The 57,671-nt window shown below is 33.7% G+C and carries 55 protein-coding genes and 1 pseudogene (1 of these 56 running past the window's edge); 19 read left to right on the forward strand and 37 right to left on the reverse strand.

The window, feature by feature from the left end:
• Window positions 1-310: 310 nt before the first annotated feature.
• The 10 genes and pseudogenes from purT to tsaE all read right to left on the reverse strand — a co-directional run bounded on the left by purT (window position 311) and on the right by tsaE (window position 11,002).
• Entirely contained in the window at window positions 311-1,492 is a 1,182-nt protein-coding gene (purT, locus tag J3T98_RS08960) for a formate-dependent phosphoribosylglycinamide formyltransferase (protein WP_267362667.1), read from the reverse strand.
• Between the two features lie 81 nt (window positions 1,493-1,573).
• On the reverse strand, window positions 1,574-2,872 hold the full coding sequence (locus tag J3T98_RS08965; RefSeq protein WP_065561908.1) for an adenylosuccinate synthase: 1,299 nt from the start codon (window positions 2,870-2,872) through the stop codon (window positions 1,574-1,576).
• Between the two features lie 19 nt (window positions 2,873-2,891).
• Window positions 2,892-3,854 carry a protease modulator HflC gene (gene hflC, locus J3T98_RS08970; RefSeq protein ID WP_065561907.1) on the reverse strand — a complete coding sequence of 321 codons (963 nt, stop codon included), beginning with the start codon at window positions 3,852-3,854 and terminating at the stop codon, window positions 2,892-2,894.
• 10 nt (window positions 3,855-3,864) lie between these two features.
• Window positions 3,865-5,094, reverse strand: coding sequence for an FtsH protease activity modulator HflK (hflK, locus tag J3T98_RS08975; RefSeq protein ID WP_065561906.1), 1,230 nt, complete (start codon window positions 5,092-5,094; stop codon window positions 3,865-3,867).
• 23 nt (window positions 5,095-5,117) lie between these two features.
• Window positions 5,118-6,413, reverse strand: coding sequence for a ribosome rescue GTPase HflX (gene hflX, locus J3T98_RS08980; RefSeq protein WP_065735273.1), 1,296 nt, complete (start codon window positions 6,411-6,413; stop codon window positions 5,118-5,120).
• 21 nt (window positions 6,414-6,434) lie between these two features.
• Window positions 6,435-6,680: an RNA chaperone Hfq gene (hfq, locus tag J3T98_RS08985; RefSeq protein ID WP_065561904.1), complete on the reverse strand. Its 246-nt coding sequence runs from the start codon at window positions 6,678-6,680 to the stop codon at window positions 6,435-6,437.
• A 311-nt stretch (window positions 6,681-6,991) separates the two neighbouring features.
• On the reverse strand, window positions 6,992-7,903 hold the full coding sequence (gene miaA, locus J3T98_RS08990) for a tRNA (adenosine(37)-N6)-dimethylallyltransferase MiaA (protein WP_220225496.1): 912 nt from the start codon (window positions 7,901-7,903) through the stop codon (window positions 6,992-6,994).
• Window positions 7,900-9,753 (reverse strand): DNA mismatch repair endonuclease MutL, encoded by a 1,854-nt coding sequence (gene mutL, locus J3T98_RS08995; protein WP_267342408.1) that lies wholly within the window; start codon window positions 9,751-9,753, stop codon window positions 7,900-7,902. Before mutL ends, miaA begins: the two co-directional genes overlap by 4 nt.
• A gap of 20 nt (window positions 9,754-9,773) precedes the next feature.
• Window positions 9,774-10,466, reverse strand: a pseudogene (locus tag J3T98_RS09000) (N-acetylmuramoyl-L-alanine amidase); the annotation flags it as partial.
• 68 nt (window positions 10,467-10,534) lie between these two features.
• A complete protein-coding gene (tsaE, locus tag J3T98_RS09005; RefSeq protein WP_416380645.1) occupies window positions 10,535-11,002 on the reverse strand; it encodes a tRNA (adenosine(37)-N6)-threonylcarbamoyltransferase complex ATPase subunit type 1 TsaE in 468 nt (155 codons plus the stop codon).
• A gap of 135 nt (window positions 11,003-11,137) precedes the next feature.
• Here tsaE and tusB point away from each other — a divergent pair, with 135 nt between their 5' ends.
• The 3 genes from tusB to J3T98_RS09020 all read left to right on the forward strand — a co-directional run bounded on the left by tusB (window position 11,138) and on the right by J3T98_RS09020 (window position 13,216).
• Window positions 11,138-11,419 (forward strand): sulfurtransferase complex subunit TusB, encoded by a 282-nt coding sequence (gene tusB, locus J3T98_RS09010; protein WP_267362669.1) that lies wholly within the window; start codon window positions 11,138-11,140, stop codon window positions 11,417-11,419.
• A gap of 122 nt (window positions 11,420-11,541) precedes the next feature.
• Window positions 11,542-12,105, forward strand: coding sequence for a Sua5/YciO/YrdC/YwlC family protein (locus J3T98_RS09015; protein WP_065561898.1), 564 nt, complete (start codon window positions 11,542-11,544; stop codon window positions 12,103-12,105).
• A gap of 4 nt (window positions 12,106-12,109) precedes the next feature.
• Window positions 12,110-13,216, forward strand: a complete 1,107-nt coding sequence (locus tag J3T98_RS09020) for an anhydro-N-acetylmuramic acid kinase (protein WP_267362670.1) — start codon at window positions 12,110-12,112, stop codon at window positions 13,214-13,216.
• A gap of 6 nt (window positions 13,217-13,222) precedes the next feature.
• Here J3T98_RS09020 and kdgR read toward each other — a convergent pair whose 3' ends face one another.
• The 4 genes from kdgR to J3T98_RS09040 all read right to left on the reverse strand — a co-directional run bounded on the left by kdgR (window position 13,223) and on the right by J3T98_RS09040 (window position 16,560).
• Entirely contained in the window at window positions 13,223-14,017 is a 795-nt protein-coding gene (gene kdgR, locus J3T98_RS09025) for a DNA-binding transcriptional regulator KdgR (RefSeq protein ID WP_081299433.1), read from the reverse strand.
• Window positions 14,018-14,128: 111 nt separating this feature from the next.
• Window positions 14,129-14,449 (reverse strand): cupin domain-containing protein, encoded by a 321-nt coding sequence (locus tag J3T98_RS09030; protein ID WP_065561895.1) that lies wholly within the window; start codon window positions 14,447-14,449, stop codon window positions 14,129-14,131.
• 96 nt (window positions 14,450-14,545) lie between these two features.
• Complete coding sequence (locus J3T98_RS09035; RefSeq protein WP_416380647.1) at window positions 14,546-15,340, reverse strand: gluconate 5-dehydrogenase; 795 nt, start codon at window positions 15,338-15,340, stop codon at window positions 14,546-14,548.
• 47 nt (window positions 15,341-15,387) lie between these two features.
• A complete protein-coding gene (locus tag J3T98_RS09040) occupies window positions 15,388-16,560 on the reverse strand; it encodes an oligogalacturonate lyase family protein (RefSeq protein WP_065561894.1) in 1,173 nt (390 codons plus the stop codon).
• A gap of 232 nt (window positions 16,561-16,792) precedes the next feature.
• Here J3T98_RS09040 and J3T98_RS09045 point away from each other — a divergent pair, with 232 nt between their 5' ends.
• Window positions 16,793-17,428 carry an RpiB/LacA/LacB family sugar-phosphate isomerase gene (locus J3T98_RS09045; protein ID WP_065561893.1) on the forward strand — a complete coding sequence of 212 codons (636 nt, stop codon included), beginning with the start codon at window positions 16,793-16,795 and terminating at the stop codon, window positions 17,426-17,428.
• 224 nt (window positions 17,429-17,652) lie between these two features.
• Here J3T98_RS09045 and J3T98_RS09050 read toward each other — a convergent pair whose 3' ends face one another.
• From J3T98_RS09050 to J3T98_RS09065, 4 genes are read right to left on the reverse strand one after another with little or no spacing between them, the layout of a single operon-like run.
• Entirely contained in the window at window positions 17,653-19,896 is a 2,244-nt protein-coding gene (locus J3T98_RS09050) for a right-handed parallel beta-helix repeat-containing protein (protein WP_267362672.1), read from the reverse strand.
• 35 nt (window positions 19,897-19,931) lie between these two features.
• Window positions 19,932-21,098, reverse strand: coding sequence for a pectate lyase family protein (locus J3T98_RS09055; RefSeq protein ID WP_267362673.1), 1,167 nt, complete (start codon window positions 21,096-21,098; stop codon window positions 19,932-19,934).
• A gap of 18 nt (window positions 21,099-21,116) precedes the next feature.
• Complete coding sequence (locus J3T98_RS09060) at window positions 21,117-22,673, reverse strand: SGNH/GDSL hydrolase family protein (protein ID WP_267362674.1); 1,557 nt, start codon at window positions 22,671-22,673, stop codon at window positions 21,117-21,119.
• Between the two features lie 36 nt (window positions 22,674-22,709).
• A complete protein-coding gene (locus J3T98_RS09065) occupies window positions 22,710-24,272 on the reverse strand; it encodes an oligogalacturonate-specific porin KdgM family protein (protein WP_267362675.1) in 1,563 nt (520 codons plus the stop codon).
• A 302-nt stretch (window positions 24,273-24,574) separates the two neighbouring features.
• On the opposite strand from J3T98_RS09065, the gene J3T98_RS09070 reads away from it, so the two are divergent.
• On the forward strand, window positions 24,575-26,080 hold the full coding sequence (locus J3T98_RS09070) for an MFS transporter (RefSeq protein WP_065561888.1): 1,506 nt from the start codon (window positions 24,575-24,577) through the stop codon (window positions 26,078-26,080).
• A 63-nt stretch (window positions 26,081-26,143) separates the two neighbouring features.
• On the opposite strand, the gene J3T98_RS09075 is transcribed toward J3T98_RS09070, so the two are convergent.
• Complete coding sequence (locus tag J3T98_RS09075) at window positions 26,144-26,923, reverse strand: Cof-type HAD-IIB family hydrolase (protein ID WP_065561887.1); 780 nt, start codon at window positions 26,921-26,923, stop codon at window positions 26,144-26,146.
• A 1-nt stretch (window position 26,924) separates the two neighbouring features.
• The gene (hda, locus tag J3T98_RS09080) at window positions 26,925-27,608 is read right to left on the reverse strand and encodes a DnaA inactivator Hda (RefSeq protein WP_065561886.1); all 684 of its coding nucleotides are present in this window, start codon (window positions 27,606-27,608) and stop codon (window positions 26,925-26,927) included.
• Between the two features lie 980 nt (window positions 27,609-28,588).
• Here hda and mnmG point away from each other — a divergent pair.
• Together mnmG and rsmG are read left to right on the forward strand one after the other, a co-directional pair.
• Window positions 28,589-30,481: a tRNA uridine-5-carboxymethylaminomethyl(34) synthesis enzyme MnmG gene (gene mnmG / locus J3T98_RS09085; RefSeq protein WP_065561885.1), complete on the forward strand. Its 1,893-nt coding sequence runs from the start codon at window positions 28,589-28,591 to the stop codon at window positions 30,479-30,481.
• Window positions 30,459-31,058, forward strand: a complete 600-nt coding sequence (gene rsmG / locus J3T98_RS09090; RefSeq protein ID WP_065561884.1) for a 16S rRNA (guanine(527)-N(7))-methyltransferase RsmG — start codon at window positions 30,459-30,461, stop codon at window positions 31,056-31,058. Before mnmG ends, rsmG begins: the two co-directional genes overlap by 23 nt.
• A gap of 29 nt (window positions 31,059-31,087) precedes the next feature.
• On the opposite strand, the gene J3T98_RS09095 is transcribed toward rsmG, so the two are convergent.
• Window positions 31,088-32,320, reverse strand: coding sequence for an N-acetylmuramoyl-L-alanine amidase (locus J3T98_RS09095; protein ID WP_065561883.1), 1,233 nt, complete (start codon window positions 32,318-32,320; stop codon window positions 31,088-31,090).
• Between the two features lie 266 nt (window positions 32,321-32,586).
• Between J3T98_RS09095 and miaB the strand changes: the two genes are divergently transcribed.
• The 5 genes from miaB (at window position 32,587) to J3T98_RS09120 (ending at window position 39,379) form a co-directional block, all read left to right on the forward strand.
• Complete coding sequence (miaB, locus tag J3T98_RS09100; RefSeq protein ID WP_267357845.1) at window positions 32,587-34,014, forward strand: tRNA (N6-isopentenyl adenosine(37)-C2)-methylthiotransferase MiaB; 1,428 nt, start codon at window positions 32,587-32,589, stop codon at window positions 34,012-34,014.
• A 91-nt stretch (window positions 34,015-34,105) separates the two neighbouring features.
• The gene (locus J3T98_RS09105; RefSeq protein ID WP_065561881.1) at window positions 34,106-35,107 is read left to right on the forward strand and encodes a PhoH family protein; all 1,002 of its coding nucleotides are present in this window, start codon (window positions 34,106-34,108) and stop codon (window positions 35,105-35,107) included.
• A gap of 29 nt (window positions 35,108-35,136) precedes the next feature.
• A complete protein-coding gene (gene mrdA, locus J3T98_RS09110) occupies window positions 35,137-37,074 on the forward strand; it encodes a penicillin-binding protein 2 (RefSeq protein WP_416380648.1) in 1,938 nt (645 codons plus the stop codon).
• Window positions 37,074-38,183, forward strand: a complete 1,110-nt coding sequence (gene mrdB / locus J3T98_RS09115; protein ID WP_220225480.1) for a peptidoglycan glycosyltransferase MrdB — start codon at window positions 37,074-37,076, stop codon at window positions 38,181-38,183. Before mrdA ends, mrdB begins: the two co-directional genes overlap by 1 nt.
• Window positions 38,184-38,197: 14 nt before the next feature.
• Complete coding sequence (locus J3T98_RS09120; protein ID WP_065733601.1) at window positions 38,198-39,379, forward strand: serine hydrolase; 1,182 nt, start codon at window positions 38,198-38,200, stop codon at window positions 39,377-39,379.
• A 132-nt stretch (window positions 39,380-39,511) separates the two neighbouring features.
• On the opposite strand, the gene fliR is transcribed toward J3T98_RS09120, so the two are convergent.
• From fliR to fliF, 13 genes are all read right to left on the reverse strand, one after another.
• Window positions 39,512-40,315: a flagellar biosynthetic protein FliR gene (gene fliR / locus J3T98_RS09125; protein WP_065561877.1), complete on the reverse strand. Its 804-nt coding sequence runs from the start codon at window positions 40,313-40,315 to the stop codon at window positions 39,512-39,514.
• 5 nt (window positions 40,316-40,320) lie between these two features.
• Window positions 40,321-40,590 carry a flagellar biosynthesis protein FliQ gene (fliQ, locus tag J3T98_RS09130; protein ID WP_065561876.1) on the reverse strand — a complete coding sequence of 90 codons (270 nt, stop codon included), beginning with the start codon at window positions 40,588-40,590 and terminating at the stop codon, window positions 40,321-40,323.
• Window positions 40,591-40,604: 14 nt separating this feature from the next.
• Complete coding sequence (fliP, locus tag J3T98_RS09135; protein WP_267332238.1) at window positions 40,605-41,348, reverse strand: flagellar type III secretion system pore protein FliP; 744 nt, start codon at window positions 41,346-41,348, stop codon at window positions 40,605-40,607.
• 1 nt (window position 41,349) lies between these two features.
• Window positions 41,350-41,721, reverse strand: a complete 372-nt coding sequence (fliO, locus tag J3T98_RS09140) for a flagellar biosynthetic protein FliO (protein WP_267332173.1) — start codon at window positions 41,719-41,721, stop codon at window positions 41,350-41,352.
• A 13-nt stretch (window positions 41,722-41,734) separates the two neighbouring features.
• The gene (gene fliN / locus J3T98_RS09145; protein ID WP_370632649.1) at window positions 41,735-42,049 is read right to left on the reverse strand and encodes a flagellar motor switch protein FliN; all 315 of its coding nucleotides are present in this window, start codon (window positions 42,047-42,049) and stop codon (window positions 41,735-41,737) included.
• 46 nt (window positions 42,050-42,095) lie between these two features.
• A complete protein-coding gene (gene fliM, locus J3T98_RS09150; protein WP_065561872.1) occupies window positions 42,096-43,127 on the reverse strand; it encodes a flagellar motor switch protein FliM in 1,032 nt (343 codons plus the stop codon).
• Between the two features lie 5 nt (window positions 43,128-43,132).
• Window positions 43,133-43,594 (reverse strand): flagellar basal body-associated FliL family protein, encoded by a 462-nt coding sequence (locus tag J3T98_RS09155; protein ID WP_065561871.1) that lies wholly within the window; start codon window positions 43,592-43,594, stop codon window positions 43,133-43,135.
• Window positions 43,595-43,769: 175 nt separating this feature from the next.
• Window positions 43,770-44,867 (reverse strand): flagellar hook-length control protein FliK, encoded by a 1,098-nt coding sequence (locus J3T98_RS09160; RefSeq protein ID WP_267362677.1) that lies wholly within the window; start codon window positions 44,865-44,867, stop codon window positions 43,770-43,772.
• Complete coding sequence (gene fliJ / locus J3T98_RS09165) at window positions 44,857-45,321, reverse strand: flagellar export protein FliJ (protein ID WP_267330850.1); 465 nt, start codon at window positions 45,319-45,321, stop codon at window positions 44,857-44,859. Before fliJ ends, J3T98_RS09160 begins: the two co-directional genes overlap by 11 nt.
• Window positions 45,305-46,702, reverse strand: coding sequence for a flagellar protein export ATPase FliI (gene fliI, locus J3T98_RS09170; protein WP_267332176.1), 1,398 nt, complete (start codon window positions 46,700-46,702; stop codon window positions 45,305-45,307). The genes fliJ and fliI overlap by 17 nt, the downstream gene beginning before the upstream one ends.
• Entirely contained in the window at window positions 46,692-47,447 is a 756-nt protein-coding gene (locus J3T98_RS09175; protein WP_267362678.1) for a FliH/SctL family protein, read from the reverse strand. The genes fliI and J3T98_RS09175 overlap by 11 nt, the downstream gene beginning before the upstream one ends.
• Window positions 47,434-48,432, reverse strand: coding sequence for a flagellar motor switch protein FliG (gene fliG / locus J3T98_RS09180; protein WP_065561866.1), 999 nt, complete (start codon window positions 48,430-48,432; stop codon window positions 47,434-47,436). Before fliG ends, J3T98_RS09175 begins: the two co-directional genes overlap by 14 nt.
• Window positions 48,432-50,126, reverse strand: a complete 1,695-nt coding sequence (fliF, locus tag J3T98_RS09185) for a flagellar basal-body MS-ring/collar protein FliF (RefSeq protein WP_267362679.1) — start codon at window positions 50,124-50,126, stop codon at window positions 48,432-48,434. The genes fliG and fliF overlap by 1 nt, the downstream gene beginning before the upstream one ends.
• 171 nt (window positions 50,127-50,297) lie before the next feature.
• Between fliF and fliE the strand changes: the two genes are divergently transcribed.
• Window positions 50,298-50,591 carry a flagellar hook-basal body complex protein FliE gene (gene fliE / locus J3T98_RS09190; RefSeq protein WP_416380056.1) on the forward strand — a complete coding sequence of 98 codons (294 nt, stop codon included), beginning with the start codon at window positions 50,298-50,300 and terminating at the stop codon, window positions 50,589-50,591.
• Window positions 50,592-50,838: 247 nt separating this feature from the next.
• On the opposite strand, the gene fliT is transcribed toward fliE, so the two are convergent.
• The 3 genes from fliT to fliD are packed head-to-tail and all read right to left on the reverse strand — an operon-like array spanning window position 50,839 to window position 52,999.
• Complete coding sequence (gene fliT / locus J3T98_RS09195) at window positions 50,839-51,183, reverse strand: flagellar protein FliT (RefSeq protein ID WP_220225472.1); 345 nt, start codon at window positions 51,181-51,183, stop codon at window positions 50,839-50,841.
• 2 nt (window positions 51,184-51,185) lie between these two features.
• Complete coding sequence (fliS, locus tag J3T98_RS09200; RefSeq protein WP_065561862.1) at window positions 51,186-51,554, reverse strand: flagellar export chaperone FliS; 369 nt, start codon at window positions 51,552-51,554, stop codon at window positions 51,186-51,188.
• An 11-nt stretch (window positions 51,555-51,565) separates the two neighbouring features.
• Window positions 51,566-52,999: a flagellar filament capping protein FliD gene (gene fliD, locus J3T98_RS09205; RefSeq protein ID WP_267362680.1), complete on the reverse strand. Its 1,434-nt coding sequence runs from the start codon at window positions 52,997-52,999 to the stop codon at window positions 51,566-51,568.
• Between the two features lie 660 nt (window positions 53,000-53,659).
• On the opposite strand from fliD, the gene J3T98_RS09210 reads away from it, so the two are divergent.
• From J3T98_RS09210 to motB, 6 genes are all read left to right on the forward strand, one after another.
• Complete coding sequence (locus J3T98_RS09210; RefSeq protein ID WP_065562537.1) at window positions 53,660-54,472, forward strand: flagellin; 813 nt, start codon at window positions 53,660-53,662, stop codon at window positions 54,470-54,472.
• A 172-nt stretch (window positions 54,473-54,644) separates the two neighbouring features.
• Window positions 54,645-55,361, forward strand: coding sequence for an RNA polymerase sigma factor FliA (locus J3T98_RS09215; protein WP_267330844.1), 717 nt, complete (start codon window positions 54,645-54,647; stop codon window positions 55,359-55,361).
• Window positions 55,362-55,546: 185 nt separating this feature from the next.
• The gene (flhD, locus tag J3T98_RS09220) at window positions 55,547-55,867 is read left to right on the forward strand and encodes a flagellar transcriptional regulator FlhD (RefSeq protein WP_141673924.1); all 321 of its coding nucleotides are present in this window, start codon (window positions 55,547-55,549) and stop codon (window positions 55,865-55,867) included.
• A 13-nt stretch (window positions 55,868-55,880) separates the two neighbouring features.
• Entirely contained in the window at window positions 55,881-56,486 is a 606-nt protein-coding gene (gene flhC, locus J3T98_RS09225; protein WP_081299485.1) for a flagellar transcriptional regulator FlhC, read from the forward strand.
• A gap of 55 nt (window positions 56,487-56,541) precedes the next feature.
• On the forward strand, window positions 56,542-57,429 hold the full coding sequence (motA, locus tag J3T98_RS09230; RefSeq protein ID WP_065733614.1) for a flagellar motor stator protein MotA: 888 nt from the start codon (window positions 56,542-56,544) through the stop codon (window positions 57,427-57,429).
• A protein-coding gene (gene motB / locus J3T98_RS09235; RefSeq protein WP_267332179.1) for a flagellar motor protein MotB crosses the window boundary here: on the forward strand, window positions 57,429-57,671 show its beginning. Its footprint extends 645 nt past the window's final position; the window shows 243 of its 888 coding nt (coding positions 1-243); the start codon lies at window positions 57,429-57,431; its stop codon lies beyond the right edge, outside the window. Before motA ends, motB begins: the two co-directional genes overlap by 1 nt.

The raw sequence follows: 57,671 nt of genomic DNA on the forward strand, positions 1-57,671 counted from the left end.
CTTCAATTTAAAGTTTGATGCTCAATAACTGTCTCTGACATAATTCAAATGAATCTTCAGTGTCACTTATCAAGACTTAATTTTTGAGTCCGTAGACTTTTAATTTTTCGTCTCGCAAGTGCCCACACAGATTGTCTGTTTCTTCTTTTTAAAGAGCTGACAGCTTTAAATTTAACTAAACATTTTGTTGTTTTAGTTTGCTGTCTCAAGGGTTGCGTATGTTACTCACTTCACATGTTTACGTCAACCCCTATTTTGCAAAATTTGCTTTTTTTGGATTAAGTGATTGCTTTTTACACAAAGCAACGTCTTATAGGGTTATTTTTAACTGTTTTACGATAGCATCGGCTTTATTTATTGCTTCTTCCACTGTTACAGCACTAGCAAGTGCAACCCCCATTCTACGGCAACCTTCAACTTGTGGTTTGCCAAATAAACGTAAATCAGTATTTGGTTGATTTAATGCGTTATCTAAATTTGTGAACGATACCTGTTTTGATTCACCTTCAACCATTATGACCACAGATGCACTAGCATGATATTGTTCAATAAGTGGAATAGGCAAGCCTAATATAGCTCTGGCATGTAAGGCAAACTCAGATAGATTCTGGGAAATTAAAGTTACCATTCCGGTATCATGAGGACGAGGCGATACTTCACTAAACCAAACTTTATCGCCTTTAACAAACAGTTCAACACCAAATAAACCGTGTCCTCCTAATGCTTGAGTTATTTTAGTTGCAATATCTTTTGCTCGCTCTAAAGCGTTACAAGACATTTGTTGAGGCTGCCAAGATTCCCGATAATCGCCTTTTTCCTGACGATGCCCAATCGGTTCACAATAAGAAACACCATTGATATGCCTAACTGTTAATAAGGTAATTTCGTAATCAAAGTCGATAAAACCTTCTATAATAACTTTACCGCCACCAGCTCGACCACCTTCTTGTGCATATTTCCAGGCTAATTGAAGATCAGCTTCACTGCGTAATAATGTTTGCCCTTTACCGGAAGAGCTCATCACTGGTTTAACTAAGCAGGGATAACCAATCTCTTTTACAGCATCTTTAAATTCTATTTCGGTTGAAGCAAACCGATAAGGTGAAGTTGGTAGATTTAGTTGTTCAGCAGCAAGGCGACGAATCCCTTCTCTATTCATGGTTAACGCTACTGCTTTTGCAGTAGGAATAACCGTAAATCCCTCTTGCTCTAACTCAACTAAAGTTTGCGTTGCAATGGCTTCAATTTCAGGAACAATAAAATCCGGTTTTTCCTGTTCAATAATTTTTCTCAGTTCATTACCATCTAGCATATTAATAATATGATAACGATGAGCAACTTGCATTGCTGGTGCATTAGCATAGCGATCAACAGCAATAACTTCACAACCAAATCTTTGTAGCTCTATCACAACTTCTTTAGCCAATTCACCTGCGCCACACAGCATAACTTTGGTTGAAGTGGGTGATAACGGCGTCCCTAATTTAGCCATAATGTCCTCATACTCAGTTAACTATTTTTAATATCCTAAAAATAAAAAATCGGGAAAACGCACCCGATTTTTTATTTACAATTACGCTTGATAAGGATCACGTAGAATCATGGTTTCACTACGATCCGGACCTGTTGATATAATATCAATTGGTGTTTCGGTTAATTCTTCAATTCGTTTGATATAGGATTTGGCTGCTTGTGGTAAAGCATCATAACTTTTAATACCAAACGTTGACTCGCTCCAACCAGGCATAGACTCATATACAGGTTTTACTAAACTCCAATCTTCAGCAGCAGCTGGTGCATTTTTGATGACATCACCATTTGGTAATTGATAACCAACACAGATTTTGACTTCTTTAAGACCATCTAAAACATCAAGTTTAGTTAAACAGAAACCAGAAACTGAATTTAGTTGTACGGCTTTTCGTACAGCAACCGCATCAAGCCAACCAGTACGACGACGACGACCAGTTGTTGCACCAAATTCATTACCTTGTTTGCAAAGATATTCACCCACATCATCAAATAATTCAGTTGGGAAAGGGCCTGCACCGACACGAGTAGAGTAAGCTTTAACAATACCTAAAACATAACCAACATAACGAGGACCAAAGCCTGATCCTGTTGCTACACCGCCAGCAGTAGTATTTGAAGAGGTAACAAAAGGATAAGTACCATGATCAATATCAAGTAAAGTACCTTGCGCCCCTTCAAACATGATTCTTTCGCCTTTTTTCCGAGCATCTTCTAATAGCGTCGGAATATCTGCAATCATAGCCACTAAAATATCTGCAATCGCTAATGTGTCATCAAGGACTTTTTGATAATCAACCGCTTCAACTTTATAGTAATTTACTAATTGAAAGTTGTGGTATTCCATAACTTCTTTCAATTTTTCAGCAAATGCTTGGCGATCACGTAAATCACCTACACGCAATCCACGACGAGCGACTTTATCTTCATATGCAGGACCGATACCTCGACCTGTGGTGCCTATCGCTTTATTACCACGTGCTTTTTCTCGAGCTTGGTCTAATGCTATATGATAAGGCAATATTAAAGGGCATGATTCTGAAATTAGAAGTCTCTCTTTAACAGGGATACCATTTTCCTCAAGCTCTTTCATCTCTTTCATAAGAGCATCAGGACAAAGCACAACGCCATTTGCGATGATGCTAATGACATCATTACGTAAAATACCTGATGGAATTAAATGTAATACTGTTTTTTCACCATTAATAACTAAGGTATGGCCAGCATTATGTCCGCCTTGATAACGTACCACATATTTTGCTTTTTCTGTGAGTAAATCAACAACTTTTCCTTTGCCTTCATCACCCCATTGTGTACCTAGCACAACAACATTATTACTCATAGTTTATTTACTCATTGTATTATTTGTTAGACTTTAGTTTCATATATTGGAAAAATTCACTATCAGGACTAATGACCATAACATCATTACCTGTAAAACTTTGTTCATAAGCTTTCAAACTACGAATAAAACTAAAAAATTCAATATCTTTACCAAAAGCTTCTGCATAAAGTTTAGCTGCATTTGCATCACCTTCACCACGAATAGATCGAGCTTGGCGCTCAGCTTCCGATATTATTTTAGTTTTTTCAAATGTAGCTTTCGCTCTTATTTCTTCAGCTTTTTTAACACCTTCATATCGTTTTTCACGCGCAATAATATCACGTTCAGCTCGCATGTTAGCATAAATTGATCCTGACACTTCAGCAGGGAAATTGATTTGTTTGATTCGAACATCGATCACAACTACCCCAAAGGACCTCAAACTGGCTTTACTATTTTCAGGATCTTTTTTCGCATCATTGACCAATTTATCGATTGGTAAATTTTCTTCAACATCTTGCGGTGAACCATTTAATGCATCTTTAACACTTGCCATTAATGAATTTCTTGATTTGGTATCAGCATTAGTATCATTAATGATATCTCGGTTACTTAATTTACCTATTTCAGAACGCAAACGACCATTTAAACGAGCCAAGATTAAGTCATTAACATCATTACCACCAGCAATAGTTTCATAATAACGATTAAAATCTACAATTTTCCATTGCACAAAATAATCGACTATTAACTCTTTCTTATGAACGTTAAAAAAGCGCTTTTCGTTATTATTATTTGAGCTATTAGTGGTTTGTATTTTAGCGTCGATTATTTTAATGCTATCAACAAGAGGCATTTTAAAATGGAGACCCGGTTGAGATAACCCAATAATCTTATTAAAACGTAAAACCACACCACGCGTGCCTTCTTCAATCACATAAACACTTGAATAAAGCCCAACAATTAAAATTAAAACTATAGGAATCAATAATTTTCGCATTTTTCTCTCCTTATCGACCCATAGCTCGGTTACTTCGATTAATAGAACTATTATTTTGAGTTGCAGTGTTATGAGTGTTATCAGTTGTAGCGTTTTGTGCTTCATTGTTATTTTGAGAAGTACTATCAACTGTTTCTGAAGCTGCTGGCGGGTTGTTATTGCCATCACTACTTAAATTTGATAAGTTTGCGGATTCAGGTTCAATTTTATTTTTCATTAATTTTTCTAACGGCAATACCAATAAGTTTCCACTCTTATCATTAACAATCACTTTTTGGGTTTTAGTTAATACTTTTTCCATTGTTTCAATATATAAACGATCTTTAGTAATTTCAGGCGCTGCTTTATATTGTGGTAATAATTTTTCAAACCGTGCAACATCACCAGCTGCTTCTAATTCAACTTGTACTTTATAAGCATTTGCATCTTCTAAAATAGTGGCAGAACGACCTTCCGCTTGCTGAATTAACTGCACTTTATATGCTTCAGCTTTTTTTATTTCCCGCTCACTATCATTTTGAGCTCGAATAGCATCAGCATAAGCATCTTGCACTTCGACAGGAGGACGCGCTACTTGGAAGTTAAGATCGACAATAGTAATACCCATATCATAATGAGAAATAACATTGATGAGTTCTTCTTTTGTACTGTTCTCTAGAACTGAGCGTCCATCTGAAATAATTGCATCAATATTAGAGCTCCCAATAGATGTTCTAAGCGCACTATCTGCTGCTTGACGTAAGCTATCTTCAACATTAGTTACATTAAATAAATATTTGATAGGATCACTAATTCGATATTGAACATTCATTTCAACAAAGACTAGATTTTCACCGTTATAACTAGTCGTTATAATATCACCCTGAACATTAAAGTTATAAGTTCCTTGGGTATCTACTTTATAAACTGTATCAATAAATGCTGGATTCCAATTTAAACCAGGTTGGATAATTTCAGGTTGAACTTGTCCAAAACGAGTTATTACACCTCGTTGGTTTTGGTTGATGGTATAAAAACCACTTACCCCCCAAATCAAAGCAAGCACTAAAATCATCGACATAATAATTTTAGAAGAACTCAAGTTAATATCTGAGGAACCTCGATTATTACTTGATCCACCTTTTTTTAAGAGATCTTTAATTTGATCAAATATTCCTCCCGACGAAGAATTGGAAGGTTTTTTGTTATTTCCCCATGGGTCGTTATCTTGTCCGTTATTGCCGGGCTGATTCCACGCCATATTTTATATGCTCCATTTAACAATTAGTTGTTATTTTGCGTATTGATTAAGTATAACAGATCTGGCTCTTGTTTACAGAGGCGATTCCATTCAATTAAAGGTATTCTTATATTTAGGTGAAAACTCCCATCATCTTCAATGACTTCATTCTCCACTGCATTTAATTTATATAGCCGACTTCTAAGTTTAGCTAAATAAGGAGGTAAGTTTAATTGGCAAACTTGAATTTGCCCAGAGAGCCTCTCTTTTAATGCGGTAAATAAAAGATCTAATCCTAAACTATTTTGAGCTGAAATCCAAACGCGAATTGGTACACCATTTTCGTCCCGATCAATACTCGGTTCCTTACCTTCTATTAAATCAATTTTATTCATCACTAACAAAGTAGGAATATCATGTGCATCAATTTCCAGTAATACCTCATCAACGGCATGAATATTATCTAATATATTAGGATCAGCTGCATCAACAACATGTAATAGTAGTGATGCTTCCTGTGTTTCTAATAAAGTTGCTTTAAAAGCAGCAATAAGATCATGCGGTAAATGACGTATAAATCCGACTGTATCAGCTAAAACAACCTCTCCAACATCTTCAACATTAATGCGTCTTAAAGTCGGATCTAGCGTTGCAAACAATTGATCGGCAGCATAAACTTCAGCATTAGTTAATGCATTAAAGAGAGTCGATTTACCAGCATTTGTATAACCAACTAATGATACCGTTGATAAATCTGCTTTACTTCTAGATTGACGATTTTGATTGCGCTGTTTTTCAACTTTAGCAAGTCTTGATAAAATTAATTGAATACGATGGCGAATTAATCTTCTATCAGTTTCTAACTGAGTTTCACCTGGTCCACGAAGGCCAATTCCACCTTTTTGGCGTTCTAAATGAGTCCAACCACGAACTAATCGAGTAGATAAATATTGTAATTGTGCTAATTCAACTTGTAATTTACCTTCATGTGTTCTAGCGCGCTGAGCAAAAATATCGAGAATTAATCCAGTTCTATCTACTACGCGACATTCACATAATTGCTCAAGATTGCGTTCTTGGGTCGGTGTTAAAGTATGATTAACTAAAATGACTGAAGCATTTAGTTCTTTTACTTTATCGGCGATTTCTAATGCTTTTCCTTCACCAATAAAATATTTAGCTTGTGGGGACTTTTTTGAGGTTGTCACAATATCGAGAATTTCAATTTGAGCAGAAGAAACAAGCACTTCAAACTCTTTTAAATCCTCGATATCGCTTTCTTGAGGGAAGAATACATGGACTAATAAGGCAGATTCACCACCTTTATATCGCTCAAACAATCACATTCTCCACCCAACTAATTAGCTTTCGCTGTCCTCTTCAGGTTGTGATATCAATCCAGAAATTGGTCTTGATGGTACCACAGTTGAGATAGCGTGCTTATATACCATTTGGCTAACAGTATTTTTTAATAAAATAACAAACTGATCAAATGATTCAATTTGTCCTTGTAATTTAATACCGTTAACTAAATAAATAGATACAGGAATATGCTCGCGACGAAGCAAATTTAAATAAGGATCTTGTAATGACTGCCCTTTTGACATGAGTTTATCCTTTAAGATGAAATAAAAATATAAAGATAAAATAAGTTTACAATCAACATAATAATTTAATTGATCGCAATATAAAATACTTATGTAGTATTTACCAAAATAACATAAAAAACTCAGCTCTTAAACTAATCAACAGTAATTTATGCACAAATAACTAAAAATTTAATAAATTAACGAAATTTATACAAACAAGTAACCTTAATCGTTAAGAAAAGTAGAAATTTTTTTAAGAAATGAAAAAATTTAGCGTATTATAATAACCAATAGAAAAAATACCAAAAACTATTACTACTATTTGTAACTTAAAAAATCTGATTAAGAACTGAATCTATATTATCATTATTTAACCATGTTATCGATTGTTTCCAACCTCTAAGCCATGTAATTTGCCTTTTTGCTAATTGGCGAGTAGCACAAATTCCTTTAAAAACCATTTCATCATAACTGGTATCGCCATTTAAATATTCCCACATTTGACGATACCCTACGCAACGTATAGAAGGTAGATTTAAATGAAGATCGGGGCGCTGCATAAGTTTTTTTACTTCATCTTCAAAGCCTTGATCTAGCATTTGTAAAAAGCGTTGTTCAATTCGTTGATGTAATTCTGCTCTATCTTCCGGCATGATAGCTAATTGCATAATATCATAAGGTAATGCATCACCACTTTCTTTAGTTAATTCAGTTAAACTTTTACCAGTAATAAGATAAACCTCTAATGCTCGATTAAGGCGTTGTGGATCATTGGGATGGATTCGCTGAGCTGATACAGGATCAACTTTTTTTAACTCCTCATGAATCGCTTGCCAACCTAATCGATTTGCTTTTTCCTCAATTTGATCGCGAATATCACTATTTGCCGCTGGAAGAGGAGAAAGTCCTTCGATTAACGCCTTAAAATACAACATTGTTCCACCAACTAATAATGGCGTTCGGCCATTACTTAATGATTTTTCTATTTCTACAATCGCATCATGCCTAAAGTTAGCAGCAGAATAACTTTCTGCAGGGTCACAAATATCAATAAGTTTATGTGGATATTTAAGTTGTTCTTCTTTAGTTGGTTTAGCACTGCCAATATCCATACCTCGATAAATAAGTGCGGAGTCAACACTAATAATATCTATAGGATACTTGTCGTAAAGCGCCATGGCATAAGCAGTTTTACCCGATGCGGTTGGCCCCATTAACGAAATAATTTTTGGTTTATTCATGATAAAATTGATTGTGAAAAAGATTGAAGATCAATCGGATATAAAAAGCTATCTTGTTGTAATAAATTAATATCTATCTGTTCTAATTGTACTAATAACTCGATAGCTTTAGTTACATTCCAATTTTCAACAGAATCATCTCCACAATTTTCAACCAACCAAGCTATAATTTGCGTTGGATCGAGCACATCCTTACCGGATGATAAAAGAAACGAAATTAAAGTTGGTAATAATTTTTGCCAATTCGTAGTTCTTAACATTTTTGGCACATTATGCAAATGCAATTTTGCTTTATCAATATAAAAATCAAAGCCTAAAAACTTCAATTGTTCTTGATAATCATTTAATACTTTTTGTTCTTTCTTATTAATTAAAATTGTCAATGGAATGAGTAATCTTTCTGACTCGTTAGATAATAATTTAACTGAATTTACTTTCTGTTGAGCAACCGACAACTTCATTAACATGAACTTTTGTTGATTATCTTCTGATTTTTCAATTAAGGCTATATCTGGTTGAATAACCGTTAATACTTTACCAAATTGTACTAGTGAAGATCTATCAATTTGCTGATGTAGTGATTGCAAAGGTACATTTCGTTTAGGAAACAATCCCTCAATAACTGCTTGTTGTGGTGCAGTTATAGAACTATCATCATCCGATAATTCAAAAGATTTTAAGAGCGTTTTTTCTATTGCTCCTTTTAACTTAGTATCAACCAATTGCCCATATAGTCTATTTTCTTTAACATGATTAATTGCTTTTTTAGGTAATGCGCTAGTTGGTGAATAAGTTTTATTCTCAGTTTTATTATTAAAAATATTCTCACCAGCTGCTTGCCGATTCGGCATCATTAGCACATTTTCGTCATTGGCAAGTTGTTGGTTTGACTCAAGCGCCATGACAATAGCTTGATAAACAAAGTCATGCACCAATCTTGCTTCATGAAAACGCACTTCATGCTTAGCTGGGTGAACATTCACATCAATTTGTTTAGGGTCGATCTGTAAAAAAATGACATAACTCTGTTGTTCATTAGTCCGGCTACTATAAGCTTGACGCAAAGCATGATTAATTAATTTATCTTTTATTACTCGCCCATTAACATAAAAATATTGCAACTCACTCACTTCACTGCTACTTACCCATCCTTGGATGAATAAATCATTATGTTGCCAATCTAATTTTATTGCTTTTTGAACAAATGTACGTCCACAAACCAATTCAACACGTTTTTCAAGAAGTGATTCTCGATACTGTTTGACGAGTTTCCCATTGTGCTGCAAATTAAAAGTAATATCAGGTCTAGCAAGTGCAATTCGACGAACAAACTCCTCAATATGCATAAATTCTGTTTTATCAGTTTTAAGAAAGCGACGTCTAGCAGGCGTATTGTAAAACAGATCAAGAACTTCAACCGTCGTTCCAACAGGATGTGCAGCCGGTTTAATTGTTGGTTTCATTTCACGGCCTTCAGCATAAACTTGCCATGCCTCAGACTGATCGGCTGTGCGTGAAGTTAAGGTTAACCGAGCAACAGAACTGATACTTGCCAGCGCTTCACCACGAAACCCCAAACTCATTATGGTATCTAAATCATCCAACGTATTAATTTTGCTGGTTGCATGGCGAGCTAAAGCTAATGCCAATTCATCTTTAGCAATACCATTACCATTATCACGAATACGAATTAATTTACTGCCACCTTGTTCAACATCAATATCAATTTGAGTACTACCAGCGTCAATGCTGTTTTCAACTAACTCTTTGATCACCGATACTGGTCTTTCAACCACTTCACCAGCAGCGATTTGGTTAGCTAATTGAGGAGATAATATATGAATAGCCATTAATGCTGTTTCCCAAAATTAGGGTTCTGTTTGACATAATTTTTTATACCTTGATAAATCAATTTAGCAATTTTATCTTGATGAGCATTACTTGATAACAAACTTTCTTCAGTTTCGTTAGTAATAAATCCAACTTCAATTAATATTGAAGGGATATCAGGTGAACGCAATACACCTAAACTTGCATGTTCAGGCCTATTCTTATGCAATTTAATAACACCTTTCATCTCTTTTAAAACCTGAGTGGCTAATTCATAGCCAACCTGCTGTGAATATGAAAACTGTAAATCTAGTACTGCTTGACTTAAATTTTGGTCATGATCATCACTTAATGCATCACCAGCACCGCCTAATAGTTGAGATTGCTTTTCATCTTGTTCAAGCCAGCGCCCCAATTCTGTATCCGCTCGCTTAGTAGATAATACCCAAACTGATGCACCAGACGCGCTGCGATTAGGTGCTGCATCTGCATGGATAGAAATTAATAAGTTTGCTTTACTTTTACGGGCAATATCAGAACGCTGAGGAACAGAAATAAAATTGTCCGTACTACGTGTTAATACGCCTTTAAAGTTAGGATCTTTATTCAATAAATTAGTTAATTTTTTCGCTATCGAAATGGTGACATTTTTTTCGTATAACTTATTTTTACCAACGGCACCAGAATCCTTACCACCATGACCAGCATCAACAGCAATGATAACTTGTGAAGCATAAACTGAACCACAAAGCAGTAATAATATAAAAAAAGTGAGTATTTTTTTCATTTTTTTCGTTAATTTTATTGGTTAATAATAGCTTGCCCTTTTTCACTGTTTGCTTGCAAACAAACTGTGCGTTCAAGCGCCAAATAAGCCAAATGAATTTCAATATCAGCAGGAGGTAAAATACCTTCAGCCTGCATAGGCCACTCAATTAAGCAAATTGATTTCGATGAAAAATATTCACGAATCCCCATAAACTCTAACTCTTCTGGATTAGCTAATCGATATAAGTCAAAGTGATATACTGAAAACATATCAAATTGATAAGGTTCAACAAGAGTATAAGTCGGACTTTTAACATTTCCGACATGTCCGAGCTGCTGCAAAAAGCCACGGCTAAACGTTGTTTTACCAGCACCGAGATCGCCTATCAGATAGATAACAATTGCACTATCATGATTAGACAAATATTTTAAACACTGCTTAGCCAATTGTTGACCAAACAAAATTGTCTCTTGTTCATTGGCTAAAATAATGGGTTTCATGACGAATTCTTTGCTCAATAAATAGTCCTTATTATATACTAATAAAGATGTACCAAGTAAAATTAACTCTAATTTATATCAAAAAAAGTTGAGGAACGGGGTTTTTGAAGGGTAATTTAAAGGTAAAAGGAACAAATGCTACATACCATCACAACAAATAACCAATCAACAATTGATCCAAAGCTAATTTCAGCGCAAGATGCAGTACTTTTCTGGCAAAATGGCGTAATTATAGCTTGTCAAAATAATCCGATATTGAAGGCTATTTTACAAAATACCCAAAATTGTTTTGTGCTTGATAATGATATTAATGCTCGTAGTTTAGCTTCACTAATAGATCCAAGAGTAAAAATAATCAGTATGCAGCAGGTTGTTGATTTAACTGTTAACTATTTCCCACAAATGAATTGGGAGTAATTTGACTAATTATCTTAAACCGGTGTTTATCTTAATATCACTCCTACCATCTTCAATTTGCAAATAGGCTTACCTCAGTTTAATATAATTTTTAACAATAGTTGGTAAACATACAAAATTTAATGGCAAACTTATTAAGTCTTTTAGAAATCAATTCATTATTAAAAAAAGGTGAAGTGGTTGCTTATCCAACTGAAGCTGTTTTTGGTTTAGGTTGTGATCCCGATTGTGAATCAGCAGTTTTTAAATTGTTAAAATTAAAACAACGTTCAGTTGAAAAAGGTTTAATTTTAATTGCGAGTCACTATGAACAACTGATCCCTTATATTGATCAATCGGCTTTGACTCAAGTTCAAAAACAGATGGCTATTGATAGTTGGCCCGGTCCTAATACTTGGGTTTTTCCGAAAAATATTAATACACCAAATTTTTTGAGCGGAAAATATCATTCTATCGCCGTTCGCGTTACTGATCATCCATTAGTATGTAAACTTTGTGATTTATTTGGTAAGCCATTAGTTTCAACAAGTGCCAACCTTTCTGGTCATCAATCTTGTAAAACAGCAATAGAAGTTGCAAACCAATTTGGTCAATTTTTTCCAATTTTAGATGGTAAAACCGGTGAGCGTTCACAACCATCAATCATCCGGGATGTCCAAACTGGTACTATCATTCGACAAGGATAATATTATGCAAAATTTATACATTGGCGTAATGTCAGGTACCAGTATGGATGGTGTTGATATTGCATTAGTTGATATTATTGATGGGAATATTACTTCGATTGCTAGTGATTGCTACCCAATGCCAACTGAAATTAAAAGTCAATTATTAACGCTTTGTAATAGTAAGCAAACTACATTACAAGCGCTCGGTGAGCTTGATCACCAGCTTGGTATGCTTTACGCAATAAGCATTGATCAGTTTATAAAGCAAAATCATATTGATAAAAAACAAGTTAAAGCCATTGGTTGCCATGGGCAAACTATTTATCATTCTCCTAATAGCCAACATCCCTTTACTATGCAAATTGGTGATGCCAATATCATTGCTGCTAAAACAGGCATTACAACAATTGCTGATTTTCGTCGTAAAGATATGGCTTATGGTGGCCAAGGAGCACCATTAGTTCCGGCTTTTCACAAAGCGATATTCTTAAATCCGTCAATTAACTGTGTTGTTTTAAATATTGGTGGTATTAGCAATATTTCCGTTCTAATACCAGGCCAACCTGTAATTGGTTATGACACTGGGCCAGGCAATGTTTTACTTGATAGTTGGATAAATAAAAATCTAGGGAAAAACTACGATAAAGACGGCTTATGGGCTAAATCAGGAAAAGTTGATCAAAGTTTATTAAATACGTTATGTGATGAAAATTATTTTCAACTACCAGCCCCAAAAAGTACTGGTAGAGAATTATTTAACTTAACTTGGCTTAACCAAAAACTCAGTAACTTCAATATAAACGCTCAAGATATTCAAGCAACACTCGTTGAATTTACTGCTACCACTGTTGCTCATGAGATTAATAAATTATCAATAAATGCTCATTTACCTTGTCAATTGCTAGTTTGTGGCGGAGGAGCAAAAAATCCTCTGATTATGAAACGATTGTCAGCATTATTACCAAAATGGGAAGTTTTGACCACAGATGTGAAAGGGGTAAGCAGTGACGATATGGAAGCGATTGCTTTCGCTTGGCTTGCATATTGTAGGATGAATAATATTCCATCTAATATTCCAGAAGTAACTGGAGCAAACCAAGCGGTAAGCTTAGGAGTTATTTATCAATAATAACCTTTAATCTGATAATTTTGATTGCTTATTATAACCAATTAGTTCAGATATTTTAGCGGCAGCTTGGCTAATTTCACCGACAAGTTTAGCTTCATCTTCTGCTGTATTACATCTAAAGATAGAGGTTGATAAACTTAAGGCTGCAATAATATTACCTAAACGATTATAAATTGGCACAGCAAAACAACGTAAACCAAGCTCTGATTCTTCATCATCTTTGCCATAACCTAAACGTTTAACTTCATCAAGTTCAGCAAAAAATGCCTCTTTATTAGTGATTGTTTTAGGTGTGTATTGAACAAAATTAATGCCGTTTACTAAACTTTTTTTGCTTTCATCATCTAACCAAGCCAATAAAACCTTACCTAATCCACTGGCATGTACAGTTGCTTGATTACCAATTTTAGAGGTTAAACAAAGACTATACTGTTCAGATGCCACTTTATTAATATAAATAATTTGGTCACCTTCACGAACAGCTAAGTGGATCGTTTCTTTAGTTTTATCCCTTAGCTTTCTCATTTCTAAATCAGCAATAGCTAAAAAGTTTTGGTGATAAAGTACACGGTTGCCTAAATCAAGTAATTTTAAATTAAGAGAATATTTATCTGAATCTTCTTCTTGATTAACATAACCTAATGATTTCATGGTTTGTAAAAAACGGTAGGCAGTGCTTTTAGGCATCATTACTTTTTGCGATAATTCTGATATAGCAATGTCTTTAGATTCGGATAAAGCTTCTAAAATTCCGAAAACTTTTAAAACCGAAGCAACCGATTCTGGTGAGCTATCATTCATTATTAGCACATCTCCTTACTAAAAATTAGTCATTATTCTATTATTAAATGATCAACTAGAACAAATCAAAATTATCGAAAGTATATCATAATTAATAATGAACTAGCTATTTTATAAAAAATCTAATCTTTGAGGAGTAAACATATCAAGCAAAACGCCAGCTTGTTTGCAAACACAACCATGTTCAATATTGGGTTTTTTATATAATGTATCACCAGCACGAACAATCTTAGTCTCATCACCGATAGTAAATTCAAATTCACCAGACAAAACATAGGTTAGTTGTTCATGTGGATGATGATGCATCGCACCAATTGCGCCAGTTTCAAAATGAACTTCAACCGCCATCATATTACCATCATGAGCTAAAATTTTACGTTTAACCCCATTTCCTAAATCAATTAATTCAATATCTGAATTAAAACAAAACATGACATTACTCCTAAATTTATAAAAAAAACAGAGATAATAAATAATATCCTTTTATTTTATTATCTCTTAAATTATCTAATTTTTAACCTTATTTTATTAAGGTTGTTTACCGATATAAGCTAAAATACCACCATCAACATAAAGAATATGGCCGTTAACAAAATTTGATGCTTCCGATGCTAAAAATACGGCTGCACCAGCTAAATCATCAGGAGTCCCCCATCGGCCTGCCGGTGTTTTAGCAATAATGAACTGATCAAATGGGTGACGAGAACCATCTGCTTGTTTTTCACGTAATGGCGCAGTTTGAGGAGTGGCAATATAACCTGGACCAATACCGTTACATTGAATATTGGCATGACCAAATTCAGAACAGATATTTTTGGTTAACATTTTTAAACCACCTTTAGCCGATGCATAACCAACAACCGTTTCACGACCAAGTTCACTCATCATTGAACAGATGTTGATAATTTTGCCACTTCCTTTTTTGATCATTGAAGGAATAACTGCTTTTGCCATAATAAATTGACCTGTTAAGTCGATATCAATAATTTTACGATAATCAGCCGCACTTGTTTCAAGCATTGATTTGCGTTGAATAATACCAGCATTGTTGACTAAAATATCAATCACACCATGTTCTTTTTCAATTTGAGCAATCGATTTTTCAACAGCAACTTCATCCGTAATATCAAATAGATAGCCATGGGCATCAATACCAGCTGCTTTATAAGCATCAAGTCCTTTTTGTAAATTTTCAGGCACGACATCATTAAATACGATTTTCGCTCCGGCACCGGCTAATGATTTTGCTATCTCAAAACCGATGCCATAAGAAGCGCCCGTTACCAGCGCTATTTTATTGTTGAGTGAAAATTTATTTAAAATCGACATAATTATATTCTCCGTTATAGTTATGATAGACAAAAGGTCTATCACATTTCTTCTAATATGTTAGCTGGCACTTTGGTTAAATAAAGTGCAGGTTCATCTTGTGCATCACATGAATATAAAACGTATTTATTATCAGGTGAAAATGATGGATGAGGGTGAGTAACTTGACGATCACCATCTAAAACTCGCCATGTACTATTATGCTTAACCAACTTATGAGCTGTTTTTGTTTTAGGTGCTAAAATATAAAGCCATGGATCATTTTCAATTTTATAGCCACTTGTATCAATTACATCTACAGGACTGCCTGTTCCATCACCAATATAAAGTGTGCCATCAAAATTACTCATTAAGTGCGAACAAGCTGGCATCTCCATGATTTCTTTATCTTCATCAGTTACCGGATTATAAAGACGAATATATCGTTCTTGTTGCCCTTTCATATAAGATACATAAGCTAATCCAGAACCATCTGGAACCCAAAATTCATGAGTGCAACTTTCACCAGGTAAATTATCATGCGCTTTTCGTTCATTTTTACCATCACGATCAACCAACCAAATTCTTGCATCAACTAAATCATGAGGACCTTCATGACAAAATGCGATAGTTTTATCATCAAAAGGTCTAAAAATTGGGTGACCTAACCATACATTCTGATCAATAACTGTTTTAGCTACACCTGTTTCAATATCAATCTTGATTAAACGGCAGTGTGGATTCTTATCATAAAATGCTTTAAATATTGTCCAATCGGTAAGTGGCGTCCAATCTTTTTTATCAATTTCAATTCCAACAATTTCATTACAATCACTATTAGCAACCCATGTGCCGTAACCAACCCATTCATCAGGAACAGTATAAACATTTTTTTCTTCTAATGTTTCAAGATTAACTTGTTGTAAGTTACGTTCATTTTTAACATAGTATAAAAATTTGTCATCTGGTGATAAAAAACCGCCGAAAGTATTATCGCCAGGTCCTTCAGTAAGTTGTTTTGCTGTTTGTTTTTCAATATCGAGTAAATAATAGTTACGATGAGTATCAAATTCACCAGCAAAAAGTAATTTTTGACCATCATTGGTAAAACATTTTTGATAAAAATAATTACGGTGGCATAAAATACCTTCTGGCGTTAACCGAATAATTTCATTTTTTGAATCTTCATCTGTAAATGATGAATATGATAGCCTTACGATATTCCCCTTAGCCATATGAACTCCCTGAATATAAATATAATTAAATGTTTAAAAGATTTTCATTTATTAAATATAGTAATATAAAAATTAAGACGTTTTTGTGACTTTCATCACATTGCAATAAATTTATTAAAACATCGTTTTATTTTAGTTAAAAAAATTGATATATTTTTGGGTGAGCTTATAATGAAAACGAAATGTACTAATATATAATTAGTTATTATTTCTATCAAAATAGAGGAAAATCATGAAAATAGCACTAATGAACGAATTTAGCCAAGCAGCTAAAAATCCAATTATTTTAAATGAATTGAAAAATGCAACTGAGAAATACGGACATACTGTTTTTAACGTTGGCATGGATGGCGACAATGATAAAAAATTAACTTATGTTCATTTAGGTATTATTAGCGCTATTTTATTAAACAGTAAAGCCGTTGATTTTGTTATCACAGGATGTGGTACAGGACAAGGCGCATTAATGGCGTTAAATGCATTCCCAGGTGTTAACTGTGGTTATTGTATTGAACCTACTGATGCCTATTTATTTGCACAAGTAAATAACGGTAATGCGTTATCACTTGCATTTGCTAAAGGCTTTGGTTGGGGTGCAGAACTCAATGCTCGTTATATTTTTGAAAAAGCATTTGATGGCGAAAAAGGATTGGGTTATCCACCTGAGCGTCGTGAATCTCAAAATGCTAATGCTGTAATTTTAAATGATATGAAAAATGCAGCAGGAAAAAGTTTAATTGAAGCATTGAAGTCAATTGATCAATCATTACTTAAAGATGCGATCAGAGGTGAGCGTTTCCAAAAATGTTTATTTGAAAATAGTCAAGATTCTGAAATAACCAATTACATCAAAAGCTTACTAGCTTAATTTAGAGTTTACTACATCCGTCAATTTTGTGCCATTTCAACTTAACTGGTGAAATGGCTCAATTCACTATTTTTAATCGTTTCTAACTTAATAGAATAAATTCTAATGTATTTTTCATTAACAAATGATTAAACCGATTTAATTTAAAAATAGAGGAATGAGATTGCTGATTGAAAAGATTAAAAGTGCTAAATCTTACTAGATCTAGCACTCTATTATTTTAATTATTTAGCTTTATTTTTTTCGATTAGCGTTTTTAGCTCTTTTGGTAACACTATATTACCGTTTTTATCTCGAGTGATTTTAAAGTCACTATTTCCTTTCCATAATTGATTGCTGGTTACAGATTTAAAATCTTTACTTTTAATCTGTGGTCCAAATGAATCTTTTATCGCTGATTGCCAGCTATCACGAATAGAATAATTGTGTTCAAAAATGACCACTGGTTTTAAAAATTCATAAGGATTAGCGCGTAAAATATAATTATACCTCGCACTATTGATCGAAAGATTATTCTTCATGATATAAGAACCAGTATTAAAATTATCAGTAAAGCCATCCATATTATTATTTAAGGAAATTGAATTGATAATTTTATGATTTACAGGTTGACCTTCTGCTCCTAATTTAAAACCATTACCTATACTTCCTTTAGCAATATTGGGTTTTGAAAAAGGAAAACCGTTTGAATATGTAACAGAACTATCAATTAATACCGGATCATTTGGGCCATCTTCAATCTTGTTATAAAGATCGAAACCATCATCAGTATTATTATGGGCAATACACCCTCTAAATACATTCCCTTTACCAACACCCAATTTAGCGGCAAAACCATCAGCATTTTTACCTGATTTATCCATATTATTATAAGAATCAGAGTTAAGAATTAGGTTATAAGATGGCCAATAAATTCGATTTTGATTTTTCTTTTTAGCTGAGATTGCCAAACCGGTATCACTATTATTACGAGTAATAACTTGATCAATCACATTATGACTGCCGGAAATTCTTAAATAAGCTGGTTTATTATCTTTATCATCAATATTTCCATCAAAGATAACCTGCTTAATAGCCCAATAATTGCTATCTAAATTAAACGTAGTGTTAGTAAAAATCGCTTTATGCTTATTAATGGCTTGTATGGTTTTTAATTTACCGGGTAATCCACTTAATTGAGCCGGAAGAGTTATGCCGTCATAATAACCATCCATCAAATGAATAACACCGCCCGGTTCAACGCTATTAACAGCCGTTTCGAAATCAACCGGTGATGGTTTGGTACCTTTATTATCCTTTTTACCTTCTGGCGAAACAATAATATTAGATAAATTTTCAATCGATGATTTATTTAGATTAATTGTAAAAATTTGAGTATTATTTTTTGCATTAGCTGTAAACTCAACAGTAAAGGTATTAGTTCCATCTTTTAGCTGAACTGGAAATTGTAATAACTTACCAACTTCCGCATTCAACGTTTTATTAATTTCTTTAACAAATACGGTACCTGAAGTATTGGGGAAAAATTGTAATGTATAATTTTTACTATATACATCATTCGGTGATGATAAAATTAACGTTGGTTTAATATCAACAATTACCTCAGGTTTAGCGGGTAATTTATCATAATCAACCGTTATATCACTGAGGGTTAATTTAGAATTTTTGAACTCAACTTTTGCGTTTCTAGAAGCAAAAAAGCCGACATAAATATTTTTGTTATCTTGTTGATTTAAGAATCCTGAATAATCATTGATTGCCCACTGTTTCTCTTCACCAGTCGCATTATTTTTCATCGATAAGATAAATTGATCTGCCGTTCTGGTCATTGTTAAATGCATACTTTTAACATCAACATAATTAACATTTTCAACATAACCAACTTTCTCAATTGATATGCCTTCATTACCCCATGCTTTTTTTACACCATCACGTACTAAGCCGGTTACTTTTACTAAATTATCATTTTTTTGATTTTGAGTAATCAATGCATTCATTATTACATTTGAAGCATTTGGAAACTCCTCATAACCAGCCGGCTGAGGATCACTTCTAGCTACGCCAATAGTATCACGAGCAAATAAACCCACCGCTTCTTGAGCGGCAGGCGTTTTTCCATCCACTTCAGGTCCTATTTGCTCTAAGGTAACATCACTTTCTAAAGTAAAAGTTTGATTAACGGGTAATTGAGTATAAAAAACCACCATTCCATCATGCGAGTTAGCAATTTTACCGCCACGACTCTCTAAATAGAAATCTGACGGTAATTGATAAGGTTGATTTGGAACTAAATAATCTTTTTGACCAGCAATCCATGCATTATTGGTTCCCACTTTTTCAGGCTTGATAAGTGAGGCAAAATTTAAGTCAGTCGATTGGCCAAAAGCTATCGCTTTCCACTCTTGTGCAGAAGCTGCGCTAACATAAAGCGAAGACAGACAAAGTATTGAAGTTAATATTTTTTTCATTATGGGTCCTAACATTTTTGTTTATTTCAATAATTCTAAAGCTTTCCACTACCGACTAATCGTCCATAGTTTTTACTAAATTGCTTAATATCATCCACGCTATATTGATAAGGCACAGACCAATTCAAATTATCAACAAAACCACATGATGATAATTTCAACTTAGATTGATTAAATAGAGAATTTTTATCGCGAAGGTTATCGCCTTTAAACTGTTTAGCTACTTTGCAGTTATCTTTCAAACCATCAATCATAAATTGATTATTTTCCGAAAGCACGCTGCCTTTATAGCCTAAGCCAATAGAGTATTGATATGGGTATACAGTTTTAGATTTATTAACCGATCCTTTAAACAGGTTGTTATACATGTGGATTTTGCCGAACCTTACTCTTGGTGCGCGTTGAGTTATGTCTAAAAAAACATTATGATGAAGCGTGATATTTAACTTATTCTCATCCTGATCAGCATTTTTATCACTATGGCCAATTAACATAGTCTTATCATGGTTTTCAAATAGACAATAAGAGATAGTAATGAAATCACTACCACGCTTAATATCCAATAAACCATCATGTTGTACATATTTCCAGCCATCTTTTTCCTGGTACATATCATCGGTAAATTTACCATCAGTTAGAGTGACATGATCAATCCAAACATAAGTTGAGGTAATAATATTTATCCCATCCCATTCAGCATTCCATCCATCTCCCTCTTCAAATTTTGGCGCAACATCAATTGGTGCTTCAATTTTTAAATTTCGAATAATGACATTATTTACTTTAGACAACATAAGTGAACCATTGATAAAACCAGCATTATTACCAACACCAATTAATGTGGTATCACTAGGAATTTTGATCAACGAACGAGATTTTTGATCATCAAAGTCTTTGTAAGGTTTGCCTTCACTAATATCTATAATCCCAGAGACTTGAATAATACGAGGCTGATTTTTATTGATCGCAATCGCATCTAAAAGATCTTTTTTGTTATTCACCATAAAGATCATTTTTTCATTTGCTTTAGCGCCACCGATCGTGCCCGTATTTGTCGCTAAATCATAACCACCAAAACCGTCTCTAGGTGCAACATCACGAGCTTCTCTAATTTTGATAGGAGACGGAGATAATGCATGACATGCAGCAATAGATGAATTAATTGCCAAAGGAACTAATAGCGCAATGATTAATTTTTTCATTTAACAAATACCTTTTTATTAGTTAATCTGAGTTTGATCGAAAGTGATTCCTTGCTGTAACCAAGGATCGTTGTTTATGGCATTAGCAATAATTTTGGCGATAGCTAATGCGCCTTTTTCTTGAAAATGCGTAGCATCAGGATTGTTAATCACGCCAGAAGTTTGATTTTTATAATAAGGATATTTAGGATCATTAGGATCCACAGCTAACCAGTAAGACTGCCAGTCATCTTTGTGTTGGTTGGCAAAATCAATACTAAATGACTCCAAATCAATTAAAGCAACTTGATTAACTTTTGCCGTATGTTTAATCGTATTCGAATAATCTCCCCAATAATCAAAACCTGGTTTATTGGCGGTATAATGCGTATGACTAACAGGATTAGTATTTTGATAAGCAATGTTATTATTCTTATCTTTATAACGGGTGACTGGTGTCATTAAAATTGGCGTCATATCCAACGCTTTTGCCACAGCGAGATAACCTTCTAAAGAGGATTGGAATGACATATTTTCTTGCGTTGATGGATACTGTTTTTGGTTATTATCATCATTAGGATAAGTGCATAAATTAGCAACATCCACTTTACCTCGTTTCGGATTGTTACCGTTACATTTTTCATCATTATGTCCAAAAGCGATGATCATATAATCGCCTTTTTTCATTAAAGGGATCAGTAAATCGAACCATCCTTCAGTTTTGAAACTACGGCTTGAACGGCCTGACTGTGCGCCATTGATGACAACCGTATCAGCCTTATCATCAATAAACTGATCAAAAACTTGGCCCCATCCCATTCTTGGATAAACTTTTTTATCATAGTTGGACGCAGTCGAATCACCTAAAATAAAAATACGTTGCTTAGCATTTATATTTCTTTCTTTTTGCTTAACTGCCTGATCATAATCAAAAGGTGAATCTTGGCTAATGGGTCTTAAACGCATATCAAACAATACAGTACCACTTACTTTACCAGTAGAAGAATCGTATCCACGATTAAAGTACATTACATTAAGTAGCTTGTTAATATCTGGATTTTCGGTGGTAAGTGGATCAAAAGAATTAGCAATAATACCTACTTGGCGTAATGCTTTATCAAACAGCATATGATAATTTTTATAAGCATGGCTTAACGCAGCATCATCTATTGAAAAAGATAATTGATTATCAGTAAATTGTTCTGGGCCTAGAAGATTGATTTGTTTAGCTAGTTCACTAGTTAAAAAATCAGTTAATGGATTAATATTAACAGTATTTTTTTCATCTTTTTGTAAGGTATGAACGTATGAAACCAAACAATTACCGTTACACATTTGCCCTTCATCCGCTTTTCGGGCAAGTGAGTTTTCATTACTAAAAACAATTAGTGGTGGAGTCAGTTCAGAAACATCTTGTTGATAAAACCCATCGCTATTAGTCGCCGTTTTTAAAATTTTATTATTCACATCACGGACTATCACCGATGAAACAACTGGTTTATTAACATAAACATAACCTTGTATTACAGTACTTGCCAATACTTGATTGATTGAAGTGACAACCAATAAAAATCCGAAAAAAATTTTCTTTATCATTTTTTCACCACTAACTGTTTTTAACACTTTTATCGATTAAAATAAATAAGATAATCCTAGTGCTAACTTAGCTTCCCTTGCGTCAGAATGAACACTTTTTGCCACATCTTCTGCAGCAAAGTTAACTTGCCAAACTTTGGTTGCTTGCCAATTTATATCCAGTTCTTGTTGATAATCATGCTTTTTATCATTGTGTAATACATAGTTTCCTTTTAAGTATGAGAAGCGATAGCCAATGTTCCAATCAGGAGTTAGATTAATATCAGTACCTATATCAAAACGATTGCGCGCTCGATTATCGACATAACCTTGAACACTATCTTCGCGTTTACTTCTTGAAACTTTGCGATATTCAAATCGATATTGGCCATAAAAAGATAGATCATCACTTTGTAACCAAGTCAATTTTAAAGCGGGAGAATAACGAACACCTGGACGTTGTGAATCACTTACATCACCTAACTGATAATGGGGTAAGTTTTCTTTACTTTTAGCTTTATAACCACCACCTGAATAGAATCTAACTTCCATATTTGGTGTTAGTATCCAATTATCAGCTAAATAAAAATTGTAACCTCCATAAATTTGATAATGACTAGAAACAATATCATCAAAGAATAATCTATTTTTTAATTGGTTATAGGTATTTACACTTAGACCAACATAGCCTTTTTTATCAAAATCAGTATATAGACCAAAACTATCACCATGGTAATGTGAAGTTAAACCATAATGATGCGCATATTTGAAATAGGTTTTATAAGCGAAATTAGAATCTTTGCTATTTGATTGACCGAATGCGTAATTGAAACCAACTTTAAACTTAGCTTGTCGAGTATTAGTGGTTTTATTTTTCGATACATCAGAAATGGAAAAATAAGGACGGAACAATTTTGAATAATTATAGGTAATTTTAAATTCTTGCTCATAATCAGTTTTTTTATTGTTATAAGCTTTATATTCATTTTTAGAAAAACCGTTCCTCAATGCTTTATAAGAATTGTTAGTATAATCACCAAAATAATAGTTAAAGGTATAGGCAAAGTTAAATGCTTTTATACCAGAATACATTAATGCCCAATCTAAACGATTCCTTCCTGTATTACTACTAGCAACATATTTAACTTGTTTGCCAGCTATTTTTGCTCTTTTATAACGTTCAGCGTGAGATATTTTTTTCCATTCATAGCGATATCGAAAACTTGTTGACCAATCACTATTAATTTTATAACTATATTTCAATCCTGGTTGATAAAGAGTTGAATCTTTGCTGAAACCTAATTCTAATGATGGAATAATCGATCCCCAGCCATCATCAAACGTAAATGTTTTTTGAATAACAACACCACCCGATCCACCTTGCATATCATCATATAAAACATCACGTTTGTTCCCGCCACCTTCAGTAACACCAAATTTAAATTCATATTGCCAATTATCGTCGGTTTTATGGATTAACTTAATTGTATCCCCATGAATCCTATCCATAGATTTCCAGTTATGTTCATATTGAAAAGTTGTTTGACCAGCAAAAGAATAAATAGGAAAGGTAGACAGAAACATTAAAAGCGGTATTTTTTTTAATTTAAATTGACTCATTATTGTTTTCCTAAATTTTTAAATTTATTTTTTGAAATACTGTTTTATATTTTTTATTATTTTATTAATTTTTTCTGTTAATAAGATCACAGTTTCAGAAAACAATTCAAAAAAAACAATAACTACATGATATATTTAATTTTTATTTAAAATAATATTAATATATATACCTTAAAAATCAAAATAATTTGTTACCAACGTCACATTTCTAAAAAAAAATTAAAATTAATTTGTATAAATTTAGTATTATTTAAATAATAATTTTAAAACAGTATTTCATAATTATTAAAGGAAATAGATTTATGGCTGATAATCAGAAAAAAATAACCACACTCACTCGATTTTCGTATGGTAGTGGTAATTTGATAGGAAGTGGTGCTCTAGCAATTAGTGCCGCTTGGTTACTATACTTTTATACAACATTTTGTGGACTTTCGGCATTTCAAGCTACGTTAATTTTTTCTATAGCTACCTATTTAGATGTAATTTTAAATCCACTAATGGGTTTTATTACTGATAACTTTAACCATACTAAACTTGGACGTCGATTTGGTCGCCGTCGATTCTTCATCCTATTTGCTATTCCATGTATGATTATTTACCCATTACTTTGGGTAGATGGGATGAATTTCTGGTACTACTTAACTACTTATATTTTATTTGAATTCATCTATACCATGATTATGATTCCATATAATACTTTACCGGTAGAGATGACTAAAAACTTCGATCAAAGAACTTACCTAGCAGGTTCCAAAGCGATGTTTGGTAAAGTAGCAAACTTCTTAGCTGCAGCTATTCCTGGTGTATTTTTCTATCTATTTGATGGTAAAGACTCTCCACTACCATTCTTATTAACAGGTATTACTTATGCATCTATTATGGCGATAGCACTAATTTTGCTTTATTTTAATAGCTGGGAAAAATCAGTTGATGAAATTGAAGATGAAACAACTTCTGGCCTTTGGGAAAGTATTGTTAAATTATTTTCAGATGTTTTTTCAACTTTCCGTTTAAAAACTTTTAGAAACCATTTAGGTATGTATCTATTTGGCTTTGGTGCTGAATGGTTATTTGCAGCAACATTTACTTATTTTGTGGTATTTAACTTAGGCCAACCCAAAACCTTCGTTTCACAAATGAACAGTTTAAGTAGTATTTGCCAATTAATCTCAACTGCCTTTTTCATGGCTTGGTGTGTAAAACGTGGATTCAAAAGACCATTTGTTATTGCAATATTGATAGTAATATCTTCGGTAATCGGCTATATCGGTGTCTACTACTTTAATATGCCTCATGTTACATGGATTGTAATTGGTATTACTATTTGGTTTGGGTTAGGAACGGGTGGTGTTTATTATATTCCTTGGAGTGTATACACATTCTTAGCAGATATCGATGAAGTACTAACAGGAAGACGTCGCGAAGGTATTTATGCTGGTGCTATGACCATGGCCGGTAAATTAATGCGTGCAACTATCGTCTTTGTCTTAGGTATTGTATTGAAATATTCTGGTTTTGTGTCTGGCGTAGATGCTGTTCAACCAGAGAGTGCCGTTACTGCAATTAACTTAGTATTAATCTTCGGTGTGTGTGGAATGGCACTATTAGGTATCTTCTTCACATATCGTATGAAATTAGATAAATCGACTCATGCACTTATTATTCAAGAACTTGATAGATTAAAAAATGGTGGCAAAAAACAAGATGCAACACCAGAAATAAGAAGTTTAGTTAAAGAGTTAACAGGCTTTGAGTATGACAACTGTTTTGGTAACAATAATGTAGGCTTTAAACAACACCACTAAACAAAAGTAATATAATTAAACTTAAAATCATCTAATCTAAACAATTAGATGATTTTTTTTATATTAAATTAATCCAAACTTTTTCAATGCTTTCGCTATGCCATCATTATTATTGGTATCAGTGACATATTCAGCTTTTTCTTTTAGCTGATCAACCGCATTGCTCATTGCTACAGGATGGTCAACGGTTAGGAACATTTCAAAATCATTCATACCATCACCAAATGCATAAGTAGGTACGTCATTAAAACCTTTAGTTTTTAATAATTCTTTAATGCCATTACCTTTAGAACCGCCATGATTAAAAACATCAACACAATAATGTGTATTACGAATAAACGTCAATTCAGGAAAAACTTCTCTATAAGGTGATTCGCCTTGTTCACAAAGCAGTAATAACATTTGAATCGGTTCTTTTAAGTAAATTTGATCATCAACAGGAGGTACTTGTTGTTTTAAAGAAGTATAGAATTTTTGAGCAGGAAGACTGTTTTCACTCACTCGCATAGTCTTATAGCTATAGAAAGATAATGGAATATTCATCTTTTCTCTTGAATATTCATATAATCGAGTAATGAGGTTTTTATCAATATTATTTGTGAAAACAACTTCTTTTTCATAAATAACTACTTGGCCATTCATACCAATAATTGAATCTATACCAGTATCCCTCATCAAATCAACCGCTTCAGGTGGTGTTCTACCAGTTGCAATTATTGGTACAATATTATTTTGTTTTAGTTTTCTAATTGCATCATAAGAACTAGGTAACACATCTATATCTTTATTAAATAAGGTTCCATCTAAATCGAAAAAAACAATAGCTTCAGGTTTCTTTTTCATTTCATAAATCCAAAATATGTTTAATAAAAGGAATGGTTAATTTGCGTTGTTGAGCTAACGTAGCTACTTCAAACTCTTCCATTAAAGAAAATAAAGTTCGCATATCGCGATTAACACGTTTTAACAAAAATAATCCAACTTCCGTTGATAGCTCAAATCCACTTAGCTTAGCCCTAAGTTGTAAAGCTTTTAGTTTATCCTCATCACTTAACTCTTTTAACTGATAAACTTGCCCCCACGTTAACCTTGATACCAAATCAGGTAGTATAAAAGGAACTTGTTTTGGAGGAGCACTGGCAGTTATCAATAATTTACTAACGTTTTTTTCGGTTAAACGATTAAAAAGATCAAATATTGCTTCTTCCCAATCACGATGACCTGCTATCGCATCAATATCATCTAAACAAACCAAATCATAATTATCTAAACCTTGTAAAATCTCAGGTACAAGTAGAACATGCTGTTTTAAAGGAATATAGCTTGCTAACTTATTTTGACATGAAGCATGTAATAGATGAGTACGACCAGCGGCACTTGCTGACCATATATAAAAGACGTTGAAGCCTTCCTTATCAAGTAAGGTTTGCAAAGATTCAAACAATAATTGATTATTACCTACATAAAAACTATCAAATGTTTCGTTATTAGGTAATATAAAAGGTAAAGGCAACTGTGAAAGAGTAATAAAATAACCTCACAATAAAAATATAATCTTACTAAGTATAAATTTGCTTTTACAAAAATCAATCACTTTTACAGCAAACAAATAAGTTAACGAAAGTAACTATCAAAAATTAATATATCAATCCTAAAAAACTAAATAATAACCTAATTAAAAATTCATTTAGATATAGAAATTAATCCATTTTATTATTATCTAATACTTAAAAAAACATTTTAACCTTTTCCTAAATAGCTTTTAATAAGTACTATTATTTTAAGTGATGATGGTACTGCCACCTCACAGAACTTCCGAATTAAAAGAAACAAATACCTATAATCCCACTTTTAAACATTAGTTACATTAGCTTTCTACCAAAAACACCAATATCTTTTAGAAAAATCTCTTTTTCAGGTATTTTTAAAATTTAAATTAATAATATTAATGTCGCTAAGTATGATCAAAGATCATATTTCGAACTTTATAATGATCATTAAAACTCATAATTACCTTTTATTGATCATAATATTTAAGATGTATAACTTTTTTAACCAGAATGATCTAAATAATTAAGATTAAATTATAGACAATAAAAGATAAAATTTAAGCAAACAAATTTATTTTTTGTGGATAACTCTGTGATAAACCCACTATATAAGCTGTTATAATCATATTAATAACCTTAAAAGCAAAAAAGGTTGTGGATAAAATTAAGAGTTATAAACAGGATTAACTAAAAAAAGATCCGATCAATTAACAGCATTAGACGATCATTAAGATCCTATAAAATAATCATAAAAAAGAGTTATCAACAAAAATGATCCAAACTAATAATAGTAAAAATAAAAAAGATCACAAAAAGATCTTATTTAATTTAAATGATGATCAAAATAGATCATTTGACGTAATAAAAAAGATGAGTAAAATTCCTTACGCTAAATAAAACCAAATCACCTGATCAAAATAATGATCATCTATCTGTAAAATAAAAAACGAGGCTTTATATGTTTTATCCAGATCTTTTTGATGTCATCGTCGTTGGTGGTGGCCATGCCGGAACAGAAGCAGCAATGGCATCAGCAAGAATGGGCCGAAAAACATTACTTTTAACCCATAATATCAATACGTTAGGACAAATGTCATGCAACCCTGCTATTGGTGGTATTGGTAAGGGACATTTAGTAAAAGAAATTGATGCAATGGGTGGATTAATGGCACATGCTATTGATCTTTCTGGGATCCAATTTAGGATCTTAAACAGCAGCAAAGGTCCTGCTGTAAGAGCAACACGAGCTCAAGCGGATCGATCTTTATATCGTAAAGTAATACGAACAACCCTTGAAAACCAAGAAAACTTAATGTTATTTCAACAATCAGTTGAAGACGTGATCATTGAAAACGATCAGATCACAGGCGTGGTTACACAAATGGGTGTTTCATTTAAAGCAAGATCTGTTGTATTAACTACTGGCACTTTCTTAGATGGCAAGATCCATATAGGACTTGATAATTATAGTGGCGGTAGAACTGGTGATCCTGCTTCGATAGGTCTTTCCAAATCGTTACATCAATACCCATTTAGAATGGGTCGTTTAAAAACAGGAACGCCACCTCGTATCGATGCTAGAACCATAGATTTTTCTAAATTAGGTACACAATACGGTGATGATCCTGTGCCTGTATTTTCATTTTTAGGTGATGCTAAACAGCATCCTAGACAGATTCCTTGTTATATAACAAGTACTAATGAAACCACACATGATATTATTCGAAACAGCTTAGATCGTAGCCCTATGTATACAGGTGTTATTGAAGGTGTAGGTCCACGATATTGTCCATCAATCGAAGATAAAATAATGCGCTTTGCTGATCGTAATTCACATCAGATCTATTTAGAACCAGAAGGTTTAGACAGTAATGAAATTTATCCAAATGGGATATCTACAAGCTTACCGTTTGATACACAATTAGCATTTGTTCGCAGTATGAAAGGACTGGAAAATGCCAATATAGTCAGACCAGGTTATGCGATTGAATATGATTACTTTGATCCTCGTGATCTCAAACCAACTCTTGAAAGTAAAGTGATCAAAGGCTTGTTTTTAGCAGGACAGATCAATGGTACTACAGGTTATGAAGAAGCTGCTGCTCAAGGTATGCTGGCAGGATTAAATGCAGCTCGTTTTGTTTATGATCAAGATCAATGGTATCCAACGCGTGATCAAGCTTATTTAGGGGTTTTGGTTGATGATCTTTGTACTTTAGGTACTAATGAACCTTATCGTATGTTTACTTCACGAGCTGAATATCGCTTAATGTTACGTGAAGATAATGCAGATATTCGTTTAACAGAAATTGGACGACAACTTGGAATGGTTGATGATTACCGTTGGCAACGTTTTAACGAAAAATTTGAAGCTATTGAACAAGAAAGAGCACGTCTTCGTGACATTTGGGTTCATCCTCACATTGAAACAATTGATGAAGTTAATGCGGTATTAAGCGCTAACCTTACCAAAGAAGCCAATGGAGAAGAGTTGCTTAAACGCCCTGAAATGAGCTACAAAACTCTACAATCCCTGTCTCTATTTGCACCAGGGCTAAGTGATGATCAAGCAGCAGAACAAGTTGAAATTCAAGTTAAGTATGACGGCTATATAAAATTACAAATTGAAGAAATAGAAAGACAAAAACGAAATGAGGAAACTCTCATACCTGAGCATATAGATTATGCTGAAATATCAGGATTATCTAACGAAGTTGTTGCTAAATTAAAACAACATAAGCCGGTTTCAATTGGTCAAGCTTCACGTATTTCAGGTATTACACCAGCTGCAATTTCAATGTTATTAGTTTATTTAAAAAAGAAGAACTATGTTAAAAAAGAAACTCATTAATCTTATTGATCAAACGGATCTTTCAATCAATTGTCAGCAAATTGATCAACTGATCAATTACGTTGAAATGCTTAATAAATGGAATAAAGCTTACAACCTAACAGCGGTGCGTGATCCTAATGAAATGTTAATAAAACATATTATGGATAGCTTAGTTGTTTCACCTTATTTAGTTGGTAGCACGTTTATTGATGTAGGTACAGGCCCTGGATTACCAGGGATTCCTTTAGCAATCATCAATCCAGACAAACAATTTGATCTCGTTGACAGTTTAGGTAAAAGGATCCGTTTTTTAAAACAAGTTCAATTTGAATTAAAGCTACCAAATATTCAACCAATTCAAAGCCGTATTGAAGAATATAATCAAAAAAAATTCGATGGGGTAATAAGTCGAGCATTTGCTTCTTTACAAGATATGTTAACCTGGTGTAAACATCTTCCTAATGAACAAGGATTATTTTATGCGTTAAAAGGCAGTGATCTTGATCCGATCCCTGAAGGATTTACGCTTAAACAAGATATAAAACTTACCATACCTGAATTGAATGCTGAAAGACGATTAATGATCATTGAATAAAAAATAAATTGATCTAATCACTTTTTAGATCAATTCTTACGTCTTTTCAAATAATCCTTAATACCATCAACTATGGCTTTAGAAACTTGATTTTGGAAGGCTGCTGTTTTAAGTTTTTGCTCTTCAGCTATATTACTAATAAAGGCTGTTTCAACTAAAACTGATGGAATATCTGGTGCTTTTAACACTGCAAAACCTGCTTTTTCTATCGATGGTTTATGTAATTTATTCACATTTTTCATTCGATTTAAAATAGCACTTCCTAATAATACACCATTAGAAAGGGTTGTTTTTTGCACTAAATCTAAAATAGTGTTATCTAAATATTTATCACCACTTCGGCTAACACCACCTATTTGGTCTGCATCATTTTGAGTTTGGGCTAAATAACTTGCAGCAGAACTACTAGCTCCACGTGTTGATAAAGCAAATACAGATGACCCTCTAACAGATCGACTCGCAAAAGCATCAGCATGGATAGAGACAAATAGATCCGCATGTAAAGATCTCGCTTTCGCTACTCGAACTTTTAATGGAATAAAAACATCTTCATTACGAGTCATATAAACTTTTATATTTGGTTCTTTTTTTAGCAAACTATATGTTCGTCTGGCAATTTGCAAAACAATGTCTTTTTCTCGTGTTCTTTTGTAGCCAATCGCACCAGGATCCTCACCACCATGACCAGGATCGAGCATAACAATAACAGGCGAGTTTTTATTTTTATTCGTTGGCGATTTTATTTGCGCTTGTTTTTTATTTAGATCCCCTTTTTGATACTCTTCTAAAAGAGCAAGTAAAGGATCATCATTAGCTGTAGTCGGTTTAGACGGATAAAGATCAACGACTAATCGATGTTTAAATTCAGCAATCGGTGGTAATGTAAATGTATTAGGATCAATACCCTGTTTTAATTCGATCATAATACGTACAGTTTTAGGATCTAACTGTAATGCACGTATAGATTTAATAAAAGGATCACGGCTTAAAACTTTTGTCGAAACGGTTTTTAATATTGGATTTAAATTGAGATTATCAATATCAATCACCATACGATCAGGGTTATATAATTGTGCGCTTTTATAATTAAGCTTAACGTTTGATTCTAACGTTATTCGTGTATAGGTTGATGAAGGCCAAACGCGCACAGCAACAACTTGAGCCATTGCCGCAGCAAAGCCAACTCGTGTAACAGATAATAGGCAAGTAGCAATAATGCCTTTGATCAAAAAGCGCTTTGTTGGACTAAAAGTTTTCGACATACCTAGACACTTTTATATTAGTAATATTAATAGGCCAAGTATAATAGCATAAAATAAAACGATATTAAAAAGAATGATTATCATAATCAGTTGTTTTTTCGATAGATTAATTACTAATTAGACATTATTTTCTAAATAAAGCATATAAATATAGTTTTTTATATTAATTATAGACCCTACAATCACAAAGGATTACAATATGACACGCTAAAATCACGGATTTAAACCCGTTTTCATTTTAACAATTAAATATAGCTGAGTTATTGATGAGCAAAAAATTACATATCAAAACTTGGGGTTGCCAAATGAATGAATATGATTCAACAAAAATGGCAGATCTCCTTGAATCCACCCATGGTTTAACTTTAACAGAAAATGCCGAAGAAGCAGATATTTTACTATTAAATACTTGCTCTATTCGAGAAAAAGCCCAAGAAAAAGTCTTTCATCAACTAGGCCGTTGGAAAAATTTAAAACAACATAACCCTGATATCATCATTGGTGTAGGTGGTTGCGTAGCATCACAAGAAGGTGCACATATCCGTAAGCGTGCTCCTTTTGTTGATATTATTTTTGGACCACAAACTTTTCATCGTTTACCCGAGATGATTGAACAAATTCGTAGTGGTAATGGTCATCATGTGGTTGATGTTAGTTTTCCTGAAATTGAAAAATTTGACCGTTTACCCGAACCTCGCAGTGAAGGTCCAACAGCTTTTGTTTCAATTATGGAAGGATGTAATAAATACTGTACTTATTGTGTGGTACCTTACACTCGTGGTGAAGAGGTGAGCCGACCTTGTGATGATGTAATTTATGAAATAGCTCAACTTGCTGAACAAGGTGTACGCGAAGTTAATTTACTGGGTCAAAATGTTAATGCTTATCGAGGGCCAACTTTCGATGGTGATATTTGTTCTTTCGCTGAACTACTACGCTTAGTTGCTGCTATTGATGGTATTGATCGCATTCGCTTTACAACTAGCCATCCAATTGAATTTACTGATGATATCATCGATGTATATCGTGATACGCCAGAACTGGTTAACTTTTTACATTTGCCGGTACAAAGTGGTTCTGACCGAGTGTTAAATTTAATGAAACGCACTCATACAGCAATTGAATATAAATCAATCATTCGCAAATTACGCAAAGTTCGTCCTGACATTCAAATTAGTTCAGACTTTATTGTTGGATTCCCTGGTGAAACCCAAGAAGATTTTGAACAAACCATGAAACTCATTGCTGATGTTAATTTTGATTTAAGTTATAGCTTTGTCTATTCAGCACGACCAGGTACACCTGCTGCTGAAATGGAAGATAACGTTTCTGAAGAAGAGAAAAAACAAAGGCTCTATATTCTCCAAGAACGAATCAATCAACAAGCAATGCAATTTAGTCGTCGCATGTTAAATACTGTGCAACGTATTTTAGTTGAAGGCCCTTCTAAAAAGGATCTTATGGAATTAACTGGACGAACAGAAAATAATCGTATTGTTAATTTTGAAGGTAGTCCGGATATGATTGGTAAATTTGTTGATGTTGAAATTACCGATGTTTATCCTAACTCATTGCGTGGTAAAGTAGTAAGAACAGAGAATCAGATGAATTTACGTGTGAGCGAATCACCAATATCGGTCATCTCTCGTACCCGTAAAGAAAACGATTTAGGTGTGGCTATCTATCAACCATAATTAAATAATGATTGAAATAATAATATATAACATGTTGATAAATTTTGGCTTAAAAGAACGTGTTTAAAATAAACGATTTGGGGACATATCTTTGAATATTACGACATATGAAACAATGCTTGAACCAGCAGATAATCAGCGGCTTAATAGTCTTTGTGGTCCTTATGATGACAATATCAAACAACTTGAACGACGATTAGGATTAGAAATAAACCATCGGGGTAATCAATTTGCTATTACTGGCGATATAATTTGTGCAAAAGCGGCAACTGAGATTTTACAATCGCTGTATAAACAAACTAAAGTAAAAGACAGTATTGTCGATATAGAACCAGAGCAGATACATTTAGCTATTAAAGAATCAGGTGCGTTAGAAAAAGCTAATGAACACGCACCTAGTTATGTTGATCTGCATGGTAGCAAACAAGTGATGATAAAGACCAAGCGAGGAGTAATAAAACCCCGCACGCCTAATCAAGCACAATATATTGCTCATGTATTAGATTATGATATCTCTTTTGGTATCGGTCCTGCTGGTACAGGTAAAACCTATTTAGCTGTAGCTGCCGCAGTTGATGCACTTGAAAAACAACAAGTTAGACGAATTGTATTAACACGCCCTGCAGTTGAAGCCGGTGAAAAATTGGGTTTTTTACCAGGTGATTTAAGCCAAAAAGTCGATCCTTATTTGCGTCCGCTTTACGATGCTTTATTTGAAATGCTAGGTTTTGAAAAAGTCGAAAAACTAATTGAAAAAAGTGTGATTGAAGTTGCACCGTTAGCTTATATGCGTGGACGTACACTCAATGATGCATTTATTATTCTTGATGAAAGCCAAAACACAACAATAGAACAAATGAAAATGTTTTTAACCCGCATTGGTTTTAATTCTAAAGCGGTAATAACGGGTGATATAACCCAAATAGATTTACCTCGTCATCAAAAATCTGGGTTACGTCACGCAATAGAAGTATTAAATGAAGTTGAAGATATTAGTTTTAATTTTTTCAAGAGTGAAGATGTAGTTCGCCATCCTGTGGTAGCTAGAATTGTTAATGCTTATGAAAAATGGGAACAAAAAGAACATCTATAAACAGAATTTAGAGGAGTTAGATTATCTCTATTTCAGGTAAAACAAAAAAAGGCTATATTCGCGATCACTCCGCAGAAACAAACTTATTTTTGCGTAGAGCACTGTTTGCATTTGTCGTAATTATACTACTAATTTTTGTATTATTAGCCAATTTAGCTGATTTGCAAATATCGAATTTTAGTTATTACAGCACCAAATCGAACAATAATCGTATTGAAATTATCCCTATTCCTCCAAGTCGCGGTATGATCTATGATCGTAATGGCACGCCATTAGCGATAAATAATATTACCTATCAACTTAATATTGTTCCTGACAAAACTAAAAACCTTAATGAGCAATTTGAACAATTAAAAAAGATTGTTGATTTAACTGATGAAGATATTGAAAACTTCCAAAAGGACCGACGAAATTATCGATCTCATCGACCTGTACCACTTAAAGAAAACTTAACCGAAAAACAAATTGCTCGGTTTATTGTTGATCAGCATCGATTTCCTTTTGTATCAATTGTAAAAATTCAACATCGATATTATCCATACGGTGCTTCACTTACCCATATTCTTGGTTATATATCTAAAATAAACAGTCAAGATAAGCAACGTCTAGAAGAAGAAAATAAAGCTAGCAATTACGTGGCTACCTTTAATATTGGAAAAATGGGGATTGAACGATATTACGAAGATGTTTTACATGGCACGGCGGGTAACGAAAAGGTTGAAGTCAATAGCCGAGGTCGTATTGTTCGCTTACTTGAACAACATCCACCACAAGCGGGTGAAGATATCTATTTATCCATTAATCTCAAATTACAACTCTATATTGAATCACTGCTTGCTGGCCGTAAAGCATCGGTTGTTGCTATTAATCCAAATAATGGTGAAATATTAGCAATGGTATCAAGCCCAAGTTATGATTCAAACGACTTTGTAGGTGGTATTTCAAGTAAGAAATATAGTGAGTTACTTAATGATCCAAGTAAACCACTATTTAACCGTGCATTGCTCGGTGCTTATCCCCCAGCTTCAACTGTTAAACCATTTATTTCGATAGCAGCATTAAGTGAAGGCGTTGTTTCACCAAAAAGTGTGGTTAACGATCCGGGTTGGTGGCAATTACCGGGTACTGAAAGACGTTATCGAGACTGGTTAAAATGGGGGCATGGCCATGTCGATGTATTACGAGCAATAGAAGAATCAGTAGATACCTATTTTTACCAAGTTGCATATGACATGGGGATAGATCGCTTAAATTTATGGATGACTAAGTTTGGTTATGGCCAGCGAACAGGCATTGATATCTCGCCTAGTGAAGAGACACGAGCTGTCATGCCAAGTCGTGAATGGAAATTAAAACGCCATAAAAAATCTTGGTTACAAGGAGACACTATTCCTGTCGGTATAGGTCAAGGTTATTGGACAGCAACACCAATGCAAATGGCTAAAGCATTAACTACACTAATTAATAATGGTAAAACCTATACACCACACTTTTTATTATATAAAAAGAGCGACATTATCAATACCAATCAAAATCAACCACTGATTGATCCATCAAAATATATTGAAAAAAACAGTCTTGTTGATGTTAATCCAACCTATTGGGCATTAGCAAAAGAAGGTATGCACCGAGTAATGTTTGGTGCTCGAGGCACCGCGCGTAAAGTTTATGCAGGCGCTAAATATCAAGCTGCGGGTAAATCAGGTACTGCTCAAGTTTATGGTTTAAAAGAAAACGAAACCTATAACGCACATAGAATACCTGAACATTTACGCGATCATGCTTTATTTATTGCTTACGCACCTTACGATAAACCGAAAATAGCCTTAGCGATTGTTCTGGAAAATGGTGGAGGAGGAAGCTCCAACGGTGGTGCAGTTGCACGTAAGATACTAGATTATTATCTTGAAGGTGATAACTCAACGGAATTAAACGATGAATCACCTAATACAGGACATGAAGATTAATGATGAATAATATTAAGAAATCTTTTTGGCAAAAGATACATATCGATCCGCTTTTTTGCTTATTTATCACCTTACTACTTGGTTATAGCCTTTATATTCTATGGAGTGCTAGCGGCCAAGATATAGATATGATGCAAAAAAGAGTGATCCAAATATTACTTGGTTTTTTTGTGATGATTGTCTTTGCACAGTTTTCACCAAGAAGTTATGAACAGTGGGCACCTTATCTTTATATTGCCTGTATTTTTATATTACTATTGGTTGATATTTTTGGCTACACCAGTAAAGGCGCTCAACGCTGGTTAGACTTAGGAGTTATTCGTTTTCAACCCTCAGAAATTGCTAAAATTGCTGTTCCTTTAATGGTAGCTAAATTTATTCATCGTGATGGTTGCCCTCCACCATTAAAAACGACCTTACAAACATTAGCTATTATCGGTGTGCCAACACTATTGGTGGCAATGCAACCCGATTTGGGAACTGCTATTTTAATTGTCATGTCTGGTATTTTTATTATCTTTTTGGCTGGTATTAATTGGCGATTTATTCTTGTTGCTTTGATATTGTTGGCTATCTTTGTACCGATTATGTGGTTCTACTTAATGCACGATTATCAACGTGAACGAGTATTAACGCTAATTAATCCTGAACGTGACCCTAATGGTACTGGCTATCATATTCTTCAATCTAAAACAGCAATTGGATCAGGTGGAATATGGGGCAAAGGCTGGCTAGAAGGTACCCAGTCACAGTTAGAATTTTTACCTGAACGCCATACTGATTTCATTTTTTCAGTCATCGCAGAAGAGTTTGGTTTTATTGGCTCGATTATTTTGCTAGTCTTATTCTTATGCTTAATAATTAGAGGTTTGATTATTGCCTCTCAAGCACAAACGACTTTTGGCCGAATCCTTTCTGGTGGTTTAATTTTGGTCTTTTTTGTCTATGTATTTATTAATATCGGTATGGTCAGTGGAATATTGCCAGTAGTTGGTGTACCATTACCACTAATAAGTTATGGTGGCTCATCATTAGTCGTTTTAATGGCAAGTTTTGGCATTATGATGTCTATTCACACTCATCGATATATGTTATCTAAAAACATTTAACGGAATTTTTATAAATGAAAAAGAAATTTAAATTATCTTTTGGATTATTAGTGCTCGCAATATGTTCTTCTGCTTCTGCGGAAATGGCTTTTCCTATACCGGCTATTCCACAACTAGATGCTGAAGCGTATATCTTAATGGATGCCAAATCTGGCGAAATTTTAGCGCAATATAATGCGGAACAACAACGCGATCCAGCAAGTTTAACTAAAATGATGACAAGTTATGTTGTTGGTCAAGCCTTAGAATCAGGCCGAATTAAAAATGATGATATGGTATTAGTGAGTAAAGATGCGTGGGCAACAGGTAACCCAGTATTAAAAGGCTCATCATTAATGTTTTTAGAAGTCGGTAAGACTGTTTCGGTCTCTGATTTAAATAAAGGTATCATTATTCAATCGGGTAACGACGCATGTATTGCTATGGCTGAACATGTTGCAGGTAGCCAAGGTGCTTTTGTTAATTTGATGAATGAATATGCGAAAAAAATTGGATTACAACACACTCATTTTGAAACTGTGCACGGGCTTGATGCACCGGGTCAATATACCACAGCTAAAGATATGGCGTTGTTAGGTCAGGCTTTAATCCGTGACTTACCAAAAGAATATGCAATTTATAAAGAAAAAGAATTTACCTACAATCTTTCTAAACCTCAAATGAATCGTAATGGATTACTTTGGGATACTACATTAAATGTAGATGGCATTAAAACTGGACATACTAACGCAGCCGGTTATAACCTTGTTGCTTCTGCTGTTGATGGTAATACACGTTTAATTTCAGCGGTATTGGGTGGTCGAACATTTAAAGGTCGTGAAGAAGAAAGTAAAAAATTACTTACGTGGGGATTCAGATTCTTTGAAACGGCAAATCCAGTAAAACCCAATGATCCACTCGCGATTGAGTCAATTTGGTATGGTGATGAAAATAAAGTTAAATTAGGTGCGATCAATGGCGCTTATATCACAGTGCCGAAAGGTCGTTCAGCAGATGTTAAAGTGCAATATACCATTGATGATTATATTTATGCACCAATAACCAAAGGAACCGCGGTTGGTAAAATTCAATTTTTATTGGATGATAAAGTTATCAATGAACAATCTTTAGTTGCGCTTGAAAATATTGAGGAAACTGGATTCTTCGGCGGCATTTGGGATTGGATATGTTTACAATTCCATAAATTATTTAATTAATTTTTTCTTAATAACCGCTGTGTGACTTTTGTTTACGCAGCGGTTTTTTATTTTAAGCAAAATTTGATTTTATCAAGCATTAATTATCTCTAATTTAGGCGTTCAAAAACCCCGTTCCTCAACTTTTTTTGTCTAAGTAGATACATCAGCAAGATAGATTAAGATGCGAGAAATTGTTGAAAAGATCTGTTCTAAAATTGATTCGACAAACAATGGTAAAGCAGAAAATAGATACGATAACATCGTTAGCCCACATAATAATGTAAGCGGGTAGCCGACCACAAAAATTGATAGTTGTGGTGTAAATCTATTTAATAAGCCCAATGACAGATTAATAATAAGTAATAATGTCATTAATGGTAATGCCAACATAATACCGTTATTAAATAATAGACCCGTTATTTCGATTAAGGCTAAATAGCCGTTTTGTTTTAAAGGATAGACCGTAATAGGAATGATATCAAAACTGTTAGCTAATCCGTAAAGTAACCATAAATGACCATCTAAACTAAGAAATATCAACATAGCAATAATATTAATTAAACGTGATAATACCGAGGTTGATGGACCGCTGATAGGATCATAAAAAGTGGCCATTCCTAATCCCATTTGCATACTAATTAACTCCCCCGAAAATCTAACCGTCATAAAGGTAAGTTGTATTGCAAAACCAATTAGGATGCCAATCATGATTTGCTGAGCAATAATCCAAATGCCCATTAACGAATAAAGGGTAAGGTTGTCGTCTAACTTTGGTAAAGGTAACACAATAACAATAAGTATTGCTAAACCTATTTTTACACGGTTTGGTACTTCTTTTTCGCCAGTGATTGGTGCGACCATAATTAAAGCTAAAATACGAACAAAAGGGAGAAAACTTGATTGAACCCAAGCAAAAAAATCAATATTCAATAGATCGACAATAGCTAAATCCATTAAGGTTAACTTGTTAGGTTGGGAATGCTAGTGATGACAAGGCGAATATAGTCGATCATTGTGGTTAGCATTGATGGACCTAAAATAATTAATACTAGAATAACAGCCAAAATTTTTGGGATAAAAGATAACGTCATCTCATTAATTTGGGTTGCTGCTTGTAGTAAACTGATGATTAATCCTGTGACCAGTGCCGCTATTAATAAAGGACCAGCAAGCGATGCTGCAACCTTGATGGCTTGTATGGCGAAATGGCTAATATATTCAGATGGCATTATATTCCTTTACTTTAACTAAAAAAACTTTGTGCTAACGAACCTAATAGTAAGTGCCAGCCATCAGCTAATACAAACAACATAATTTTAAATGGTAGAGATACCGTTGCGGGTGGCACCATCATCATCCCTAACGCCATTAAGGTACTGGCGACAACTAAATCAATTACTAAGAAAGGAATAAACAGTGTAAAGCCAATTTGAAAAGCGGTTTTGAGTTCACTAACGATAAAAGCCGGTACCAAAATTCGTAGTGGGATATCTTCACGAGTTTGAATTTCATTCGTATGAGACATATTTACAAATAACCCTAAATCGCTTTCACGAGTCTGAGAGAGCATAAATTCACGAAGCGGTTTTGTTGCTTCATTTAACCCTTCTTGCATGGTGATTTGTTGTTTCGAATAAGGCACATACGCCTCTTGATATATTTTATCGAGTGTTGGTGACATGATAAAAAATGTCATAAATAACGCAATGCCTATTATCACTTGATTAGGTGGTGCAGATTGTGTGCCAAGTGCACTTCGCAATAATCCTAATACAATAATGATCCGAGTAAAACTCGTCATTAGTAGTAGAATAATAGGGATAAAAGTGAGTAAAGTTAAAAAGACTAAGGTTTCAACAGGTAAAGACCAACTTTGTCCTTCTTGATATGGTGTTTGAGAAACAATTGTTAATGGTGATAATTGAGCAAAACTACATTGACTAAAAAACAGTACGTTTAGCAAAATAATATGTATTAACCGCACTATCTTACCTCTTGTCTAACACAGATTGTAATATCTGATTAAACAGGTTACTTTTTGACAATTGCTCAACCTCAGCGGGCTCAGCTAATAACATTTCAGTGCGTTGTTCATTTATGGTATGCAGTAATGTCATTTGTTGTGCAGTAACACCAACTACCAGTAATTGATGATCAACATAAACCAGAAGAATTCGCTCTTTAGCACTTATATTATAAGTTGCTTTAATATCAATGAATTGTTTCGTAGACTTTTTCCAACCAATTCGTTTTATTATCCATGCTAAAAATAAGATAACAGCAATTACACAAAAAAATGCCATGCCGATCTGGCTAAATAGGCTTGATTCTACAGGAATGGCGGATAAAGTTTGGGTCATGGTTATCTCATTTTTAACGGCTTAATCTACGAACACGTTCTGATGGAGTAATAATATCGGTAATTCGTACTCCATAATTATCGCCAACTACAACGATTTCACCTTGCGCAATTAAATAGCCATTAATAAGGATGTCTAAAGGTTCACCAGCTAAACCGTCTAAGGCTATAACTGAACCCTGAGTTAAATTTAAAAGATCTTTAATGGCCATTTTGGTTCGACCAAGTTCTACGCTTAGATTAACTGGAATATCTAGGATAAGGTTAATATCTTGCTTTTTTACGTCTGTTGGTTGTGGTGAAAGGGTTTCGAAAATAGCTTCTTTCATTACTGATTCATCACTAATATTTAGTTGGCTATCATCACTTGGTATATCACTCATTGAACACTCCTTCATTCAATTGTTCTAAAACTGGATTGCTTATCTGATCTACTTGGATTGCATACTGTTTATTTACGCTACCATAATGACCTTTTAATACTGGTACACCGCCAATGGTGACATCAAGGCTTGTTGGTTTTTCGATATCCAAAATATCACTGACTTTTAATGCTAATAATTTGGCAACAGTTGTTTGAATGTTTGTAAAGTTTGCGACTAACTCAACGGTTGATTGTTTAATACCACTCGTCAGTGAGCTCATCCACACGTTATCATCTTGGTGAGTTTGGTTTTCTATCGGTGGTTTAATTAATAGCTCTTTAATTGGTTCAACCATTGCATAAGGAATACATATGCAAAATGTTCCTTTAAAATTACCAATTTCGACTAAAAATGATGAAGTTAACACAACATCGTCAGGCGAGCTGGTAATGTTGGTAAATTTGCTTTCTACTTCAGAGCGGATGTATTCGGTTTCAATATTGTATACATCAATCCAAGAGCTTTGATAAGTTGTTAAAGCAAGACTTAATACTCGTCGAATAATCTCTTGCTCAGTATGAGTAAACTCTCGTCCTTCAGTATCAACATTAGTAGTATGGCCATCCCCACCAAAAAGAGTATCAACAACAATAAATACTAATTCAGGTGAAAATGAAAATAAGCAACTTCCCCGCAAAGGGTTAAGATGAACTAAATTTAAATGATTGGTTGCTGAAACATGTGAAAACTCTTTAAACGTTTTGGGTTCAATGGGTGAGGTTATAACATCAGTATTTCGGCGTAATAAATTAAATAATCCAATTCTAAATTGACGTGCAAAGCGTTCATTAATAATCTCTAACGCGGTTAGTCTTTCAGGGATAAAGCTATGTTTAACTGATATATCATAAGGCTTAACTTCAGTCCGTTTACTTTGTTGTAAATGATAATTTTGCTCAGCATCATTTTTTATGCTGGCTGAATTATTTTGTGAATGCAAAGATTCACTTTTATCGGTATTAGGTTGAAGCTTATCAGACATGATAATTACCTTACAATGAAATCAGTAAATAGAACTTCATCAATTTTTACTGAGTGTTTTGCATCATATTGGCGAGATAATGCCATTTTTATCTGCTCTTGTAATTCAAGTTTGCCTGACTCTTTCTTTAAATTATTAACGTACTGTTTTGAAGTTAACAAAAGTACGTCACTTCTTACTTCAGGAAGATAATCTAATAAAACGGTTTTTTGTTCTTCATCAGCGACGCGTAACACCATACCAACGTATAGAATTTTATTGATTTCTAAATTTTCTTTAGATGGTGGAAGTGAAATTGTGAAAGGTTTTAATGTTAAAAAAACCGGTGATAACACTTCTGGTTCTACATGGGGCGTCGTTTTAGGAGAATCTTGTAACCATAAATAAGCAGCAAAACCTGTTGCTAAAAGGGTAATTAAAATAAGTACTAGATTTAAAATACTTATTTTTTTCTTGGTAGTTTGCATATTTATTATTGTCTCAATGAAAATTAATGAAATGTCTATTTAAATAGCCAAAAATTACCAAAATAATAAATCATGCTTTGAGAATTAATTGGAAGAATAGGCAGTAAAAATATGACCTATTCAACCTTTTTAATCTCTAGCTATCAAAACATAGTACTGTTTCAAATACTATTATTTAGGCAAAAATACTTAATCCTGATTGAACAATGTTTGATGGATGATCAAGTTCATGAAGTGTTTGATTTTTATCGTCCATTAATTGCTCTATTTCAAACTCTTGTTTATAAGGTGATGAGGAGTCATTCATCATTGAAAAATCACTAATATCGGTCTGCTCTAACATAATACCTTGTTCTTCCAATGAAGTTCTTAATTGCGGTAAAGCTGATTCTAACACGCTTTTAACCATATTATGTGCAACAGCCAAGTGAAGGTTCATTTTGTCATCAACTATTGCCAATTTAATATGCAGCGAACCCAATTCTTCAGGATGTAATTTGATTTCCGCATTTTGGATACCTTGACGACAAGCGAGACTAATTTTTTCGTTTAATGTTTTTTGCCATTCAGTAATATCCATTGGCATAGGTAAATTTATATTTAACGTTTTTTGACTTTCAATTAATGGTGTTGATGTGGTTAATTGATTTGGGCTATGGACTAGTAATGTAGGTTCTTGTTCAAAGTGGTTAATATCAAAATTGGTGATAGGTAAATCGATATTATTATTTTGAGTATTAGTAAGAGTTGGTAATGGTTGATTTGAGGTTTTAACTGAATTTATATTGGTTGATATATTATGTTCATCATTCGTTAGCAAACTCGTTTGTTTATTTGGCTTAATGATTACTTGTTCACTACTATTAATAATAGTTAGAATTTCTGCTGCTTTTTCATCTACATTGAGTGTTATATCATCATAAACTGGTGCCTTTAAAAGTATATCATTAGCTGTAGTATTAATTTTTAATTCACGTATTGCTGGCTGTTCAGTATGATTATGCTCATTATTATTTATAGGCTGTTCATCGACTTGCAAAGTTAGTGGAAATAGTGTGAATAATTCATCACTATCTTCCTCTTCTTGATCATCTAATTGATGATCGAGTTTGTTCTCGAGAATATTAGCTTTGGCTAGGCTATTATTTTCGCCTAACTCTTGTTTTTCATTAAACTGTAATAAAAGCTGAAAAAAATCGTCTTCAATAATTGATACTTCATTCAATTCTATAGGTGATATTAATGGGATATCACTAAATTGATTAATATTCATTCAATATTCTCCTTGCTAACTGCTGCTGTGCAAATTCATCGGTTAATTTTTGTTGTAAACGGCTTTGCTGTAGCAGTAGTTTTTTATCTTGTTTATCCAATAATGTGGTGTAAGTATTGAGACTTTTTTGTGATTGATTTAGCTCATTGGTAATCTGTTTTTGTTTAATTTCTAAAGTTAACAATAACTTTTTTTGTTGTGTGATCCCTTGCTCAATAGCAGTAATAAAAGCATTAAAATTGTTCAGTTCTGATCCTGTAATACCAACTGATAACGCTTTATTTAAGCGCTGTTGGTACTCATTATAGTAATCATTCAATACATTTAGTTGTGATTGAGCATTACGCTTATTATCATGCGCATTTTTTAATTTAATCAATTTGTCGTCGACTGATTTTTCAGCTAACTTTTTTAATGTTAAAAAGGCAAATTTACCATTATATTGATTGGCCATTGTTCTTTCCTAAGTTTGAATCAACAATTCTTGCTAACTGTTGATAAGCGTCTTGATAACTACAATGTTCATAAATTCCTTGTTGTAAAAATTGTTGCATAGCAGGAAAAAGCGTTATTGCCTTATCTAATAAAGGATCGGTTCCTGCTACATAAGCGCCAACATTAATTAAGTCACGATTTCGTTGGAAACTTGAAAATAATTGCTTAAATAACCGTGATTTTTTTTCGTCTTTGGTTAGTTCTGTCATCACGCGACTTATTGATGCTTCAATATCAATAGCTGGATAATGACCTGATTCGGCAAGAGAACGGGATAAAACAATATGTCCGTCGAGAATTGCTCTAGCTGAGTCAGCGATAGGATCTTGCTGGTCATCACCTTCGGTTAGCACGGTATAAAAAGCGGTAATAGCGCCTTTGCCTTCTGCGTCATTACCGGCTCTTTCAACTAATGCTGGTAATTTTGCAAATACTGAAGGAGGATATCCTTTAGTCGCTGGTGGTTCACCGATCGCTAAGGCTATTTCACGTTGTGCCATGGCGTATCGTGTTAATGAATCCATAATGAGTAATACATTAAATCCTTGGTCACGAAATTTTTCAGCAATTTTAGTCGCGTAGGCTGCACCTTGTAGACGTAATAATGGCGATACATCAGCAGGCGCGGCAACAACAACAGATCGAGCTAAGCCCTCTTCACCTAAAATATTTTCAATAAAATCTTTTACTTCTCGACCTCGCTCACCGATTAAACCAACCACAATAATATCGGCTTTGGTGTATCTTGCCATCATGCCAAGTAAAACACTTTTACCAACGCCTGAACCTGCAAAAAGCCCCATTCGCTGACCTTGACCAACGGTTAATAATGCATTGATTGCACGAATACCAACATCGAGAACTTGATGAATTGGTGTTCGGGTTAGCGGATTTAGTGTTTTATTAATTAATCCTTCATATTCGATATCTTCAGGTAATGGTTTGCCATCGAGAGGTTTTCCCATTGCATCGACAACTCGGCCTAATAACCCCATACCAATTGGTAAAACTTTGTGGCTAAAATGTGTTAAATCATATTGTGATGTATAAACTCTTGCATCGAGTAATATACCGTCTGTTGATTCAAACGGCATGAGGTATAGTGTTTTTCCTTTAAAACCAATTACTTCACACTCAACCGCTTGGATTTTGCCATCTAATTGTCGTTCAACAAAACAGTTGGATCCTAATGGTAGTTTTAAACCAATAGCTTCTAGAACAAGACCAGACGCTTTAACCAATCGACCATATTGACGAATTAAAGATGCAGACTCTAATTTCTGTTTAGCACTATCAATTTTAGTTGCCCATTGCGTACAAAAGCTCACCTTAACGCTCATCTCCATGCACTGTGTCAGAAATAATTTGCCAGTGATTGGTTATACTTGCGTCGATCTCATTTGTTTCAGTAAATATTTTGCAGCCACCTAATTCTATATTTGCATCGGCAATAAATTGCCATTCATTTTTTAGTTGATCATCTAGTTGTGGCTCTAGCCATAAAAAATCATTCGGATTGATTCGAACCACAATCGGTGCAATTGTATTTTGTTCAATTAATGACTTGATCGAATGCATTAATTGTTTTTGTTTTAATTTGGATAACGAACCAACAGTTTTTTCAGCGGCAAGTAAAGCGAGATCAAATAGCTTTGGTACAATTTTTTCATCAATTTGATTAATTGACTGCTGAAAATGAATTGCTAGATTTTTGATGGATTCAACAGTATTTAATTTTTCTTCGTTTATCTGTTGTTCTATTTTCTCCAGGCCTTCTTGTTGGCCTATTGTTAACCCTTCCTCATACCCTGTTTGTTTACCAATATTGAAACCTTCTTCTTTACCTAGATTAAAACCTTCTTGATAGGCTTCTTCTCGTGCTTGTTGTTTGATATTTTCAAGTTCTAGCGTTATTTCAGGGCTATTAATATCAATAAAATTGGTATCGGCCTCATCGACTATTTCAAGTTCTGGTTCACACTCTTCTTGCTCATCGGTTTCAGGAATGAGTGGTGATGATTCTGCTAAATCTTGAAAGTGTAATGGTTTCCAAGTTAAGGTATTAGCTTGATTATACATATTCATCATCACCGCTACTTAAGATCATCTCACCGGTTTCAGCTAAACGACGAGCAATAACCAAAATTTTCTTCTGTTCGGTTTCAACTTGTGACAAGCGCACTGGTGGTCTGTTTTCTAAATCTTCACGTAATATAGATGCAGCACGTTGCGACATATTCGATAATAATTTTTCCCGTAATGGTTCTGTCGCACCTTTCAGGGCAATAATTAAGGTTTCATTATCCACATCTTTGAGTAGACGTTGGATACTTCTATCATCCACATCAACCAGATTTTCGAATAAGAACATTTCATCAATGATTTTTTGAGCTAACTCATTGTCATAATCACGTAATGCATTGATAACCAATTCTTCTTGTTGTGATTTCATCAGGTTGATGATTTCTGCTGCGGTGCGGATACCCCCCATATTATTAAGCTTAATATTTTGTCCATGTAGTAAAGTTGATAACGATGTTGATAATACCTCTAACGCTGAAGGCTCTACTCCACCGAAGGTTGCAATACGTAGCATTACATCATTACGCAGATCATCATCAAATAGATTTAATATCTCAGCAGCTAAGTCACGATTTAAGTGAACTAAAATTGTGGCGATAATTTGTGGATGCTCTTTCTTAACCAAATCAACAGCTCTGGCCGCATCAACAAAGTTAAGCATTTTTAAGCCATCGGTAGTATCTTCAATATCGGTATCTAATAGTTCATCAAGTAGACGGCTGGCTTTATCACTACCAATTGATTTTTCGAGAACTTTTCGTAGATAGCCATTAGTATCGGTATTTAATACGGCACAATCATCAAGTGTGGTTTGACACTCATTAAGAATATTTTTGAGTTGTTCTTGTGTTAATTGTGGCAATCCCATCATGGCACTACTAATTTGTTGTACCTCTTTATGGTCTAAAAATTGCATTACTTTTGCAGCTAATTCTTCACCTAAAATCATTAAAATTGTCGCTGCTTTTTGAGATTCACTTAAATTCATTACTCGGTGTCCTTCTTGTTCATCCAACCACGAATAATGAGAGCCATTACACGAGGATCTTTTTCGACAATTTTTCGGATGTATTGCTGTTGTTGCATATTATCTTCAAAAATTTTCTGTTGCAGTTTACTGTGTGCTTTATAATCAAGCTTATCTTCAGCGCCCATCGTGCCGTCAGATTTATCCGTATTGAGGTATTGTCTTTGAATCTTAATCCATACCGAACGCAGTACTTTTCGCCATGCATACCATATTATTAAGATATAAATTAGATATTTAATTGCCGTTTTCAGCATGTCGTAAACTTCATGTTTTTGTAAAAAGGTGATGGCGTCATTTTCATCATCTATTTGATCTGTAAATTTCAAATTTGCCACCGTTAATGAATCACCACGCAAGTCTGAAAATCCCATAGCTTGACGTGCTAGCGCCTCAATATGAGTAAGCTCTTCTTTATCGAGTTTTACCCATTTTTCGACCGCTTCATTTTTTTGATTTCCTTCATTTGACGATGCAACTTCATTGATTGTCGCAAATTTGTAATTAACTAGAACCGCGACAGATAAGCGCTTGATACGACCTTCAGGAATTTTGCTATGAATAATTTGACGATTAACTTCAAAGTTCAACGTATTATTGGATTGTAAATGATACATTTTTTGCTTGTCGTCTTTATCTTTTGCTTCATTCTCTCCATCAATTGGTGCACTTGGTGTTGGTACTGGTTGGTTAGATAAAGCCCCTGGTACACCACCAATAGCATTGCTTGATGCTAATTGACGGTTTTCAACTTGCTGCTTACTGCGAATGGTTTGATTGTTAACATCGCTATTAGGATCATAGATTTCGGATGTTGATTCCTGACGGCTAAAGTCAATGTCAGCATTAACTTGAACTTTAACATTTTGTTTACCTAAAATCGGTATAATGATTTTTTCTACGCGTTCACGCACCAAATTTTCGATTCGTTCACTATATTCTAATTGGGCAACATTAACGTTAGTATCGCGGTATTTTTCTCCAGTCAATAAATTACCGTTTTGATCGATGATAGTGACTTTATCCGCTTGTAATTCCGGCACACTACTTGAAATTAAGTGGATAATAGCGTCAATTTGACCTTGAGATAGCGAGCGACCCGGTAATAAAGTTAATGCGACTGATGCAGAAGGGAATTTTCTTTCTCTAACAAATAAAGAGGGTTTTGGCATAGCCAAATGCACTCTGGCATCATCAACACTACTAATGATTGAAATTGTTCTAGATAATTCGCCTTCTAATGCTCGTTGATAATTGATTTGTTCATTGAACTGGCTCATTCCAAAACTTTCTTTATCAAGCAGTTCAAAACCGATAGCACCGCCTTTAGGTAAACCTTGTTGAGCAATTCGTAGGCGAGTATCATAAATTTTATTTTCGGGAATTAAGATCGTTGTGCCGGATGATGAAAACTTATAAGGAATATTCATCTTATCAAGTTGGCTAATGATTTCACCGCCATCTTTATCATTCAAATTACTAAATAGCACACCGTAATCATCACTCTTAAGCCATAAATAGGTGATACTACTTATAGCTATTACGATCACTCCTACAATAAGGAGCAGCATTTTTCGATTTTGTTTTAATTGATTGATAAATGGTAACTTATTCAATATTGATTCGCCTTTGTTACCTACTGACTGGCTATCCATATGTATCCTAATTCTAAACAGGTTAGATTAATTCTAGGGTCTATTATCTGTGTATTTATAAAAATCAATAGCTAAAAAAGCACATGCTTTACCCTTTAGTTATCGCTTTTAGATTGTTATCTTTGTGATAATTTAAGCGGTAATTTTATTAAGATGAATATAATTAATATGATGAACAGTATCGAGGCTTTTAATCCGGCAACTAAATTGGATTTTTCTTCGAATCAACAGGTAAGTAAAGAGCAAAATTTTGTTGCTGAATTAAAAATGGCTTTAGATAAAATTAGCCAAACTCAAATTGAGGCAAGTAAGCAAGCTAAAGCTTTTGAAATGGGTGAACCTAATGTTTCATTAAATGAAGTAATGGTTAATATGCAAAAGTCTTCGGTTTCTTTGCAATTTGGCGTACAAGTTAGAAATAAGTTAGTAGCGGCGTATCAAGAAATCATGAATATGAATGTTTAATTTATTAATTATTCTATTTGTTTAAAAATCGTCATTCATCAACTGCCAATTTTTATCAAAAATTGGCTTTCATCTATTTTGTTAAAAAGATTGTTAAAAAGTCAGCCTATTATTCACCTTTTATAACTTTATCCAGTTTAAATTAATAATAAAAAAAGTTTGAGGAGCGGGGTTTTTGGCACTTTAAAATCGCTAAAAACCCCGCTCCTCAATTATTTTTAGTCTATTTTTTTGATTACTTAGTGAATTATGCTAGGTTGGCAATTTTTTGGTAACTGTCTATTTTAGTTTGATAATTAACCTGCTCGCCAATGAGTCTGGTAAGTTCATCATGCCGTAGATGTATTAATTGTTCTAATTGCTCTTGATAACCCAAAATATTATTGATATACATTCGAATCATATCTTGCTGTGGTGATGGTATCGTATCAATTAGTTGGATATCTTTAGATAATTGGTGGTATTGAGCTTGCCAGCTGATTAATAATTCCCAGTTTTCTTTTTGTGCATTAATTAGCATTTGCTCAACAACATAATTAAGCTTTTCATATTGTTCTAATAATAAATTATTATTTAAAACTGATATTCCCATAACTATGCTATCTCCCGCCAAGCTTGAGCAATGTTATCAAGCAAATTAAAACAGACTTGCAGTTTGTCTTTATCATTATGTAAATTGGCTAAAACCAACTGCTGACTGATGTATTGATATAATTGATCTAAATTTTCGGCAATTTCACCACCTTGCTCTAGATCAAGTGAACTCTTAAGTCCATTATCTATAATATTAATTGCTTTCGAAATGGCTTGCCCTTTGCCTGCAATATTCCCTTTTTCTATATATAACTCAGCTAAACGAATAGCATTAAGTGCGCCCTCGAATAATAAAACAATAAGCTGATGTGGCGAAGCCTGATTAACACTCGTTTCTAAATTAACTTGCTTATAAGCTTGAACTCCCATTTTTATATTCCTTATTTTTTCATGTTCGCCATCATTTCGAATTGCGTGGTTAAGTAATTGCTCATACCATTTAATTCATTGATCAAGATATCTAATTTAGTAAACTGCACGCGATAACGTTCAATAGTTTGGTCAATAGAGTTGTTAACTTGATCATAGCGTTTATCTAATGATTTTAAGGTTGAGTTTAAGCCGTTAGTTGCGGTATCAATCATACCATCACTATCAATGAAGCTACTCACTTTGGCACATACTTCGTTAGCTATGCCTGTCGTTTCACCATCACCAATAAATAGCATGGCGACTGCTTCACTGTTTTCTTTGAGGGCTTTTTCTAATTCGTTTTCTTTAATAATTAGCTTGCCATTACTATCCATATTGATACCGATTTGAGCCAATACAGAGATTTCACCAGCTTGACCTTTCGAAAAGATAGATCGGATACTTTGATCTATATTACGTAGTGTTGAATCACCAACCAGTGGTCCATTATTACTATTTAATTCATCTGAATTGGCATCACTAGCAGTAAATTGAGTTAAGGCTGATATCGTTGATTGTAATTGATTAAATGCCTCCACCCACTCTTTAAGTGCCTCTTGGGTTTTTTCGTTATCCGCGGTAATAGTTAAATTTTGCGATGTGGTGGTTACTGCTTTTAAAGTGATATCAACGCCAGGGATGACATCTTTAACGGTATTTGATGCACTATTGACGGTAATACCATTAAAACTAAATTTAGCATCTTGCGCTTTAGCGATTTCGCTCATTGCTGATGAATCAGCTTGATTAATATCAAAACCAACTAATGAATTGAGTTTTTCATCATCGGATGATATTGAAGTTATAGTTTGTTGTTCACCTGTTTCTTTAGATGTGATAACCAGTTGATAGCTATCGGTTCCTGAACGAACAATTGTGGCATTAACGGGAGATTCACTGATTGAACCATCTTCATTAACCACTTTAGCTTGGTTAATTGCATTTGCGATTGATTCTAAGGATGTTTCATCTTTACCTAAAGTGACATTTAATTTTTGACCATTAGCTTGTTCGATGGTGATTGTTCGCGTTTCATTATTGTTACCTAACGCTGTTTGTTTATCGTTTATTGTATTAGTAGCAACGCTGTGTGAGCTAGCAAGTTGTTGCACACTCACTGCATAATTACCTAATTGAGCATTGCTACTTACGTTAGTAGTAAAGTAGTTGTCATTGCCCGATACCGTTCTAGCTTGGAACAGCTCTTTTTTTTGTAGTTTTGCTGTTGCGCTATTAAATGTTGATAATGCACTTTTTAATTTGCCAAAACCGCTTATTTTATTATTAATTGTTTTTTGCTGTGCTTTTATTGGCGTAAGACGGTTTTTTTCTACCGCTTCTAATTGATCTAATACTTCATTTAAATCAATACCAGAACCAATCCCCAATATACTCATTGCCATGTTTTATTATCCTATTATAAATTCTTTCATCTCTTGTTTTATCGACTGATGTAATAAAAAGTTTAGATATTTTTATTAATAAATAATTAGGTTTTGGCAATGCATATATTGCTAGACGATTTTATCTATTCAAAAACCAGTTATTTATTCAGTTATAAATGTTATATCCATATCAATTTTGCACTGTAAAAAGATGTAGGTGATATATTGCTACTGGAGTAATAAATTATCTTTTTAATCAATGAACTTTGATATTTTAGAGTGTTAAAAGCTAAATGTTTTTCTAAATGGTTTTAAGGATGGCGGTCGTAATTTAAAAATAAAATTAAGTAATGATCTTTCTAATATAATTTCTATTATTAGTAAATTTATTGCAATTATTTAAATAGATAGGAGTTTAGACAATTTTGCCGCGGCCTTTATTAAATAAGGCTATCAACTGTTTTTTACCGATTAATTTACATATAAAAATGTATTAGGACCTCTGATCGTTTTATCAAACTTAATTAGTTATTCGGTTTTATTCGACGACATAAAATAAAAATTAAAAAAATATTAAAGTTTCTTTTTTTAATACCGATAACTAAATCATCAGCAAAAGTATTGAATAATATTTTCAATATCTCGTTGATCTAACTAATCATATTAAAGGAGATAAAAATGGCACAGGTAATTAATACCAATACTATGTCTTTAATGGCAAGAAACAATCTGAATAATTCTCAAAGTGTTCTTGGAACTGCAATTGAGCGTCTATCATCAGGTATGCGTATCAACAGCGCTAAAGATGATGCGGCAGGTCAAGCAATCGCTAATCGTTTTTCTTCAAATATTCGTGGTTTAACTCAAGCTGCACGTAATGCAAATGACGGTATCTCTTTAGCTCAAACAACTGAAGGTGCATTAAACGAAATTAATAACAACGTTCAACGTATTCGTGAATTGACTGTTCAAGCGGCAAATGGTACAAACTCTCAAAGCGATTTAGAATCAATTCAAAACGAAATTGATCAACGTTTAGAAGAGATAGACCGTGTATCTAAACAAACTGATTTCAATGGTACTAAAGTATTATCTGCTGATAAAACACTTAAAATACAAGTGGGTGCAAATGATGGTGAAACTATTGAAATCAATTTGAAAAAAATTGACAGTACTGAACTCGGTTTAGCTTCATTTAATGTTTCTTCAAGCCCAACAGCAGATCCTTTAAAAACACTTGATGCTGCATTATCAAAAATTGATGAATTACGTGGTGAGCTTGGTGCGGTACAAAATCGTTTTGAGTCAACTGTAACTAACATCAACAATACAGTAAATAACTTAAGCTCAGCGCGTAGCCGTATTGAAGATGCAGATTATGCTGAAGAAGTATCTAATATGACTCGTGGTCAAATTTTACAACAAGCAGGTACTTCAGTATTAGCACAAGCTAACCAAGTACCTCAATCTGTACTGTCTTTATTACAATAAAGTATATCTCTAGAATTTTACTTTAATTTTTATACTATAGTAATAATGGTATTTTTTAATACCATTATTGCTAATAATGTTAATTACCTATTTTTTAATACTTTATTCTTGCCATTAACTCAGTCAATTATCGTCATAATATTCCTTAGCATTTTTTACAATGGTTTAGGAAATGAGTGATAACCTGTATAACTCTCAGGGTGTAGTGAATCAAATCGATTGGCAACAATATATCTATTTAGTTCGTAATGAAGCGTTGAAATTAGCTGTTCGTTTACCAACGACGATTGAGCTTGATGACTTGTTACAAGTTGGTTATATCGGTTTATTAGAATGCATAAAACGTTATGATGCAGCACAAGGTTATACTTTTACTACATTTGCTATTCCTAGAATAAAGGGAGCAATGTTAGATGAGTTGCGTAGTCGTGACTGGCTACCAAGGCAAACACGAAAAAAAATTAAAGATGTCACTAACGCCATTAATGAATTGGAACAAATTTTAGGTGTCCCACCTAATGATCACCAGATAGCTGCACATCTGCAATTGTCTCTTACTGAATATCGCAAGGTGTTATTAGATTCAAATTATAGCCAAATCTGTTCTTACGATGAGATACAAAAAAAACTCGGCGATAATTTGGATGCACTGATTGAGCTTGATTCCGATAACAATCCTTTTGCTTTTATTATTAATGATGAAATTCGCAATATTATTGTTCAACAAATTGATAACTTACCTGAAAAAGAAAAAATGGTTTTAGCGCTCTATTATCAAGAAGAGTTGAATTTAAAAGAGATTGGAAAAGTGTTAGATATTAGCGAATCTCGCGTAAGTCAATTACATAGCCAAGCAATAAAACGAATACAAAGTAAAATTAATATATAAAAAACAGAATAAAACAGTAAAACATGAAAAAATAAATTGAAAATAAATCGAAATGATTTTTTTATTGACCTTTTGCTTTTAAAAATGTAACTTTAAGTGAAAAAAAACGAATTAAGATATTTTTTACTGATTTCGCATTTTTTTATGCGAGAAAAATATAAATTTTGGTGAGTAAATTGGGAAATATACAAGAAGACGATATTTTGAAATGTATACATCATTTAAATCTTTCAACGCTTTTATTAAGCCAAAGAATGATAGAGAAAGATAAAGTGATGGCAATGTATCGATTAGGAATTGATGAAAAAACCGCTGATATTTTGAGTAATTTAAGTGCTTCTCAAATGTTGGTTTTATCTGAAACCAATCAATTAACGTTTCAATTTCGATTTAAAAATTCAGCAATGATGGAAAAATTAACTGAAGAGTCTCGCGTTAGTGATATAAAGCAGATGCATACAGGGATTCTTCTATCAAGCTTACTTTTAGATTCTATTAATAAGTAGGTAAATGATAAAAATGAGTAGCAAAAGCATTATCCAAAAATATAAAGAAGTCCAATTAGCTATTCGATTAATTACACTCGGCGCTAGAATTCAAATGTTGGAAAGTGAAACCAATTTAAGCCGTGGAAAGCTGATTAAATTATATAAAGAAATCCAAGGATGCCCACCACCTAAAGGTTTACTTCCTTTTTCTACCACGTGGTTTATGACTTGGGAGCCTAATATTCATTCAAGCATGTTTTATAATGCTTACCGATTTTTAGTCAAGCATGGTACTAAATCTGGAGTTCATGCAATTGTTAAAGCTTATCAACTTTATTTAGAGCAATGTTCCCTTCATCACGATGAAGAGCCGGTTTTAGGCTTAACTCGTGCATGGATTTTAGTTAAATTTGTTGAAAGTAATGTTATGCAGCAATCGTGTTGCAAAGAGTGTAAAGGGCGATTTATTACACACGCTTACCAGCCACATAATAGTTTTGTTTGCAGTTTATGCCAACCGCCATCAAGGGCCGAAAAAAATAATAAAACGCATAAAGAAAGCCAAGCAAAATGCTTACAAGTTTTATCAATACCTAGTGCATTCAACTTAGTCACCGCAAATCAGGTAACGGTTTAGATAAGCAATTAATTAAAAAAGTTTAGTTACATTTTATAGAGATAAAGGAAAGCCAATGCTAATAATTATAGGATATATTGTTGTTATCGCTTCTGCTTTAGTTGGTTATGTGCTAAGTGGAGGGTATTTGGCAGTACTTTTTCAACCATTAGAGTTTCTGATAATTGGTGGTACAGCTATTGGTGCTTTCATTGTAAGTAATGAAAAGAAAGCAATAATTGCTACACTTAAATCGTTAGGTAGTTTATTTAAAACATCAAAATATAATAAAACTCTTTATTTAACATTAATTAATTTAATGTACACCATTTTAACTAAGATACGCCAAAATGGAGGATTATCTATAGAAGAAGATATTGATAATCCAAAAGAGAGTGAGTTATTTAAAAAGTATCCACTTATTCTTGCCAATCCACAAATATGCGATTTTATCACTGATTATTTACGTTTAATGATTAGCGGAAATATGGAAGTTTATGAAATTGAAGCATTAATGAATGAAGAAATTGAGACGTATACCCATGAGTTAGAAAAACCTGCAGATGCGATTTCTAGTGTGGGCGATGGGTTACCTGCTTTTGGGATTGTGGCTGCGGTTATGGGAGTGATTAACACATTAGCACAAGCAGATAGGCCTGCTAGCGAGTTGGGTGAACTTATTGCACATGCTATGGTTGGAACCTTTTTAGGAATTTTACTGGCTTATGGGTTTGTTTCGCCACTAGCTGCTTTATTAAGACAGAAGAATGCTGATACAGTAAAAATTTTAGAATGTACTAAAGTTATTCTTATTGCCAGTATGCATGATTATGCTCCACAGATTTGTATTGAATTTGGTCGAAAAACTATTTTTTCGCATGAGCGACCATCTTTCTTTGAATTAGAAAAATATATTCAAGAAGTGAAAGATAAAAATGCTAACCCAACAGAAAATAATGAATAATGAAAGATAAGCCAGTAAGAATAATTATTTCTAAAAAAAAGTCAGGGCATGGCGGTGGCCATCATGGTGGTTCGTGGAAGATTGCTTATGCAGATTTCATGACTGCTATGATGGCACTTTTTTTAGTCATGTGGTTGATAGCCAAATCCAGCCCGCAAGAATTACAAGGAATTGCCGAATATTTCAGAACGCCATTAATACTAGGTCAAAATGGTGGTAAAAATATTAGCGATAGCGAAAGC

This window comes from Gilliamella sp. B2772 (assembly GCF_026536985.1).
GTDB classification, from domain to species: Bacteria; Pseudomonadota; Gammaproteobacteria; order Enterobacterales; family Orbaceae; genus Gilliamella; species Gilliamella apicola_E.

Bases quoted from the DNA above. Each gene is read 5' to 3' on its own strand.
- purT (WP_267362667.1), bottom strand. From the start codon at position 1,492: ATGGCTAAATTAGGGACGCCGTTATCACCCACTTCAACCAAAGTTATG.
- J3T98_RS08965 (WP_065561908.1), bottom strand. From the start codon at position 2,872: ATGAGTAATAATGTTGTTGTGCTAGGTACACAATGGGGTGATGAAGGC.
- hflC (WP_065561907.1), bottom strand. From the start codon at position 3,854: ATGCGAAAATTATTGATTCCTATAGTTTTAATTTTAATTGTTGGGCTT.
- hflK (WP_065561906.1), bottom strand. From the start codon at position 5,094: ATGGCGTGGAATCAGCCCGGCAATAACGGACAAGATAACGACCCATGG.
- hfq (WP_065561904.1), bottom strand. From the start codon at position 6,680: ATGTCAAAAGGGCAGTCATTACAAGATCCTTATTTAAATTTGCTTCGT.
- miaA (WP_220225496.1), bottom strand. From the start codon at position 7,903: ATGAATAAACCAAAAATTATTTCGTTAATGGGGCCAACCGCATCGGGT.
- mutL (WP_267342408.1), bottom strand. From the start codon at position 9,753: ATGGCTATTCATATATTATCTCCTCAATTAGCTAACCAAATCGCTGCT.
- tsaE (WP_416380645.1), bottom strand. From the start codon at position 11,002: ATGAAACCCATTATTTTAGCCAATGAACAAGAGACAATTTTGTTTGGT.
- tusB (WP_267362669.1), top strand. From the start codon at position 11,138: ATGCTACATACCATCACAACAAATAACCAATCAACAATTGATCCAAAG.
- J3T98_RS09015 (WP_065561898.1), top strand. From the start codon at position 11,542: ATGGCAAACTTATTAAGTCTTTTAGAAATCAATTCATTATTAAAAAAA.
- J3T98_RS09020 (WP_267362670.1), top strand. From the start codon at position 12,110: ATGCAAAATTTATACATTGGCGTAATGTCAGGTACCAGTATGGATGGT.
- kdgR (WP_081299433.1), bottom strand. From the start codon at position 14,017: ATGAATGATAGCTCACCAGAATCGGTTGCTTCGGTTTTAAAAGTTTTC.
- J3T98_RS09030 (WP_065561895.1), bottom strand. From the start codon at position 14,449: ATGTTTTGTTTTAATTCAGATATTGAATTAATTGATTTAGGAAATGGG.
- J3T98_RS09040 (WP_065561894.1), bottom strand. From the start codon at position 16,560: ATGGCTAAGGGGAATATCGTAAGGCTATCATATTCATCATTTACAGAT.
- J3T98_RS09045 (WP_065561893.1), top strand. From the start codon at position 16,793: ATGAAAATAGCACTAATGAACGAATTTAGCCAAGCAGCTAAAAATCCA.
- J3T98_RS09050 (WP_267362672.1), bottom strand. From the start codon at position 19,896: ATGAAAAAAATATTAACTTCAATACTTTGTCTGTCTTCGCTTTATGTT.
- J3T98_RS09055 (WP_267362673.1), bottom strand. From the start codon at position 21,098: ATGAAAAAATTAATCATTGCGCTATTAGTTCCTTTGGCAATTAATTCA.
- J3T98_RS09060 (WP_267362674.1), bottom strand. From the start codon at position 22,673: ATGATAAAGAAAATTTTTTTCGGATTTTTATTGGTTGTCACTTCAATC.
- J3T98_RS09065 (WP_267362675.1), bottom strand. From the start codon at position 24,272: ATGAGTCAATTTAAATTAAAAAAAATACCGCTTTTAATGTTTCTGTCT.
- J3T98_RS09070 (WP_065561888.1), top strand. From the start codon at position 24,575: ATGGCTGATAATCAGAAAAAAATAACCACACTCACTCGATTTTCGTAT.
- J3T98_RS09075 (WP_065561887.1), bottom strand. From the start codon at position 26,923: ATGAAAAAGAAACCTGAAGCTATTGTTTTTTTCGATTTAGATGGAACC.
- mnmG (WP_065561885.1), top strand. From the start codon at position 28,589: ATGTTTTATCCAGATCTTTTTGATGTCATCGTCGTTGGTGGTGGCCAT.
- rsmG (WP_065561884.1), top strand. From the start codon at position 30,459: ATGTTAAAAAAGAAACTCATTAATCTTATTGATCAAACGGATCTTTCA.
- J3T98_RS09095 (WP_065561883.1), bottom strand. From the start codon at position 32,320: ATGTCGAAAACTTTTAGTCCAACAAAGCGCTTTTTGATCAAAGGCATT.
- miaB (WP_267357845.1), top strand. From the start codon at position 32,587: ATGAGCAAAAAATTACATATCAAAACTTGGGGTTGCCAAATGAATGAA.
- mrdB (WP_220225480.1), top strand. From the start codon at position 37,074: ATGATGAATAATATTAAGAAATCTTTTTGGCAAAAGATACATATCGAT.
- J3T98_RS09120 (WP_065733601.1), top strand. From the start codon at position 38,198: ATGAAAAAGAAATTTAAATTATCTTTTGGATTATTAGTGCTCGCAATA.
- fliR (WP_065561877.1), bottom strand. From the start codon at position 40,315: ATGGATTTAGCTATTGTCGATCTATTGAATATTGATTTTTTTGCTTGG.
- fliQ (WP_065561876.1), bottom strand. From the start codon at position 40,590: ATGCCATCTGAATATATTAGCCATTTCGCCATACAAGCCATCAAGGTT.
- fliO (WP_267332173.1), bottom strand. From the start codon at position 41,721: ATGACCCAAACTTTATCCGCCATTCCTGTAGAATCAAGCCTATTTAGC.
- fliN (WP_370632649.1), bottom strand. From the start codon at position 42,049: ATGAAAGAAGCTATTTTCGAAACCCTTTCACCACAACCAACAGACGTA.
- fliM (WP_065561872.1), bottom strand. From the start codon at position 43,127: ATGTCTGATAAGCTTCAACCTAATACCGATAAAAGTGAATCTTTGCAT.
- J3T98_RS09155 (WP_065561871.1), bottom strand. From the start codon at position 43,594: ATGCAAACTACCAAGAAAAAAATAAGTATTTTAAATCTAGTACTTATT.
- J3T98_RS09160 (WP_267362677.1), bottom strand. From the start codon at position 44,867: ATGAATATTAATCAATTTAGTGATATCCCATTAATATCACCTATAGAA.
- fliJ (WP_267330850.1), bottom strand. From the start codon at position 45,321: ATGGCCAATCAATATAATGGTAAATTTGCCTTTTTAACATTAAAAAAG.
- fliI (WP_267332176.1), bottom strand. From the start codon at position 46,702: ATGAGCGTTAAGGTGAGCTTTTGTACGCAATGGGCAACTAAAATTGAT.
- J3T98_RS09175 (WP_267362678.1), bottom strand. From the start codon at position 47,447: ATGAATATGTATAATCAAGCTAATACCTTAACTTGGAAACCATTACAC.
- fliG (WP_065561866.1), bottom strand. From the start codon at position 48,432: ATGAATTTAAGTGAATCTCAAAAAGCAGCGACAATTTTAATGATTTTA.
- fliF (WP_267362679.1), bottom strand. From the start codon at position 50,126: ATGGATAGCCAGTCAGTAGGTAACAAAGGCGAATCAATATTGAATAAG.
- fliE (WP_416380056.1), top strand. From the start codon at position 50,298: ATGAACAGTATCGAGGCTTTTAATCCGGCAACTAAATTGGATTTTTCT.
- fliT (WP_220225472.1), bottom strand. From the start codon at position 51,183: ATGGGAATATCAGTTTTAAATAATAATTTATTATTAGAACAATATGAA.
- fliS (WP_065561862.1), bottom strand. From the start codon at position 51,554: ATGGGAGTTCAAGCTTATAAGCAAGTTAATTTAGAAACGAGTGTTAAT.
- fliD (WP_267362680.1), bottom strand. From the start codon at position 52,999: ATGGCAATGAGTATATTGGGGATTGGTTCTGGTATTGATTTAAATGAA.
- J3T98_RS09210 (WP_065562537.1), top strand. From the start codon at position 53,660: ATGGCACAGGTAATTAATACCAATACTATGTCTTTAATGGCAAGAAAC.
- J3T98_RS09215 (WP_267330844.1), top strand. From the start codon at position 54,645: ATGAGTGATAACCTGTATAACTCTCAGGGTGTAGTGAATCAAATCGAT.
- flhC (WP_081299485.1), top strand. From the start codon at position 55,881: ATGAGTAGCAAAAGCATTATCCAAAAATATAAAGAAGTCCAATTAGCT.
- motA (WP_065733614.1), top strand. From the start codon at position 56,542: ATGCTAATAATTATAGGATATATTGTTGTTATCGCTTCTGCTTTAGTT.